46 protein-coding genes (1 of these 46 running past the window's edge) are annotated in these 57,671 nt (G+C 71.8%); 18 read left to right on the forward strand and 28 right to left on the reverse strand.

Features of this window, described 5'->3' with window-relative positions; translation table 11 throughout:
- The 4 genes from ACH4LD_RS31650 to ACH4LD_RS31665 form a co-directional block, all read right to left on the reverse strand.
- Positions 1-365: ATP-binding cassette domain-containing protein (locus ACH4LD_RS31650; RefSeq protein ID WP_398057740.1), on the reverse strand; the 365-nt coding region annotated here is incomplete at its 3' end.
- An 8-nt stretch (positions 366-373) separates the two neighbouring features.
- On the reverse strand, positions 374-1,357 hold the full coding sequence (locus ACH4LD_RS31655; RefSeq protein WP_398057739.1) for an ABC transporter permease: 984 nt from the start codon (positions 1,355-1,357) through the stop codon (positions 374-376).
- The gene (locus ACH4LD_RS31660; protein ID WP_398057738.1) at positions 1,350-2,273 is read right to left on the reverse strand and encodes an ABC transporter permease; all 924 of its coding nucleotides are present in this window, start codon (positions 2,271-2,273) and stop codon (positions 1,350-1,352) included. The genes ACH4LD_RS31655 and ACH4LD_RS31660 overlap by 8 nt, the downstream gene beginning before the upstream one ends.
- A 6-nt stretch (positions 2,274-2,279) precedes the next feature.
- Positions 2,280-3,908 carry an ABC transporter substrate-binding protein gene (locus ACH4LD_RS31665; RefSeq protein WP_398057737.1) on the reverse strand — a complete coding sequence of 543 codons (1,629 nt, stop codon included), beginning with the start codon at positions 3,906-3,908 and terminating at the stop codon, positions 2,280-2,282.
- 511 nt (positions 3,909-4,419) lie between these two features.
- Here ACH4LD_RS31665 and ACH4LD_RS31670 point away from each other — a divergent pair.
- The 6 genes from ACH4LD_RS31670 to ACH4LD_RS31695 all read left to right on the forward strand — a co-directional run bounded on the left by ACH4LD_RS31670 (position 4,420) and on the right by ACH4LD_RS31695 (position 11,513).
- Positions 4,420-5,409, forward strand: a complete 990-nt coding sequence (locus ACH4LD_RS31670) for an ABC transporter permease (RefSeq protein ID WP_398057736.1) — start codon at positions 4,420-4,422, stop codon at positions 5,407-5,409.
- 80 nt (positions 5,410-5,489) lie between these two features.
- The gene (locus ACH4LD_RS31675; protein ID WP_398057735.1) at positions 5,490-7,253 is read left to right on the forward strand and encodes an ABC transporter substrate-binding protein; all 1,764 of its coding nucleotides are present in this window, start codon (positions 5,490-5,492) and stop codon (positions 7,251-7,253) included.
- 118 nt (positions 7,254-7,371) lie between these two features.
- A complete protein-coding gene (locus ACH4LD_RS31680) occupies positions 7,372-8,352 on the forward strand; it encodes an ABC transporter permease (protein WP_398057734.1) in 981 nt (326 codons plus the stop codon).
- 52 nt (positions 8,353-8,404) lie between these two features.
- Positions 8,405-9,439 (forward strand): ABC transporter ATP-binding protein, encoded by a 1,035-nt coding sequence (locus tag ACH4LD_RS31685; protein ID WP_398057733.1) that lies wholly within the window; start codon positions 8,405-8,407, stop codon positions 9,437-9,439.
- Between the two features lie 23 nt (positions 9,440-9,462).
- Positions 9,463-10,506 carry an ABC transporter ATP-binding protein gene (locus tag ACH4LD_RS31690; protein WP_398057732.1) on the forward strand — a complete coding sequence of 348 codons (1,044 nt, stop codon included), beginning with the start codon at positions 9,463-9,465 and terminating at the stop codon, positions 10,504-10,506.
- A 254-nt stretch (positions 10,507-10,760) separates the two neighbouring features.
- Complete coding sequence (locus tag ACH4LD_RS31695; protein ID WP_398057731.1) at positions 10,761-11,513, forward strand: class I SAM-dependent methyltransferase; 753 nt, start codon at positions 10,761-10,763, stop codon at positions 11,511-11,513.
- On the opposite strand, the gene ACH4LD_RS31700 is transcribed toward ACH4LD_RS31695, so the two are convergent.
- The 7 genes from ACH4LD_RS31700 to ACH4LD_RS31730 all read right to left on the reverse strand — a co-directional run bounded on the left by ACH4LD_RS31700 (position 11,510) and on the right by ACH4LD_RS31730 (position 22,548).
- Positions 11,510-12,625: an ABC transporter ATP-binding protein gene (locus ACH4LD_RS31700; RefSeq protein ID WP_398057730.1), complete on the reverse strand. Its 1,116-nt coding sequence runs from the start codon at positions 12,623-12,625 to the stop codon at positions 11,510-11,512. The genes ACH4LD_RS31695 and ACH4LD_RS31700 overlap by 4 nt on opposite strands.
- Positions 12,626-12,638: 13 nt before the next feature.
- Positions 12,639-13,700 carry an ABC transporter ATP-binding protein gene (locus ACH4LD_RS31705; protein ID WP_132790652.1) on the reverse strand — a complete coding sequence of 354 codons (1,062 nt, stop codon included), beginning with the start codon at positions 13,698-13,700 and terminating at the stop codon, positions 12,639-12,641.
- A 15-nt stretch (positions 13,701-13,715) separates the two neighbouring features.
- Positions 13,716-14,693 (reverse strand): ABC transporter permease, encoded by a 978-nt coding sequence (locus ACH4LD_RS31710; RefSeq protein WP_014674771.1) that lies wholly within the window; start codon positions 14,691-14,693, stop codon positions 13,716-13,718.
- 91 nt (positions 14,694-14,784) lie between these two features.
- Positions 14,785-16,578, reverse strand: coding sequence for an ABC transporter substrate-binding protein (locus ACH4LD_RS31715; protein WP_207928606.1), 1,794 nt, complete (start codon positions 16,576-16,578; stop codon positions 14,785-14,787).
- 103 nt (positions 16,579-16,681) lie between these two features.
- A complete protein-coding gene (locus ACH4LD_RS31720; protein WP_398057729.1) occupies positions 16,682-17,722 on the reverse strand; it encodes an ABC transporter permease in 1,041 nt (346 codons plus the stop codon).
- 492 nt (positions 17,723-18,214) lie between these two features.
- The gene (typA, locus tag ACH4LD_RS31725; RefSeq protein ID WP_103817928.1) at positions 18,215-20,131 is read right to left on the reverse strand and encodes a translational GTPase TypA; all 1,917 of its coding nucleotides are present in this window, start codon (positions 20,129-20,131) and stop codon (positions 18,215-18,217) included.
- Between the two features lie 173 nt (positions 20,132-20,304).
- Complete coding sequence (locus ACH4LD_RS31730; protein ID WP_398057728.1) at positions 20,305-22,548, reverse strand: ABC transporter family substrate-binding protein; 2,244 nt, start codon at positions 22,546-22,548, stop codon at positions 20,305-20,307.
- A gap of 397 nt (positions 22,549-22,945) precedes the next feature.
- Between ACH4LD_RS31730 and ACH4LD_RS31735 the strand changes: the two genes are divergently transcribed.
- Genes ACH4LD_RS31735 through ACH4LD_RS31750 form a run of 4 tightly spaced genes read left to right on the forward strand, consistent with a single transcriptional unit; the run spans position 22,946 to position 26,807 of the window.
- Entirely contained in the window at positions 22,946-23,233 is a 288-nt protein-coding gene (locus ACH4LD_RS31735; RefSeq protein WP_103817930.1) for a hypothetical protein, read from the forward strand.
- A 28-nt stretch (positions 23,234-23,261) separates the two neighbouring features.
- A complete protein-coding gene (locus ACH4LD_RS31740) occupies positions 23,262-24,083 on the forward strand; it encodes a hypothetical protein (protein ID WP_398057727.1) in 822 nt (273 codons plus the stop codon).
- Between the two features lie 22 nt (positions 24,084-24,105).
- Positions 24,106-26,037, forward strand: coding sequence for a fumarate reductase/succinate dehydrogenase flavoprotein subunit (locus ACH4LD_RS31745; RefSeq protein ID WP_398057726.1), 1,932 nt, complete (start codon positions 24,106-24,108; stop codon positions 26,035-26,037).
- Positions 26,034-26,807: a succinate dehydrogenase/fumarate reductase iron-sulfur subunit gene (locus tag ACH4LD_RS31750; RefSeq protein ID WP_398057724.1), complete on the forward strand. Its 774-nt coding sequence runs from the start codon at positions 26,034-26,036 to the stop codon at positions 26,805-26,807. The genes ACH4LD_RS31745 and ACH4LD_RS31750 overlap by 4 nt, the downstream gene beginning before the upstream one ends.
- Here ACH4LD_RS31750 and ACH4LD_RS31755 read toward each other — a convergent pair.
- Positions 26,785-28,032 (reverse strand): hypothetical protein, encoded by a 1,248-nt coding sequence (locus tag ACH4LD_RS31755; RefSeq protein ID WP_398057723.1) that lies wholly within the window; start codon positions 28,030-28,032, stop codon positions 26,785-26,787. The two genes, ACH4LD_RS31750 and ACH4LD_RS31755, sit on opposite strands and share 23 nt — an antisense overlap.
- 80 nt (positions 28,033-28,112) lie before the next feature.
- Between ACH4LD_RS31755 and ACH4LD_RS31760 the strand changes: the two genes are divergently transcribed.
- Positions 28,113-30,044, forward strand: a complete 1,932-nt coding sequence (locus tag ACH4LD_RS31760) for a hypothetical protein (protein ID WP_398106201.1) — start codon at positions 28,113-28,115, stop codon at positions 30,042-30,044.
- 60 nt (positions 30,045-30,104) lie between these two features.
- Here ACH4LD_RS31760 and ACH4LD_RS31765 read toward each other — a convergent pair whose 3' ends face one another.
- From ACH4LD_RS31765 to ACH4LD_RS31790, 6 genes are all read right to left on the reverse strand, one after another.
- Positions 30,105-32,693 carry a SpoIIE family protein phosphatase gene (locus ACH4LD_RS31765; protein ID WP_398057721.1) on the reverse strand — a complete coding sequence of 863 codons (2,589 nt, stop codon included), beginning with the start codon at positions 32,691-32,693 and terminating at the stop codon, positions 30,105-30,107.
- Positions 32,694-32,965: 272 nt separating this feature from the next.
- On the reverse strand, positions 32,966-33,394 hold the full coding sequence (locus tag ACH4LD_RS31770) for an ATP-binding protein (protein ID WP_103818047.1): 429 nt from the start codon (positions 33,392-33,394) through the stop codon (positions 32,966-32,968).
- A 112-nt stretch (positions 33,395-33,506) separates the two neighbouring features.
- Positions 33,507-33,932 (reverse strand): (deoxy)nucleoside triphosphate pyrophosphohydrolase, encoded by a 426-nt coding sequence (locus tag ACH4LD_RS31775; RefSeq protein ID WP_398057720.1) that lies wholly within the window; start codon positions 33,930-33,932, stop codon positions 33,507-33,509.
- Between the two features lie 30 nt (positions 33,933-33,962).
- Positions 33,963-34,154, reverse strand: coding sequence for an SPOR domain-containing protein (locus ACH4LD_RS31780; RefSeq protein WP_398057719.1), 192 nt, complete (start codon positions 34,152-34,154; stop codon positions 33,963-33,965).
- 387 nt (positions 34,155-34,541) lie between these two features.
- A complete protein-coding gene (locus tag ACH4LD_RS31785) occupies positions 34,542-35,294 on the reverse strand; it encodes a GntR family transcriptional regulator (protein WP_103818049.1) in 753 nt (250 codons plus the stop codon).
- Between the two features lie 149 nt (positions 35,295-35,443).
- Positions 35,444-36,514: a DUF4190 domain-containing protein gene (locus ACH4LD_RS31790; protein WP_398057718.1), complete on the reverse strand. Its 1,071-nt coding sequence runs from the start codon at positions 36,512-36,514 to the stop codon at positions 35,444-35,446.
- Between the two features lie 235 nt (positions 36,515-36,749).
- On the opposite strand from ACH4LD_RS31790, the gene ACH4LD_RS31795 reads away from it, so the two are divergent.
- The 3 genes from ACH4LD_RS31795 to ACH4LD_RS31805 all read left to right on the forward strand — a co-directional run bounded on the left by ACH4LD_RS31795 (position 36,750) and on the right by ACH4LD_RS31805 (position 38,791).
- A complete protein-coding gene (locus tag ACH4LD_RS31795) occupies positions 36,750-37,967 on the forward strand; it encodes a serpin family protein (RefSeq protein ID WP_398057717.1) in 1,218 nt (405 codons plus the stop codon).
- A gap of 124 nt (positions 37,968-38,091) precedes the next feature.
- Positions 38,092-38,460: a hypothetical protein gene (locus ACH4LD_RS31800; RefSeq protein WP_132790632.1), complete on the forward strand. Its 369-nt coding sequence runs from the start codon at positions 38,092-38,094 to the stop codon at positions 38,458-38,460.
- A gap of 166 nt (positions 38,461-38,626) precedes the next feature.
- Entirely contained in the window at positions 38,627-38,791 is a 165-nt protein-coding gene (locus ACH4LD_RS31805) for a hypothetical protein (RefSeq protein ID WP_165951845.1), read from the forward strand.
- A gap of 53 nt (positions 38,792-38,844) precedes the next feature.
- Here ACH4LD_RS31805 and ACH4LD_RS31810 read toward each other — a convergent pair whose 3' ends face one another.
- Complete coding sequence (locus tag ACH4LD_RS31810) at positions 38,845-41,868, reverse strand: BTAD domain-containing putative transcriptional regulator (protein WP_398057716.1); 3,024 nt, start codon at positions 41,866-41,868, stop codon at positions 38,845-38,847.
- A gap of 636 nt (positions 41,869-42,504) precedes the next feature.
- Between ACH4LD_RS31810 and ACH4LD_RS31815 the strand changes: the two genes are divergently transcribed.
- The gene (locus ACH4LD_RS31815; protein WP_398057715.1) at positions 42,505-43,995 is read left to right on the forward strand and encodes an NB-ARC domain-containing protein; all 1,491 of its coding nucleotides are present in this window, start codon (positions 42,505-42,507) and stop codon (positions 43,993-43,995) included.
- Complete coding sequence (locus ACH4LD_RS31820) at positions 43,992-45,641, forward strand: DUF885 domain-containing protein (protein WP_398057714.1); 1,650 nt, start codon at positions 43,992-43,994, stop codon at positions 45,639-45,641. Before ACH4LD_RS31815 ends, ACH4LD_RS31820 begins: the two co-directional genes overlap by 4 nt.
- A gap of 180 nt (positions 45,642-45,821) precedes the next feature.
- On the opposite strand, the gene ACH4LD_RS31825 is transcribed toward ACH4LD_RS31820, so the two are convergent.
- From ACH4LD_RS31825 to ACH4LD_RS31865, 9 genes are all read right to left on the reverse strand, one after another.
- Entirely contained in the window at positions 45,822-46,658 is an 837-nt protein-coding gene (locus tag ACH4LD_RS31825; RefSeq protein ID WP_398057712.1) for an isocitrate lyase/phosphoenolpyruvate mutase family protein, read from the reverse strand.
- Between the two features lie 119 nt (positions 46,659-46,777).
- Positions 46,778-47,770, reverse strand: a complete 993-nt coding sequence (locus ACH4LD_RS31830; protein WP_398057711.1) for an MmcQ/YjbR family DNA-binding protein — start codon at positions 47,768-47,770, stop codon at positions 46,778-46,780.
- 22 nt (positions 47,771-47,792) lie between these two features.
- Entirely contained in the window at positions 47,793-49,106 is a 1,314-nt protein-coding gene (locus tag ACH4LD_RS31835) for an ATP-grasp domain-containing protein (protein WP_398057710.1), read from the reverse strand.
- Between the two features lie 23 nt (positions 49,107-49,129).
- Complete coding sequence (locus ACH4LD_RS31840) at positions 49,130-50,386, reverse strand: ATP-grasp domain-containing protein (RefSeq protein ID WP_398057709.1); 1,257 nt, start codon at positions 50,384-50,386, stop codon at positions 49,130-49,132.
- 25 nt (positions 50,387-50,411) lie between these two features.
- Entirely contained in the window at positions 50,412-51,533 is a 1,122-nt protein-coding gene (locus ACH4LD_RS31845) for an NAD(P)/FAD-dependent oxidoreductase (RefSeq protein ID WP_398057708.1), read from the reverse strand.
- Between the two features lie 40 nt (positions 51,534-51,573).
- Positions 51,574-53,202, reverse strand: a complete 1,629-nt coding sequence (locus tag ACH4LD_RS31850; RefSeq protein ID WP_398057707.1) for a class I tRNA ligase family protein — start codon at positions 53,200-53,202, stop codon at positions 51,574-51,576.
- Between the two features lie 3 nt (positions 53,203-53,205).
- The gene (locus tag ACH4LD_RS31855; protein WP_398057706.1) at positions 53,206-53,571 is read right to left on the reverse strand and encodes a cupin domain-containing protein; all 366 of its coding nucleotides are present in this window, start codon (positions 53,569-53,571) and stop codon (positions 53,206-53,208) included.
- A gap of 34 nt (positions 53,572-53,605) precedes the next feature.
- On the reverse strand, positions 53,606-54,904 hold the full coding sequence (locus ACH4LD_RS31860) for a lysine N(6)-hydroxylase/L-ornithine N(5)-oxygenase family protein (RefSeq protein WP_398057705.1): 1,299 nt from the start codon (positions 54,902-54,904) through the stop codon (positions 53,606-53,608).
- A 90-nt stretch (positions 54,905-54,994) separates the two neighbouring features.
- Positions 54,995-56,254, reverse strand: coding sequence for an ATP-grasp domain-containing protein (locus ACH4LD_RS31865; protein WP_132790614.1), 1,260 nt, complete (start codon positions 56,252-56,254; stop codon positions 54,995-54,997).
- Positions 56,255-56,430: 176 nt separating this feature from the next.
- Between ACH4LD_RS31865 and ACH4LD_RS31870 the strand changes: the two genes are divergently transcribed.
- Together ACH4LD_RS31870 and ACH4LD_RS31875 are read left to right on the forward strand one after the other, a co-directional pair.
- Positions 56,431-56,763, forward strand: a complete 333-nt coding sequence (locus tag ACH4LD_RS31870; protein ID WP_132790612.1) for a hypothetical protein — start codon at positions 56,431-56,433, stop codon at positions 56,761-56,763.
- 2 nt (positions 56,764-56,765) lie between these two features.
- A protein-coding gene (locus ACH4LD_RS31875; RefSeq protein WP_398057704.1) for an FAD-binding oxidoreductase crosses the window boundary here: on the forward strand, positions 56,766-57,671 show its 5' portion. It continues 480 nt past the right edge of the window; 906 of the gene's 1,386 nt are visible here — the first part of the coding sequence; it begins with the start codon at positions 56,766-56,768; its stop codon lies beyond the right edge, outside the window.

Below are 57,671 nucleotides of genomic sequence, written 5' to 3' on the forward strand. Positions count from 1 at the left end.
ATGCCCCGGTGGACGGTGAACATCTCCCCCAGCTGGTCCCCCACCGTCATCACCGGGTTGAGGGCGGACAACGCGTCCTGGAAGATCATCGCCATTCCGGTGCCCCGGATCCTCCTCCGCTCCTCGTCCTTCAGCGTCAGCAGATCCCGTCCCCGGAAAAGGATCTGCCCCCGGGTGATCCGCCCGGGCGGCATGTCGAGGATGCCCATCACGGCCTGCGCGGTGACGGACTTCCCCGACCCCGACTCCCCCAGCACCGCCAGCGTCTCCCCCGCGTCGACGGCGTAGTTGACTCCGTTGACGGCGTGGGCGATGCCGTCGCGGGTGTGGAACTCCACGTGCAGGTCGCGTACGTCGAGCAGCACGGCGGACGTCACCTCAGCTTCGGGTCGAGGGCGTCGCGGACGGCGTCGCCGAGCATGATGAACGCCAGCACCGTGACCGCCAGGGCGCCCGAGGGCCACAGCAGGGCGTGGGGGGCGTTGCGGATGTAGGGGGAGGCGGCGGAGATGTCGATGCCCCAGGAGACGCTGGGGGGTTTGAGGCCGACGCCGAGGTAGGACAGGGTCGCCTCCAGGGCGATGTAGGTGCCCAGGGCGATGGTGGACACCACGATCACCGGGGCTACGGCGTTCGGGGCGATGTGGCGCAGCAGGATGCGGGAGTCGGAGGCGCCCAGGGCGCGGGCGGCCTGGACGTAGTCGTTCTGTTTGGCGGTGATGACCGAGCCGCGGGCGATGCGGGAGATCTGCGGCCAGCCGAGCAGCACCATGAACCCGATGACCGGCCAGACCGTATTGGAGGTCACGACGGAGAGGAGGACGAGTCCGCCCAGGACGACCGGGATGGCGAAGAAGATGTCCGTGATCCGGGACAGGACGGAGTCCCACAGGCCCCCGAAGTAGCCGGCCAGCCCGCCCAGCACCGACCCGAACAACGACACCCCCAGCGTGGCCAGCACCCCCACCGTGACCGACGTACGGGCCCCGTACACCGTGCGCGTGTAGACGTCGCAGCCCTGGCCGTCGTAACCGAAGGGATGCCCCGGAGCCGAGCCGTCCTGCGCCTTGGCCAGATCGCACTTCAGCGGGTTGCCCGAAGCGATCGCCGACGGCCAGACCGAGATGAACACCAGGAAGAGGATGACCAGCGCGGAGACGACGAAGACCGGGTTACGGCGCAGGTCCCGCCAGGCGTCCGACCACAAGGACCGCGGTCTGCCCGCCGGCCCCGTGCCCTCCGGTCCGCCCGGTGTCCGCTCCAGCGTGGTCGCCTCGCTCGCCGCGAGGTCCATCGCACCGCCCATCCCGGTACCCGCGATGGCCCGCTCGGGTTCGTACGGCGACTGCTCAGGCATAGCGGATCCTCGGGTCGAGCACGGCGTACAGGAGATCGACCAGGAGGTTGGCGACCAGGAAGACCAGCACGAGCACGGTCACGAAGCCGACGACCGTCTGGGTGTTCTGGCGCAGGATGCCCTGGTAGAGCTGGTAACCGACGCCGTGGATGTTGAAGATCCGCTCGGTGACGATCGCCCCGCCCATCAGCGCCCCGATGTCCGTCCCGATGAACGTGACCACGGGGATGAGCGAGTTGCGCAGCAGGTGCCGCACGATGACCCGGCGCCGGGGCAGGCCCTTGGCGATCGCCGTACGGACGTAGTCCGCGCGCCTGTTCTCCGCGATGGAGGTCCGCGTCAGCCGCGTGACGTAGGCCAGGGAGACCGAGGCCAGGACCAGGCCCGGCACGATCAGCTCGCCGAAGGCCGCGTCCGGGGAGACGGACGGCCTGATCCAGGCCCACTTCACGCCGAGCAGCAGTTGGAGCAGCAGACCGGTGACGAAGGTGGGGACCGAGATCACCACCAGGGTGAGCAGCAGCACGGCGGTGTCGATGGGCCGGCCGCGCCTGAGACCGGTCAGCACGCCCAGCGTGACGCCGATGACGATCTCGAACAGGATCGCCACGATCGTCAGCCGGATGGTGACGGGGAAGGCCGTTGCCATCAGCTCGGTGACCTTCTGCCCGTTGAACGCCGTGCCGAAGTCGCCGCTGAACAGGTGCCCCATGTAGGTGAGGTACTGCTGCCAGACCGGCTTGTCCAAGCCGAACTCCCGCTTCAGCTGCGCCGCCGTCGCCGGGTCGCACGCCCGCTCCCCGCACAGACCCGCGACGGGATCACCCATCACATTGACCATGAGGAAGATCAGCAGCGTCGACCCGACGAACACGGGCACCATCTGGAGCAGTCGCCGGACGACATAGCGCCCCATGACGGCTCAGCTGACCTTGATCTCGTTGTAGACGGGCACGCTGAACGGGTTGAGCGCCACGTCGGACAGCCGCTCGGAGTAGCCCGCGCTGCCGTTCTGGTACCAGAGGGGGATGGCGGCCATGTTGTCCCGGACGACTCCCTCGGCCTGCTGGAACAGCTTCACGGCCTTGGTCTGGTCGCTCTCGGCGTTGGCCCGGTCGACCAGCTCGTCGAACTGCTTGTCCGACCACTTGCCGTCGTTGGAGGAGGCGTTCGTGTAGTACAGCGGCTGGAGGAAGTTCTGGATGAGCGGGTAGTCCATCTGCCAGCCCGCGCGGAACGGCCCGGTCATCTTGTGCTGCCCGATGCGGTTGCGGAAGTCGGCGAAGGTGCCGACCGGGTTGCCGACGCACGCCTTGTCGTTGCCGAGGGCGTTGTTGATGGAGTTGCACACGGCATCCACCCACTCCTTGTGCGAGCCCGTGTCCGCGTTGTACGTGATCTTCACCTGCCCGCCGGGGATCCCGCCGCCCTCCTTGATCAGCTTCCTGGCGTCGTCCGGGTGGTACTCGCAGGCCCTGCCGCACAGGCCCGCCTTGAAGCCGCCGGCCACGCCGAGGACGGGCGAGGTCCAGTCGGTGGCCGGGGTGCGGGTGCTGTGGAAGATCGTCTCGGTGATCTGCTTGCGGTTGATCGCCATGGACAGGCCGGTGCGGACCTTCTCCGAGCCCGGCTTGTCCCATGCCTTGTCGTAGTAGGGGAAGGCGAAGGTCTGGAGGATGCCGGCCGGGGTGTTGATGTAGCGGTCGCCGAGGTCGGTCTTGACGTTCTTCAACTGGGCGGCGGGCACGTCGTCCACGAGGTCGAGGTTGCCGGACATCAGATCGGTGTAGGCGGTGTTGCTGTCGGTGTAGACCTTCAGGTCGACCCCGCCGTTGCGTGCCTTGTCCGGGCCCGGGTAGCCGTCCCACTTCCGCAGGGACATCTGAGAGCCCTTCACGTAGGAAGCGACCGTGTACGGGCCGTTGCCGACCGGCTTCTTCAGCCAGGCCGCGTGGTCCGTGAAGAAGGCGCGGGGCAGCGGGGCGAAGGCCGCGTAGCCGAGGGTGTCCGGGAAGGTCGAGAACTTCTGGTTGAGCTTGACGGTGAAGGTGTGGTCGTCCACCACCTTCAGCCCGGACAGAGTGTCGGCGGTCTGCCTGCCGCCGCTGGGGTGGACCTTGTCGTAGCCGTCGATGTAGCCGAAGAAGAGGGCGTTCTTCTGGTTGTTCCTCAGGCTCGCGCCGTAGTTCCAGGCGTCCACGAAGGAGCGGGCGGTCACCTTCTCCCCGTTGGAGAAGGTCCAGCCGGGCTTGATCCTGATGGTGAAGTTGCGCGAATCGTCGGTGTCGATGGACCGGGCGAGCATGTCGGTGGCCTTGCCGGTCCTCGGGTCGTACTTCTTCAGGCCCCGGAAGATCATGTCGAGGACCTTGCCGCCCTGCACCTCGTTGGTGTTGGCCGGCTCCAGCGGGTTCTGCGGGTCGCCCCAGGAGGAGCTGAGCACCGCGCCGGCGGTGCCGCCGCCGCTTGAGCCGCCCCCTCCGCAGCCGGTGGCGGCGAGAGCCAGCGCCACCGCGCACACGGCCCCTCGGGCATGCGTGACTCCCCGCATGGCGTGCCTCCTCCGCGACGTTGCTCCACTACCGGCCAATATCGTCATATAAGGCACGTATCGCATGTCCGCTGCCCGATTGAGCGGCCTTTGGGGGGAGACGTCATCCGAATGCAGGCACCACCCCCTCCATCGCCTTGATGATCTTGGGCGGCGAGCGCAATAGATCTTCACGTAACGATGCCGAAACGTTGGATTGAGACGGGCCGATGTACGCATGTCGACACTCCACCGTCCGCATATCGAACTCCTTGCCCGTTTGGTCCAATTGGTCCGATGTGAAGCACGGATTGATTACGGCGCGCTACCCGCGTAGCTACGGAATGATCAAGGGCGAGTAAAGAAGGTAAAGAGACAACCAAGGCGGCCGAGAATTTATTGACCTTGAATGAATTGCGTTGAAAAAGTCCGGCGTAGCCCGTAGGGGAGCGCCCTGCGGAGTCATCAGACCCTCCCTTGGGCCAGGAGCACCATGACCCCCCCAACTCCATCCGCGGCTGCCCCGCTAGAGGTGACCGACGAGACCGTCGAGAAGTCGATCGCTTCGGACGGCTCGAAGGGCAGCGAGAGCAGGTCCCCCGGGCAGCTCGCCTGGCGTCGCTTCAAGCGGGACCGCGTGGGCGTCGCCTCGGCGATCATCGTGATCCTCTTCTTCGTGATCGGCCTCGCGGCGCCCCTCATAGCCAAGCTGTACGGCAAGGACCCGTACACGACGTACGGGATCAACACGCCCGGACTGCTGGGCGACAACGGCCTCCCGGCGAAGGCGAACGGCGGCATCGACAGCGAGTTCTGGTTCGGCATCGACCCGCAGCTCGGCCGTGACGTCTTCACCTTCCTGCTGTACGCGATCCGCAACTCGCTGCTGCTCGCGACGGCGATCACGATCCTCATCATGATCGTCGGCGTGGTGATCGGCATCACCGCCGGCTACATCGGCGGCAAGACGGACTGGCTCCTGGGCCGGGTCATCGACATCCTGCTCGCCTTCCCGCAGCAGCTGTTCTTCGTGGCGTTCACGCCGGTGGTCCTCAGCCTCTTCGTGGCCAGCAACGAGGACACGCCCACCTCGATCGTCGTGATCTCCCTGATCACCCTCCTGGTCCTCTTCGGCTGGGCCTCCATCGCCCGGCTGCTGCGCGGTCAGGTGCTGGCCCTGCGCGAGCGGGAGTTCGTCGAGGCCGCGAAGGTCACGGGCGCGTCGCCGGCCCGCATCATCTTCAAGGAACTGCTGCCCAATCTGTGGACGCCCATCCTGATCCAGGGCACGCTTCTGCTGCCCGCGATGGTCACCACGGAGGCGGGCCTCGCCTACCTCGGCGTCGGCATGCAGGACCCGACCCCCGACTGGGGTGTCATGATCGGGTACGCCGCCGGCTTCTACCAGGACGACTTCACCTTCCTGCTCTTCCCCGGCATCTCGATGGTGCTGTTCGTACTGGCTTTCAACCTCCTCGGTGACTCGGTGCGCGACGCGCTCGACCCGAAGACCAAGCGCTGACTCCGGCCCTCCTTCAGGACCACGGCAAGGACGCCGGGGTGCCGGGCTTCTCTCATCAACCCACTTCAAGGCAGGATGCGATGTCCTTCTCGCGCAGAAACTTCCTGATAGCCACCGGTGTTGCCGCCGCCTCCAGCACCGTGCTGAGCGCGTGCAGCAGCGGCAACTCCAGCAGCACCGGCACCGGCAAGCAGGAAGCGGCCAAGGCCCACACCACCACCGTCAAGATCGGCACGGCGGCGGACTCGCAGGGCCCGGCTCCGGAGGTCCCCGGTGCCAGGAAGGGCGGCAAGGTCTACCTGCTGAACGACGACGACTTCTCGCACCTCGACCCGCAGCGCGTGTACTACGCGTGGAACTCGCTGGCCGTGATCGTCCTCGCCCGCACCCTGACCGGTTACAAGGTCGGCGACGACGGCTCCATGACCCTGGTCGGCGACCTCGCCACCGACACGGGCACCATGAAGGACGGCGGCAAGACCTGGTCCTTCACCCTGAAGGACGGCGTGAAGTGGGAGGACGGCTCCGACGTCACCGTCGACGACGTCCGCCACGGCTTCGAGCGCGCCTTCGCCAACTTCATCACCGAGGGCGCCGTGTACGCCCAGACCTGGCTGTCGGGCACGCAGGAGTACCGCAAGTCCTACCCGGGTCCCTTCAAGGGCAACAAGCACCTCAAGTCGATCACGACGAGCGGGAAGACCATCACCTTCCACCTCTCCGAGGCGCGTCCGGACTTCAACTACGTCGTCGCGATGCACTCGTACGCGCCGAACCCGGTGAAGCACGACACCAAGCAGGACTACGACAAGAAGCCGTTCTCCAACGGCCCGTACAAGATCAAGTCGCACCAGACCGACAAGTCGATGGTCCTGGTCCGCAACGAGCACTGGGACCCGAAGACGGACCCGATCCGCAACGCCTACCCGGACGAGTTCGACTTCACCTTCGGCATCGAGGCGGAGACCGCCGCCGACCGTCTGATCGCCGACTCGGGCAACGACCAGTACGCCGTGTCCTGGCGGACCGTCCCGCAGTCGAAGGTCCAGCAGGCCACCGCCAAGGCCAAGGACCGCCTCTTCGAGGACCTGAGCAGCGGCACCAGCGTCTACTGGATCAACCAGACCCGCGTCACCGACATCAAGGTCCGCGAGGCCATCATCAAGGCCTGGCCGACCGCCGGCATCCGCTCCATCCAGGGCGGCGCGCACCGCGGTGACTACGCCACCGGCATCATGAGCCCGCTCGTCGCCGGCTACAAGTCGCAGGACGTCTGGGGCAAGCTGAAGAACCCGGCCGGCGACCCGGCCGCCGCCAAGGCGGTCCTGAAGAAGGCCGGCAAGCTCGGCACCAAGGTCGTCTACGCCTACCAGCAGGACCCGATCAACGCCAAGGTCAAGGTCGTCGTCGAGAACGCCCTCAAGGCGGCCGGCTTCGACGTCGTCACCAAGGGCATCGACTCCACCACCTGGTACGACCAGATCGGCAAGCTCGACAACGAGTACGACATCTACTGGGGTGGCTGGTCCGCCGACTGGCCGACCGGTTACTCGGTCTTCCAGCCGCTGTTCGACAGCCACAACGTGGTGGACCAGGGCACCAACTACTGCCACCTGAAGAACCCGGACGTCGACGCGGCCATCAAGGCGGCCACGGCGGAGACGGACCAGGACAAGGCCAACGCGATGTGGGCCGCCCTGGACAAGCAGGTCACGGAGCTGGGCGCCTTCATCCCGGACGTCTACATGAAGCGCCTGTACCTCCACGGCTCGAAGCTCGGCAACGTCAAGATGGACCCGAACTTCGACGGCTGCATGCTCTACAAGATGTACGTCAAGGCCTGATCCACACCTGAGAGGTGGGGCGGCTCCGCGCCGCCCCGCCCTCGGCTCGTCCCCGGGCCTCCGGTCACCCCGTCCCGGCCCGTTCCGCACGACGGCCCTCCCAGGAAAGCCAACCCCCATGCTTCGCTTCCTCGTCCGCCGGCTCCTCGGCGCCGTGGTCACGCTGCTGATCATCAGCGCGGTCACGTACATGCTCTTCTACGCGGTGCCGCGCGACCCGTCCCGGATCGCCTGCGGCAAGGTCTGCACCCCGGAGACGCTCGACGTGATCCGGCACAACATGGGGATCTCGGACCCGCTGCCGGTCCAGTACTGGCACTGGCTTGAGGCCATCTTCGTGGGCCGCGACTACCCGGGCTTCGGCCACTGCGACGCCCCGTGCCTGGGCTACTCGTTCATCAACCGTGAGCCGGTCCTCGCGACGGTGTGGGACCGCTTCCCGACCACGGCCTCCCTCGCCATCGGCTCCGCGGTCGTCTTCCTGATCTTCGGTATCGGCACCGGCATGCTCGCCGCGGTCAAGCAGGGCAAGCCGCTGGACAAGATCGCCAGCTCCGCCTCGCTGGTCGCCTCCTCGATGCAGATCTACTTCGTCGGCCCGGTCGCCCTGTACCTGCTCGTCTACCAGTCGCACCTGCTCAAGCAGCCCTCCTACACCCCGTTCAGCGAGAACCCGGGCGCCTGGTTCACCGGTCTGCTCGTGCCCTGGCTGGTGCTGGCGCTGATCTGGACCGCCAACTACACCCGTATGACCCGCTCGCAGCTGGTCGAGACGCTCACCGAGGACTACGTCCGCACCGCCCGCGCCAAGGGCATGTCCCGGCGCAACGTCTTCTTCCGCTTCGCCTGGCGCGGCGCCATGGGCCCGATCGTCACCATCTTCGGCATCGACATGGGCGTGCTGCTCGGTGGCGCGATGATCACCGAGAAGACCTTCAGCCTCCAGGGCATCGGCCTGCTCGCCGTGAAGTCGGTGACCAGCAACGACCTGCCGATGCTGCTCGGCGTCATGATCATCACGGCCTCCTTCGTGGTGATCGCCAACATCGTCGTGGACGCCTGCTACGCCCTGATCGACCCGCGGATCCGGCTCGCCTGACCCCGCCCCCCTCCGCCAGCTACCCCGCATCACCCCCCTCTGGAGCGTCCCCGTGACGAGCACCGATTCGCAGCCCTTCCTGTCCGTCAAGGACCTGAAGGTGCACTTCTCGACCGAGGACGGCGTCGTCAAGGCCGTCGACGGCCTCTCCTTCGACCTCGTACGCGGCAAGACGCTGGGCATCGTGGGTGAGTCGGGGTCCGGCAAGTCGGTCACCAACCTGGCCATCCTGGGCCTGCACAACCCGGACAGCACCAAGATCGACGGCTCCATCGAGCTGGACGGCCAGGAGCTGAACGGTGCCCCGGAGAAGACGCTGGAGCACCTCCGCGGCAACAAGATGGCGATGATCTTCCAGGACGCCCTGGCCTCGCTGTCGCCGTACCACACCATCGGCACCCAGATCGGCGAGGTGTACCGCAAGCACACCGGCGCCTCCAAGGCCGCGTCGCGGGCGCGGGCCATCGAGATGCTGAGGCGCGTCGGCATCCCGCAGCCCGACCGGCGGGTGGACAGCTACCCGCACGAGTTCTCCGGCGGTATGCGCCAGCGCGCGATGATCGCGATGGCGCTGGTGTGCGACCCGGAGCTGCTGATCGCCGACGAGCCGACGACCGCGCTGGACGTGACCGTGCAGGCCCAGATCATGGACCTGCTCAAGGACCTCCAGCGGGAGTTCGGCACCGCGATCATCTTCATCACGCACGACCTCGGCGTGATCGCGGACATCGCCGACGACGTGCTGGTGATGTACGGCGGCCGGTGCGTGGAGCGCGGCTCGAAGACGGAGGTGCTGCGCACCCCGCAGCACCCGTACACCTACGGTCTGCTCGGCTCGATGCCGAGCCTGGACGGCCCGGTCGACGTACCGTTGAACCCGATCCCGGGCTCGCCGCCGTCGCTGCTGAACCCGCCGTCCGGCTGCCGCTTCCACCCGCGCTGTGCCTTCGCGGACAAGGTCGCGGACGGCAGGTGCGCGAAGGAGCAGCCGCTGCTGGAGATCGTGGACGGTCGCGGCAGCGCCTGCCATCTGACGGACGAGCAGCGCCGCGAGTACCTCGCCGACACGGCCGCCAAGGCCCACTGACGTACAAGAGACGGAATTCACCAATGAGCGACACCACTCCCCTCCTGGACGTCTCCGGGCTGACCAAGCACTTCCCGATCAAGGGCGGCTTCCCGATCCGCCGCACGGTCGGCGCGGTGCAGGCCGTCGACGGGCTCGACTTCCAGGTCGCCGAGGGCGAGAGCCTGGGCCTGGTCGGCGAGTCCGGCTGCGGCAAGTCGACCACCGGCCGGCTCATCACCCGCCTGCTGGAGCCCACGGCCGGCCGGATCAGCTACCGCGGTCAGGACATCACGCACGCCAGCCGCAAGCAGCTCGCGCCGATCCGGTCCGAGATCCAGATGATCTTCCAGGACCCGTACGCCTCGCTGAACCCACGGCACACGGTCGGCAAGATCATCTCCGGCCCGATGGAGATCAACGGCATCAACCCGCCGGGTGGCCACGAGAAGCGGGTCCGGGAACTCCTGGAGATCGTCGGCCTCAACCCCGAGCACTACAACCGCTTCCCGCACGAGTTCTCCGGCGGCCAGCGCCAGCGCATCGGCGTCGCCCGCGCCCTCGCCCTGGAGCCGAAGCTGATCGTCGCCGACGAGCCGGTCTCCGCGCTCGACGTCTCGATCCAGGCCCAGGTCGTCAACCTGCTCCAGAAGGTGCAGCGGGAACTGGGCATCGCGTTCGTCTTCATCGCCCACGACCTCGCCATCGTGCGGCACTTCTCGCAGCGCGTCGCGGTCATGTACCTCGGCAAGATCGTCGAGATCGGCGACCGCGAGGACCTGTACGACAACCCGCGCCACCCCTACACCCGGGCCCTGCTCTCCGCCGTCCCCGAGGCCACGGTGGACGAGGAGCCGCGTGAGCGCATCCGCCTGACCGGCGACGTGCCGTCGCCGATCAACCCGCCCTCCGGCTGCCGCTTCCGCACCCGGTGCTGGAAGGCGACCGAGAAGTGCGCCACGGAGGCACCGCCGCTGGTGCGGGCGGAGGGCAACAAGCCGGGCCACCTGACGGCGTGCCACTACCCGGAGACTGAGGCCGCGATCCCGGCACAGCGCCTCTCCAAGGACCCCGAGGCGGCGGCCTGACACACCCCTTTCCGTCAGCCGCCCCCTTGCGGATCGGACTTTCACGGCCCATTGACCCGAGCCCTTGATCGTCCGCTCCAGGGGACGAGGGCCCGCGCCTCCCCAGGCACGGGCCCTCTTCTGCGTTCCGGGCACGCCCGCTGTCCGCGGGTCCGCCTTCCGAGTGTGCCCGCGTGACGACCGCGTCGGTATGAGGACTTCGAGAAGTGCCCGGTTCTGACCCGCCGTTCAACACCATGTGTCAGACTGCCGCGGTGGTGGATCACGTCTTTGCCGATCTCACGCTCGCCGCGCTGTACGACAGCCTCAATCCCTGGGGACCGGGTGACGACTTCTACCTCGGTCTGCTGCGGGACGCCGGCTCCGTGCTGGACATCGGGTGCGGCACCGGCCGGTTGCTGCGGCGGGCCCGGGCCGAGGGGCACCGGGGGCGGCTGACGGGCCTCGATCCGGCCGCCGCCATGCTCGTCCAGGCGCGGCGGGCCCGGCCGGACGTCGAGTGGGTGCTCGGCGATGTGCGGGTGCGGCGGTGGCAGGAGGAGTTCGACCTCGTCGTCATGACCGGGCACGCCTTCCAGGAGCTGGTGACGGACGAGGAGATCCGGGTCTGCCTGCGCGCCGCCCGCGCGGCCCTGCGGGACGGTGGGCGGCTGGTGTTCGAGACCCGCAATCCGGGTGCCCGGGCCTGGGAGCGGTGGACCCCGGACCGGGTGCACGAGCTCACCGCCGCCGACGGCACGCCGGTGCGGGTCTGGCACGAGGTGCGGGACGCGGACCCGGACCGGGGCCGGGTCCGCTTCACCGAGACCTACGCCGGCCCCCACTGGCCCGCCCCCCGGGTCAACCACAGCGTCCTGCGCTTCCTGGACGACGGGACGCTGGAGGCCTTCCTCGCGGAGGCGGGCCTGACGGTCACCGAACAGTACGGCGACTGGAACCGGGGCCCGCTGACGGACACGTCCCCGGAGATCATCACGGTGGCCCGCCGGGCCCCGGTCGCGTCCTAGCCCTCCTCCTCCAGCGCCGCCAGTGCCGGGTCCAGGACGATGTCCTCCTCGCGGGCCTCGATGGTCGGTTCCTCCGGGAAGTGGCAGGCCGTCAGGTGGCCGTCGCGGTTGCCGGAGAGCTGGAGCAGCGGCGGCTCCTCGGCCGCGCACTTGTCCTGCGCCTTCCAGCAGCGGGTGCGGAAGCGGCAGCCGGAGGGCGGGGAGATGGGGGACGGCACGTCGCCGGCGAGGCGGATGCGCTCGCGCTGCTGCGCCTCCCCTTCCGTCAGGGTCACCTCGGGGACGGCGGAGAGCAGGGCGTGGGTGTAGGGGTGGCGCGGGCGGGTGTAGATGGAGTCCCGGTCGCCCACCTCGATGATCTTGCCGAGGTACATCACCGCGACGCGCTGGGAGAAGTGGCGTACGACGGCGAGGTCGTGGGCGATGAACACGAACGCGATGCCCAGTTCCCGCTGCACCTGCTGGAGCAGGTTGACGACCTGGGCCTGGATCGAGACGTCGAGCGCGGAGACCGGCTCGTCGGCGACGATCAGCTTCGGCTCCAGGGCGAGGGCGCGGGCGACGCCGATGCGCTGGCGCTGGCCGCCGGAGAACTCGTGCGGGAAGCGGTTGTAGTGCTCGGGGTTGAGGCCGACGATCTCCAGGAGTTCCCGGACCCGCTTCTCCCGGCCGCCCTCCGGATCGATGCCGTTGATCTCCATCGGACCGGCAATGATCTTGCCGACCGTCTGCCGCGGGTTCAGCGACGAGTACGGGTCCTGGAAGATCATCTGGATCTCGGACCGGATCGGCGCGAGCTGCTTGCGGTTCGCGTGGCTGATGTCCCGGCCGCGGTAGGTGATCGTGCCGCTGGTCGGCTCCAGCAAGCGGGTGATGAGCCGGCCGGTGGTCGACTTGCCGCAGCCCGACTCGCCGACCAGGCCGAAGCTCTCGCCCTCGGCGACCTGGAAGTCCAGGCCGTCGACGGCCTGCACCGCGCCGACCGTGCGGCGGATCGGGAAGCCGCCCTTGACCGGGAAGTGCTTGACCAGCCCCGAGACCTTCAGCAGCGGCTCCGGCACCGCGTCGTCACCGGCCTCGCGGGTGGTGGGGAGGACGAGGTCCTCTTTCATGACGGTTGTCCTCCTAGCCCAGACGGGGCCTGATCTCTTCGATGAAGATGGTGCGCTTCCGCTCCGTGCTCAGATGGCACGCCGAGGAACGGTCCGGTCCCAGCAGCGGGCGCTCGGTGACGCACCGGTCGCCCTCGACCCGGTCCCGGAAGGTGCACCGGGGGTGGAAGCGGCAGCCGGTCGGCGGGTTGAGCAGGCTCGGCGGGGTGCCGGGGATCGGCGAGAGCGGGGTGCCGAGGTCGGAGTCCAGCCGGGGCATGGAGTTCAGCAGGCCCCAGGTGTACGGGTGCAGCGGCGCCCTGAGCACCTCGTCGACGGTGCCGCGCTCCACCGCGCGCCCGGCGTACATGACCATGATGTCGTCGGCCATGTCGGCGATGACCCCGAGGTCGTGGGTGATGAAGACGATCGCCGTGCCGAACTCCCGCTGGAGGTCCTTGAGCAGGTCCAGGATCTGGGCCTGCACGGTCACGTCCAGCGCCGTGGTCGGCTCGTCGGCGATCAGCAGGTCCGGGTCGCAGACCAGTGCCATGGCGATCATCGCGCGCTGGCGCATACCGCCGGAGAACTGGTGCGGGTAGTCCCGCGCGCGCTCCTTGGGGTTGGGGATGCCGACCTTGGCGAGCATCTCCACGGCCCGCTCCCAGGCGGCCCGCTTCGAGGCGCCCGTGTGCTTCATGTACGGCTCGGCGATCTGCCGGCCGATGGTGTAGAAGGGCGACAGCGCGGTGAGCGGGTCCTGGAAGATCATCGCCATCCGGTTGCCGCGGAGCTTCTCCATCTCCTTCTCGGTGGCGGTGATCAGTTCCTTGCCGTCGAGGAGGATCTCCCCGTCGATCGTCGTGAACATCGGGTCGTGCAGCCCGAGGATCGTCAGGTTGGTGACCGACTTGCCCGAGCCCGACTCGCCCACGATGCCGAGGGTCTTCCCGCGGTGCAGGTCGAAGGAGAGGCCGTCGACGGCCTTGACCGGGCCGTCCTCGGTGGAGAACGTCACCTGGAGATCGCGCACCGAGAGGAATCCGTCCGGCCCGGTCGGGGCCGGTGCCCCCTCGGCCTTGGTCACTGTGGTCACGATGGCTGGTTCTTCCTAGGAGAGCCGGATGCGGGGGTCGATCCACGCGTAGGTGATGTCGGTAAGGATGTTGATGATCAGGATGAAGAAGGCGCCGAACAGCATGACCCCCATCGTCAGCGGCAGGTCCTTGTTGACCGCGCCGTCCACGGCGAGCCGGCCGATCCCCTGGAGGGAGAAGGTCAGTTCGGTGACGACGGCGCCGCCCAGCATGGAGCTGACATCGATGCCGAGCACGGTGACGATCGGGATGAGCGAGCCGCGCCAGGCGTAGCGCAGGAAGACGTACTTGCGCGACATGCCCTTGGCCCGGGCGGTGCGCACATGGTCCTCGGCGAGCTGTTCGATCATCGAGGAGCGCGCCATACGGGTGTACTGCGCGGTGAAGATCGTCGCCATCACACAGACCGGGATCGACATCCCGACGAACCAGCCGACCGGGTCCTGGGTGAGGGGCACGTACTTGGGGTCCTCCATCCAGCCGGTGCTGTAGACGAGGACCGTCAGGACGATCGGGCCGAGGAAGTAGATCTGGAACGAGCTCAGCACCATGGACGCGCCGGTGGCGACCTTGTCGACCAGTGTGCCGCGCCGGTAGGCGGCGATCATGCCCGCGCCGACGCCGATGACGAGGAAGACGATCGCGCCGCCGGCGGTCAGGGTGAGGGTCAGCGGGAACCGGTCCATGATGGTGCTCCAGACCATGTCACCCGAGTAGAACGACACGCCCAGGCAGGGGGCCGAGCAGTGCCCGGTCGGGAAGTCGCGGCCCGTCACGATGCCGGACATGAAGTCCCAGAACTGCTGGGCCAGGGGCAGGTTGAGCCCGAGGGCCTCCCGGATGTCCGCCAGCCGCTGGGGCGAACAGTCCTTGCCGCAGGCCAGGGAGGCGTAGTCGGAGGGTGCGGCCACGAAGAGGAAGAACGTCGCCGCCCCGATGAGGAAGAGCGTGACGAAGGCGCCGACCGTGCGCCGGATGATGAACTGAAGCATGGCGGGCTGGCTCTCTGCGGAGACGGAGGGAAGGGGCGCTCGGACAGGGGGCGCGCTCGCTGCGGAGCGCGCCCCCTTGATCAGCCGCGGGTCACGACTTCAGGTACAGCCGGTTGATGTCGATGAGGCTGGACACCGAGCCGTAGCGGGCACCGCCCACGTTGGAGCCGGAGATCTGGAACTGCTTCGTGTACCACAGCGGGGCCGCCGGGATGACGTTCTCCATCAGGTAGTGGTGCGCTTCCTTCCAGGTCTTGGCGGCGTCGGTCGGGTTCTGCGTCAGCGCCTTCTTGATGAGGGCGTCGACCTTCGGGTCCTTGACGTGCGAGTAGTTCGCGGAGCCGTCGAAGACCTGCGAGCCGTCGTAGATCGGGGTGACGACCGTGCCCGGGGACGGCCAGTCCTGGCCCCAGCCGGTGATGTAGGCGTCGTACGGGTTCTTGAGCTTGCCGATCTGCTCGTAGTAGCTCGCCGCGTCGACCTCCTTGGCGACGACGTCGAACCCGACCTTGGTGAGGGCGTCCTCGATGGCGACCTTGCGCTTCTGGCCGGCCTCGCTGTTGGCGTAGGCGAAGACGATCTTCTTCTCGGCGGCCGGGACGCCCTTGAGGATCTCCTTCGCCTTGGCGATGTTGCCCTGCGGGGTCTTCAGCCGGCCGTAGGGGTCGTAGCTCGGCTCGTAGCCGGGCAGCGTCGGCGCGAAGTAGTTCGGCGCGACGTCACCGCCGTAGGCGCCGCCCTCACCGGCGATGAGGGACTTGGAGTTGACCGCGTAGGTGACGGCCTCGCGGACCTTCTTGTCCTTGACCCGGTCGAGGTTGAAGGTCAGGGTCATGACGTAGGGCTGGTAGCCCTTGACCGTGCGCTTGCTGGCCTCGGGGTTGTTGATGACGTCCTGGATCTGCGTGGCCTCGACGCCGTTGGTGAGCTGGATGGCGTTCTTGTTGTCACCCTCGTCCGCGATCAGGCGCTTGGTCTGGGTGGACTCGGTGACGCCGAACTGGATGGTGAAGCCGTCGACGTACTGGTGGCGCACGGAGTCCGTCTTCGGGTCCCAGTTGGTGTTCTTGACCAGCTTCAGCGTCTTGCCGGCCTTGTTCTCGGCGATCTTGTACGGGCCGGTGGAGACCGGCTTCTTCTCGTACCTCTCCTTGGTGTCGCCCTTGGCCGGGACGACGGCGTAGCCGGCCATGGCGAGCGTCTGCGGCAGGTCCGGGCGCGGCTGGTCGAAGTGGAAGACCACGGTCTTGTCGTCCGGGGTGTCCAGCACGGAGGCCGGCAGGTGCTTGCCGTCGAAGCCGCCGCCGGGCAGGGCCTTGCGGTAGTCGGCGCCGCTCAGCCAGGTCTGGAGGTAGGTGGGGCCGTCGAAGATGAACTTCGCGTACAGGCGCTCCACGCTGTGCCGGACGTCGGCCGACGTGATCGGGTTGCCGTTCTCGTCCTTGATGCCGTCCTTCAGCGTGAAGGTCCAGGTCTTGCCGCCGTCGGAGGACTTGCCGGAGTCGGTGGCGAGGTCACCGACGACCGACACGTTGCCCTTGTCGTCCTCCTGGAACTGGGTCAGGCGGCGGAAGAGCAGGTTGGCGACCTGGCCGGCGTCGGAGACGTAGATCTGGCCGGGGTCCAGGTGGGACAGGCCCGCCTCCTGGTACACCGTGATCGTGCCGCCGGGTTTGGCGCCGGGCACGTCCTTCGCGGGTCCGGTCGAACCCGCGGCGTCGACGTAGGTGACCGCCTTCGACTGGACCGCCGCTTCCTTCTGGTCCTTCTTGGAGTCCTTGCCGGACTTGCCGCCCTCGTTCTTGGAGCAGCCCGTGAGAGCCAGGGAGCCGGCCGCGATGGCGATCACTACGGCACGCGCTCCGCGGGCGCGATGAGACATCATGTGGCGAATCCACCTACCTGTCGGTTGTTATCCGTGAGATCTGCCGGGCGCCGGCCGGGTGCGGGCCGGCGGGGGCGGCAGCCACCCCCACCCAACGGACGACCTACCGCCCGGACTTGGGGTCGAACGCGTCCCGTACGGAGTCCCCGAGGAGGTTGAAGCACAGGACGAAGATCACCAGCGCCACCCCGGGGAAGAACATGAACGCCGGGTCCTGCTCGGCGTACCGGGCGCCGGCGGCGAAGAGGCGTCCCCAGTCGGGCGTCGGCTCGACGAACCCGACGCCCGCGAAGGACAGGAAGGCGATGCTGAGGATGGTGCTGGGCAGTTGGTACGTGAACTGCACCAGGATCGGGGTGACGACGTTGGGCAGGATCTCCTTGCGCACGATCCGCCACGGCGAGGCGCCCGAGACCTTGGCCGCCTCCACGAACTCCCGTTCGCGCAGGGACAGTACGGTCGACCGGACCAGTCGGGCCATGCCCATCCAGCCCAGCAGCCACAGCACGATCAGCATGGCGAGGGCACGGAAGTAGGTCGGTGTCTCCTCGCGGGGGTCCACGAAGAAGGATGTGACGACGGGCATGAAGGCGATGAAGAACAGCTGTTGCGGGAAGGAGAGGAAGAAGTCGGTGCCGCGGCCGATCCAGTAGTCCGTGCGACCGCCGAAGTACCCGCCGATCAGGCCGATCACGACACCGGTGACCATGATGAGGACGGTGATGCCGAGCGCCATGTACAGCGAGGTGCGCATGCCGTACAGCAGCATGGCGTAGAGGTCGCGGCCGTACTGCGGTTCGACGCCGAACCAGTGGTCGCCGGAGACGCCCCCCAAGTACCCCAGCGGAAGCCCGAATTCGTCGAGGACGGGCTTGTCGGCGTAGGTGGGGTCCTGGCCGTACAGGGTGTACGGATCAGTGCCCGACAGCTTCGCCAGCAGCGGTGCGAGCAGGGCGACGACGAAGTAGCCGATCACCACCACGGCGCAGATGACGCCCGTGCGGTCGCGCTTGAAGCGCAGCCACATCAGCTGGCCGGGGGACCGGCCCGCGAGCTTGACGGGTTCGCTCTTCGTCTCCGGCCCTGGCGCGCCGTCGACGACGACCGAAGCCCCGCCGCCCTCTATATCGATAGGACTTGTCACGGTTCGTCCGTTTCACAGGTATGAGCGTGAGAGGTGTCCGCGTACTCCGAGAACGCGCGTGACCGCAGTCGGACGCGCGTAGTTACCGGGGTTCCCTCCTCATGACTTCACGTGTTCACCAACTGGCGAGGGTTTCCGTCTTCCCTCCGACACCCCTGACGGAGGGTCAGAAACCCCGTGGTGCTCGTGAGTCGGCGCTGTCCCCACAGCGCGAGACCCATTGACCCGAGCGCTACGCGGCTAACTATCTGCCATGGGTCGACCACCGACCACTGCCCGTAGATCTCAATTCAGTCACAGCTCACGCCTACACCTTCCAAAATCTGGACAAACTGTTCGCCAGAAGAAGGCGCGAAACGGACTTGTTACATGGCTATCGGGCAGTGATCTCCGCATGTCGGACATGGGGCGCCCGAAAACCGGTTGCAAAAAGCCCGGGTTCCCCCACGATGGGGGAACCCGGGCTCAGGTGGCCGGGAAGATGGCCTGGAATCAGCTGTGCTTGGCGCGGCTCGCGGCCCGCGCCCGCTCCCGCTGGTCGAGCACGACCTTGCGGATGCGAACGGCCTCCGGGGTCACCTCGACACACTCGTCGTCGCGGCAGAACTCCAGCGACTGCTCCAGCGACAGCTTGCGCGGCGGCACGATCGACTCGGTCACATCGGCCGTCGAGGACCGCATGTTGGTGAGCTTCTTCTCCTTGGTGATGTTGACGTCCATGTCGTCGGAGCGGGAGTTCTCGCCGACGATCATGCCCTCGTACACCTCGGTGCCCGGCTCCACGAAGAGCACGCCGCGCTCCTGAAGGTTCGTCATCGCGAACGCGGTGACAGCACCGGAGCGGTCGGCGACCAGGGAGCCGTTGTTCCGGGTCTGGAGCGGGCCGGCCCACGGCTCGAAGCCCTCGTGGATGGAGTGGGCGATGCCCGTGCCACGGGTCTGCGTCAGGAACTCGGTACGGAAGCCGATCAGGCCGCGGGAGGGGACGACCCACTCCATGCGGACCCAGCCGGAGCCGTGGTTGGACATGTTGTCCATGCGGCCCTTGCGCACGCCCATGAGCTGGGTGACGGCACCCATGTGCTCCTCGGGAACGTCGATCGTCATGCGCTCCATCGGCTCGTACGTCTTGCCGTCGACCTCCTTGGTGACGACCTGCGGCTTGCCGACGGTCAGCTCGTAGCCCTCGCGGCGCATGGTCTCGACCAGGATGGCGAGCGCCAGCTCACCACGGCCCTGCACCTCCCAGGCGTCCGGACGCTCGGTCTCCAGGACACGGAGGCTGACGTTACCGATCAGCTCGCGGTCCAGGCGGTCCTTGACCTGGCGGGCGGTGACCTTGCGGTCCTTGACGGCCGCCTTCTTGTCGGCGCCCTTGCCGGTGGCGCCACGGCCGACCAGCGGGGAGGTGTTGGTGCCGATCACCATGGAGATCGCCGGCTCGTCGACCTTGATCAGAGGCAGCGCGACCGGGTTCTCCGGGTCGGCCAGGGTCTCGCCGATCATGATGTCCGGGATACCGGCCACCGCGCAGATGTCACCCGGGCCCGCCTTCTCGGCCGGCTTGCGGGTGAGCGCCTCGGTCATCATCAGCTCGGAGATGCGGACGTTCTGCACGGAGCCGTCGCGCTTGATCCAGGCGACCGTCTGGCCCTTGCGCAGCTCGCCCTGCTCGACACGGAGCAGCGCGATACGGCCGAGGAAGTTGTCGGCGTCCAGGTTGGTGACGTGCGCCTGGAGCGGGGCGCCCTCCTCGTAGGTGGGGGCCGGGATGTGCTCCAGGATGGTGGAGAAGAACGGCTCCAGGCTGGTGGAGTCCGCCGGGACCGTGCCGTTGTCCGGCTTGGTCAGCGAGGCGATGCCGTCACGGCCGCAGGCGTAGACGATCGGGAACTCGATCTGCTCCTCGTCCGCGTCCAGGTCGAGGAAGAGGTCGTAGGTCTCGTTGACGACCTCGTCGATGCGGGCGTCCGGGCGGTCCGTCTTGTTGATGCACAGGATGACGGGGAGCCGGGCCTGGAGCGCCTTGCGCAGTACGAAGCGGGTCTGCGGCAGCGGGCCCTCGGAGGCGTCCACCAGCAGCACGACGCCGTCGACCATCGACAGACCGCGCTCGACCTCGCCGCCGAAGTCGGCGTGGCCGGGGGTGTCGATGATGTTGATGGTGATGGGCTCCCCGCCGTCCTTCGGGTGGTACTTGACCGCCGTGTTCTTGGCGAGGATCGTGATGCCCTTCTCACGCTCCAGGTCGTTCGAGTCCATGACGCGGTCGTCGACCTGGTCGAGCTGGTGGGCGGCGAAGGCACCGGCCTGCTTCAGCATCCCGTCGACGATGGTGGTCTTGCCGTGGTCGACGTGGGCGACGATGGCGACGTTGCGGATGTCGTGACGCGTAGAAAACGCAGTCATATTGTGGCGTACTCCCGGAGTGTGCGGACTGCCCTGCGCGTACGTCCGTGTCGCGCGGGCCCTGCCGGGCTGGACACGCCACGGCCTCACCCCATGGTACGTGGCCGCTGCCGCAGGAGCTCGCCGGGATACGTCGGTGCAGCTCAGGCCGCCTCCCACGCACCCGGCGGCGGCTATTTGGCCGGGCTCGGCGAAACCTTCGCCCCCTTCTTCAGGAAGCCCATGTCCTCGTAGACCGGCGTCCCGAAGCCGAAGGCCCCGGCGTTCACCACGTTCTTCCGGACCCCCACGAGCTGGGGCCGCTGGTAGAGCGGGATCGAGCCGGCGGCGGCCCAGATGCGGGAGTCGGCCTTGCGGATCAGGGAACGCGCCTCGTCCTCGTCCAGCGTGGTCGCGGCCTGGTCGAAGAGCTGGTCGACCTGGTCCGTGCCGACCCGTGTGTAGTTCTGCTCGACGTTCACCGAGCCGTCCGCCGCCGCGACCGGCTTGGCGTAGATGGGCCGGGCGTCGGTCGCCGGGAACGCGGAGGAGGGCCAGGAGTACAGGGCGAGGTCGTAGTCGCCGGCGGCGACGTGGTCCTTGAAGTAGCTCTCGTCGGAGACCTTCGTGATCGTCGTGCGGATACCGACCTGCTCCAGCATCGCGGAGATCCGCTCGGCGACCGAGTTCAGCGTGTCCGAGCCGGACCCGGAGGGCAGGACGAAGCGCAGCGCGAGCGCCTTGCCGTCCTTCGCGAGCGGTCCGGCGGGCGCGGCGGCCGGGGCGGCCGTGCCCTGGGGCGCGTACGCGCCGGGCGCGCCGCCGTGCTTGCCCTCCCGCACGAGGTGCTGGTCGGGGTGCTCGTGCTGGTCGCCGGCCGACTCGTGGTGCTTGCCCTTGCCGTCGCCGTCGGAACCGCCGTGGCTCCCGCCGTCGGCCTGGCTCCCGCCGTCGCCGGACCCGTCGTCACGGCCCTTCTCGTCGTCGTCCTCCCCGACGATGTACTCGCCGTCCTTGCCGCCGTTCGACACGTCCTCGGCGGGGCGCTCGGGGCCGGCCGCCTTCTCGGCCTTCTTCGGCTCCTTGATCGGGCCGCCGCGCACCCAGCCGGCGTCGGCGAGCAGCGCCTGCGCCTCCTTGGCGTCCTGGCCGCCGATCGCGCCGCTGCCGTCGGCGTAGGCGGCCTGCCCGGACAGGGCGAGGTGGCTGCCGACCGGCACGGCGGGCAGCCCCAGCGGGGTGAGCACCAGCCGGGCCAGCTCCACGCGGTCCAGGGCGCGGGCGACGGCCCGGCGGACCCGTTCGTCGGCGAGGGGACCTGTGGCGCCGTTGAGGGCGAGCTGGGTGTAGGCGGGCTCCAGGGACTTGCGGACCTCGACGTCCCGCAGCGCCTGCTGCTGCTCCAGGTAGCGGGTGATGGCCTTGCGCAGCTTCTGCTTGCCGGCGTGCACTTGGTCGGAGTCGAAGCCGTGCGCGAGCGCCCAGTCGCGCAGCTTCTTCGCGGAGGTCTTGCCCCCGGCGCCCTGGAGGGGGGTGCCGGTGCCCTTGGCGCGGCCCGCGAGGCCGATCCGCTGGGCGTCGGCGGAGTCGATCTCGGCGAGGTCCACGCTGCCGTCGGCGAGGGCGGCGGCCCGCTTGTCGCGCGCCACGGCGTGCAGCACGATCCCGTTCAGCTTGGCGGGCTTCCCCCACCAGCGGGGGTTGCGGGTGAGGACGACGTCCTTCTTGGCGGTGTCCACCTTCTCGACCTTGAAGGGCCCGGCGGTGACCTTCAGCTTGCGCCGGGCGCCGTCGTTGAAGGCGTCCGGGGTGCCCATGACGTCCTTCGGGTACAGCGGGGAGAACAGCGACTTCCAGTCGGCGTAGGGGCGGGAGAAGGTGACCCGGACCTGGAGGTCGCTGGCGCCGCGCTCGATCTTGGCGATCCGGTCGTAGCCGGCGTTGCGGGCGGTCCAGAAGGCACTGTTCTTACCGGACAGGGCGCGCCACTGGGCGACGAAGTCGGCGGCGCCGATCTCCCGGCCGTCGGTCCAGACGGCCTGCTGGTTCAGCTTGTACAGCACGACCTGGCGCGGCTCGGTCTCGATGACCTCGGCCGACTCCAGGTAGGCCGGGTTGGCCACCGGCCTGCCTGCGGCGTCCAGCCGGAACATGGACGGCAGCACGGCCTGGGCGACACGGCTGGTGCCGGCGTCGGCGTCGGCCTGGAAGGTGTTCAGGGTCTCCGGTACGGCGTCCACGGCCCACTTCAGGGTGCCACCGTCGGCGACCTTGTCACGGGTGACCAGGGCGATGTCCTGCGGTGCGAGCGGGGTGCCGGCCTCGTCGTCCTCGCCGCAGCCGGCGAGGAGGGGCACGGCCAGGGCGCTCGCGCTGAGGAGGGCGAGGGCCCGCCTCACCCGCCGGGACCGGTCGCCGGCCGACTGCGGGGGCGTCATGGCTGGTCGCGCCCCGCGGCAGAGCCGCCCGTCGATGGAGCCTCGCACCCCTTCGGGGCGCTGCCCAACGCCGTCGTAGGACATCTCTGCTACCTCCAGGAAGCCACGGGCCTTATGCTCGCATTTGTCGGTATATGGAGCTGATCACGTTTGGCGGTATATGGAGCTGATCAGATCTATGCGGCCACTGAAGAGGAAAGGATCCGGCCACGGTGGGCGACACGGCGACGACGGCCGGTAAGCCCACCCGTGCGGCGCAACACACCGGGCGGTGCATCCGTACGCCTCGGCCAATCGCTGCACATCCCTTCACACCGGCGGGCGCGAGGCGCAACACTCCAAGGCGCATGAACGTTGCCGCCCATGACCGCCGGACCCGCGGAAGCGAGGGCAAGTCATGTCCGTGCACGACGACATCAACGCCGTCCAGCGCTGTCTCGACGACCTCAACCGGTCGGTGAGCCGCCTGGAACACCAGCTCGGCAGCGCTCTGGAGATACGCCGGGTCCGCCTGGACGCCGACCATCTGCGTGAGAGCGTGGCACTGCTGCGGGAGGCCGCCGCGGCCCCGGCCACGCCGCACCGGCCCGACCTCGTCACCATCTCCGACGCGCCGTACGACATCAGCCTGTGGACGGACTCGGACGACGAGGGCCTGGGCGCCCGCGACCGCCGCGCCCCCTGACACTCCCCCGAACCGACCGGAGTCCCCCTTGGCTACTGGTACGGAACCCCAACACAACAGCGGTGGCGTACACGCCCGTACGCGCGCCGCGATCGCCGCCCCGCACCTGCGGACCGACCGCTGGTGGCTGGCGCCCGCCGCCACCGCGGCCGGCCTGCTGGCCTTCGTCGTCTACTCGACCTGGCGGGCCTTCGCGAACGCCCACTACTACGCGGCCCCGTACGTCTCGCCGTTCTACTCGCCGTGCCTGGCGGAGAACTGCCGGACGATGCGCGCCGGGCCCAACGCCGACCTCTTCGGGGGCTGGTGGGCAATCTCCCCCGCTGTCATCATCCTGATCTTCCCGCTCGGCTTCCGGCTGACCTGCTACTACTACCGCAAGGCGTACTACCGCGCCTTCTGGGCGTCCCCGCCCGCCTGCGCGGTGGCCGAGCCGCACCGGACGTACACCGGCGAGACCCGCTTCCCGCTCATCCTGCAGAACGTCCACCGGTACTTCTTCTACGCCGCCCTGCTGGTGGCCGGCGTGCTGACGTACGACACCGTGCTGGCCTTCCGGGACGAGCACTACCGGTGGGGGCACATGGGTCTCGGCACCCTGGTCTTCCTCGCCAACATCGGGCTGATCTGGGCGTACACCCTCTCGTGCCACTCCTGCCGGCACATCGTCGGCGGCAAGCTCAAGCACTTCTCCCGGCACCCCGTGCGCTACCGCGCGTGGCAGTTCGTCGGCCGGCTCAACGCCCGCCACATGCAGCTCGCCTGGGCCTCGCTGCTGAGCGTGGCGCTCGCCGACTTCTACGTCTACCTGGTCGCGTCCGGGGTCTTCGACGACCCGCGCTTCTTCTAGAGATCCAGTGAGGGACTGACTGATGTCCGTGGTCGACCGGCAGGAGTGGGACGTCGTCGTGGTCGGCGCCGGGGGCGCGGGCCTCCGCGCGGCGATCGAGGCGCGCGAGCGGGGCGCCCGTACGGCGGTGATCTGCAAGTCCCTGTTCGGCAAGGCGCACACGGTGATGGCCGAGGGCGGCATCGCGGCGGCGATGGCCAACGCCAACGAGCACGACACCTGGCAGGTCCACTTCCGCGACACCATGCGCGGCGGCAAGTTCCTCAACCAGTGGCGGATGGCCGAACTGCACGCGCAGGAGGCCCCGGACCGGGTGTGGGAGCTGGAGACCTGGGGCGCGCTGTTCGACCGTACGAAGGACGGCCGCATCTCGCAGCGGAACTTCGGCGGGCACGAGTACCCGCGCCTGGCCCACGTGGGCGACCGCACGGGCCTGGAGCTGATCCGCACGCTCCAGCAGAAGATCGTCGCGCTCCAGCAGGAGGACTTCAGGGAGACCGGGGACTACGAGTCCCGGCTGAAGGTCTTCCAGGAGTGCACGGTCACCCGGATCCTCAAGGACGGCGACCGCGTCTCGGGCGTGTTCGCCTACGACCGTGAGACCGGCCGCTTCCTCGTCCTCCAGGCACCGGCCGTCGTCCTCGCGACCGGCGGCATCGGCAAGTCCTTCAAGGTCACGTCCAACTCGTGGGAGTACACGGGCGACGGCCACGCGCTGGCGCTGCTGGCGGGCGCCCCGCTGCTCAACATGGAGTTCGTGCAGTTCCACCCGACGGGCATGGTCTGGCCGCCGTCGGTGAAGGGCATCCTCGTCACCGAGTCGGTCCGCGGGGACGGCGGGGTGCTGCGCAACTCCGAGGGCAAGCGGTTCATGTTCGACTACATCCCGGACGTCTTCAAGGAGAAGTACGCCGAGTCGGAGGAGGAGGCCGACCGGTGGTACGAGGACCCGGACCACAACCGCCGGCCGCCCGAACTGCTCCCCCGCGACGAGGTGGCCCGCGCCATCAACGCCGAGGTGAAGGCGGGCCGGGGCTCCCCGCACGGCGGGGTCTTCCTGGACGTGTCGACCCGGATGCCGGCCGAGGTGATCCGGCGCCGGCTGCCGTCCATGTACCACCAGTTCAAGGAGCTGGCGGACGTCGACATCACGGCCGAGGCGATGGAGGTCGGACCGACCTGCCACTACGTGATGGGCGGCATCGCGGTCGACTCCGACACGGCGGCGGCCCGCGGGGTGCCCGGGCTGTACGCGGCCGGTGAGGTGGCGGGCGGCATGCACGGCTCCAACCGGCTCGGCGGCAACTCCCTCTCCGACCTGCTGGTCTTCGGGCGCCGGGCCGGCTGGCACGCGGCGGAGTACGCCCGCGGGCCGGCCCAACGCCGCCCGCCCGTGGACGACGCCCAGGTCGGCACGGCGTCGGCGGAGGCGCTGCGGCCGTTCTCCGCCGGGGCGGAGGGCGAGGCGGGGCCGCCGGAGAACCCGTACACCCTGCACCAGGAACTCCAGCAGGCGATGAACGACCTGGTCGGCATCATCCGCCGCGAGGGCGAGATGGAGCAGGCCCTGCACAAGCTGGCGGAGCTGCGGGTCCGGGCCCGGCGGGCCGGCGTCGAGGGCCACCGCCAGTTCAACCCCGGCTGGCACCTCGCCCTGGACCTCAGGAACATGCTGCTGGTCAGCGAGTGCGTGGCCCGGGCCGCGCTGGAGCGCACCGAGTCGCGCGGCGGGCACACCCGCGAGGACCATCCCCGGATGGACCCGGCCTGGCGCAACGTGAACCTGCTGTGCACCCTCTCCGACCCCACCGGCGGCCTCGCGGCGACCGACCCGGCCCGCGGCCAGATCCGCCTCACCCGCGAGACCACCGAACCCATCCGCCCGGACCTGCTCGCCCTCTTCGAGAAGGAGGAGCTGGTCAAGTACCTCGCCGAAGAGGAGCTGTACGAGTGAGCAGCTACGAAGCCCGCTTCCAGGTGTGGCGGGGCGACGAACAGGGCGGCGGCCTCAAGGACTTCACGGTCGAGGTGAACGACGGCGAGGTGGTCCTGGACATCGTCCACCGCCTCCAGGCCACCCAGGCGCCCGATCTCGCCGTGCGCTGGAACTGCAAGGCGGGCAAGTGCGGTTCGTGCTCTGCGGAGGTCAACGGCCGGCCCCGGCTGCTGTGCATGACCCGCATGTCGGTCTTCGACCGCGCGGAGACGATCACGATCACCCCGCTGCGCGCCTTCCCGGTGATCCGGGACCTGGTGACGGACGTCGGCTTCAACTACCAGAAGGCGCGCGAGGTGCCGGCCTTCGTGCCGCCCCCCGGTCTGGGCCCCGGCGAGTACCGCATGTTCCAGGAGGACGTGGACCGCCCGCAGGAGTTCCGCAAGTGCATCGAGTGCTTCCTGTGCCAGAACACCTGCCATGTGGTGCGCGACCACGAGGAGAACAAGCAGGCGTTCGCCGGCCCCCGCTACCTGATGCGCGTCGCCGAACTCGACATGCACCCGCTGGACGCGGCCGCCGATACCGGCCTGGACCGCGGACGCGCCGCCCAGGACGACCACGGCCTCGGCTACTGCAACATCACCAAGTGCTGCACCGAGGTCTGCCCCGAGGGCATCAAGATCACCGACAATGCCCTGATCCCGCTGAAGGAACGCGCGGTGGACCGCAAGTACGACCCGCTGGTCTGGCTGGGTTCGAAGATCAGGAGGCGGTCGGGGGCGTAGCCACCCAGTCCTCCCGGTACGCCCGCCAGTCCGCCTCGGTGGCCGCGAAGTCCACGTAGAGGGCGACGCCGAAGCGGGCGCGGTCGGCGTCCGTGCGGCTCAGGCCGAGGCGGACCCCGCGCACGGCGGCCGGGACCGTCTCGGCGTGCGCCCAGTGGCCGAACCGGTTCTCGTGGTAGAAGGGCAGGCCCATCAGCAGGTCGGTGCTCTCGGGGGTGACCTCCAGGGCGAGGCTGGTCTGCTGGGCCACATAGCCGCCGTACAGGCTCTGCAGCGGCTGCATGGTGTCGTACGACATGACGGCGATCTGGTCCACACGGCGGGCCACCTGTCCGAAGTACGCCTGCGACCACCACTTGGGGTGGCCGGTGGTCGTGCCCCAGAAGGAGTGGAAGGCGGGCAGCGGGTCGATCTGGTGGGCGGCGACGGAGAGGACGGCGCCCCGGGCGTGGGTGAGGCCGCGCAGGTCGTCGAGGAGGGACAGGTAGTCGCGGTCGCCGGAGTGCAGGGGTTCCAGGTCGAAGTGGGTGCCCTCGAAGCCGGCGGCGAGGATCTGCCGGGCCGAGGTGACGATCGCCGCCCGGGTCGCGGCGCGCTCCAGGCGCAGGCCGTCCGGGCTCTCCGTGGCCAGCTTGTCGCCGAGCCAGGCCTGGACGCGGACGCCGGGGAGTTCCCGGTGGACGGCCGCGATCAGCCGGCGGGCCTTCGGATACGCCGACGCCGGAAGGGTCCCGTCGTGTTCGAGAGGCCCCGCGTGGACGTACAGGTCGCGGATCCCGGTGCCCCTCAGCCGGCGGGCGAGGGCCTCGACGTCCCGGTCGGTCCTCCGCCCGTCCACCCAGGCGTGCCCGAGCCAGAGGGCGTCCTGGTGGCGGGTACGGGTGCCGGGGGCCGGATCGCCGGTGTAGTTGAGCCGGAGGGCCGTCTCGGCGGTGAGGAGGGGGAGCAGGAGGACGGCGAGGAGACCGGCGGCGATCCGCAGCAGACGGCGTGTGCGGGGGCGGGCGCGGGGGGTGGGCTGGGTGGCGGGGTCGTCCGGGTGGGGATGTTGCCGCTCGGCGCGGGGCTGCTCCTCGCGCAGGGGCGCGGCACCGCGTTGTTCGTCCCGTGCTTCGTCGGTCGGGTCCTCGCCGGTCCGTGCTTCGTCGGTCGGATCTTCGTCGGTCCGGTCTTCGTCGGTCCGGTTCTTGTCGGGCCGGATGTCGTCGGTCCGGTTCTCGTCCATTGCGCCCCCCTGTCCGCCTGGTCCCCCACCCGTATCCATCCCGCTCGCGGAGCCGTCTACCTGCCCATACGCTCCGAAATGTGACGTCCTCGCTGTTCCGGGGCCGGCCCCGGCGGGCCACCGCGCACATACGGGTGCGGGTGGCGCATGCCGTGCTGGGCGCCCTGGTGGGGGCCGGGTGGCTGATGTTGCCGGTGATGACGGTGGATGCCCGTGATCCGGTTCCCGTGACCCCCGCCGGCGCGGTGGCGAGCGCTGTCGCGCCGCAGCAGGCCGGCACGTCGGCCGCCGACCTCGTACTGCCGCTCATCGCCGGGGTCGCGGCCGTGGCCCTGGCCGGATACGGCTGGCTGCGGCGCACCCGCCGGGCCCGGACCCGGACGACCCCGGGGATCGTCTCGACGCATCCGCCCGTGCCCGCCCCGGCCGACTCCGAACGCCAGGCCAGGGCGGCACTGCGGCTGGCCGACGACTGTGTGCGGGCCGGCCGGGAGGAACTGTCGTTCGTGCGGGAACGGTTCGGGGAACAGCGGACCGAGCCGTTCACGCACGCGCTGCGGGCCGCCGAGACGGAGCTGTCGGCGGCGTTCGCGATCTGGCGGCGGTACGAGGAGGGCGTCCCGGAGGAGGCGGGTGCCCGGCGCCAGGCGCTGGTCGGGGTGATCGGCCGCTGCGCGGAGTCCGGGCGCCGGCTGGACGGGGAGGCGGAGGCGCTGGACCGGTTGCGGGGCCTCGCGGCGGACGAGGACGGGATGCGCGCGGCGCTGGAGGTGGCCGAGGAGCGGTTCCGGGAGCTGGCGGCGCGGACCATGGCCGCGCAGCGGACCCTGGCGGCGCTGCGGGAGCGGTACGCGCCCTCGGCCACCGGGTCCGTCACCGGGTACGTCGAACAGGCCAAGGACCGGCTGGTGTTCGCCGGCGCGCGGCTGAACGAGGCCCGGCAGGCCGCCGATGTGGGCGAGACGCTGAGGGCCGCGTGGCAGTTGCGGGCCGGCGAGGGTGCGGTGGCCCAGGCGGGGGTGCTGGTGGGCGGCGTGGAGCGGCTCGCGGACCAGGTGCGGGTGGCGGCGGGGCTGGTACCGGCCGCGCTGACCGGCGCGGAAGCGGAGTTGGCGACGGCCCGCGGCACTGCGCCGACACCGGCCGAGCCGCATGCCCGGCCGACGCCCACGGGGCCGACGCCGGCCCGCCCCGAGACCGGGCAGGCCCCGCCGGCCTCGGGCGAACCGCCTGCCCGGTCCCCCCACGTCGACGAGGCGCTGGCGGCGGTCCGGCACACCTCACCGGCGTCGGACGAGCCGCCCGTCCAGCCGACGCCCACCGACGAAGGGCCGACGCCGGCCCGCGCCGAGACCGAGCAGGCCCCGCCGGCCTCGGGCGAACCGCCTGCCCGGTCCCCCCACGTCGACGGGGCGCTGGCGGCGGTCCGGCACACCTCACCGGCGTCGGACGAGCCGCCCGTCCAGCCGACGCCCACCGACGAAGGGCCGACGCCGGCCCGCGCCGAGACCGAGCAGGCCCCGCCGGCCTCGGGCGAACCGCCTGCCCGGCCTGCCCATGTCGACGGGGTGCTGGCGGCGGTCCGTGCGGAGCTGACCGGTGGGCCGTACGACCCGCTGGACGCGCTGCGCCGGATCACCCGGGCCGTCCAGCGGCTGACGGGGGTGCGGTCGGGGGTGCTGGGCACGGCGGCGCTGCTCGTGGCGCGGAGTTCGGTCGCCGGGGCGGAGGAGTTCGTCGGGGTGCACCGGGGGGCGGTGGGTACGGAGGCCCGGGCCCGGCTGGCGGAGGCGGTCCGCGAGCTGGGCACGGACAACGCGGGGTGGGCCGACGTCGTGGCCGGGCAGGCGCGGAGGCTGGCCGACCGGGATGTCCGGGCCCACGGCACCGAGGGAGACGCGGCCGGTCTCGCCGGTGCGCTCCTGGGCGGCATCCTCCTCGGAGAGGACCCGGACGGCGGTCCCCCGCCCGCGTTCGGCGGCCCACAGACCCGCTCCCGGCTGCACAGGTAATCCGGCCGAGACGCCCCCCGGACCGGCACCCGAAGCGTGGGCCCCTCAGGGCCCGGCCAGTCAGAACAGGCTCAGGAGTGCCTCTGCCGGGTCGGTGAGGTGGCCCTCTCCGCCGGGCAGCGGCAGCTCGAACCAGACCGTCTTGCCGCGGGGGGTGCGCCGGGAGCCCCAGGCCGCGCTGAGCAGCCCGACCAGTTGGAGTCCGCGTCCGCCCTCGTCGGTGTCCCGGGCCCGTCGGCGCCGGGGCTGGACCAGGCCGGAGTCCCAGACCTCGCAGACCAGGGTGCGGTCCAGCAGCAGCCGTAGCCTGATGTCCCCCTCGCCGTACCGGAGCGCGTTCGTCACCAGCTCGCTGACCAGCAGTTCCGTCGTGTCGACCAGCGGCTCCAGATCCCAGGACAGCAACTGTCCGCGGGCGTACTCCCGGGCCCGGCCCACACTGCGCGGCTCGCGCGGCAGCGTCCAGTCGCCGACGGACTCGGCGGGCAGCCCCTGCACCCGGGCCATCAGCAGGGCGATGTCGTCCTCGCCGTGGTGGGTGTCGAGGGTGTTGAGGACGTGGTCGCAGACGTCCTCCAGGGGCCGGGCGGGGTCGGTGAGCGCGCCGACGAAGGCCTGGAGCCCCTCGTCCAGCGGATGGTCGCGGGATTCGACCAGGCCGTCCGTGTACAGCGCGAGCAGCGCCCCCTCGGGGAGTTCGACCTCGACCTCCTCGAACGGCTCGCCGCCCACGCCCAGCGGCATACCCGGCGGCACGTCGAGCATCAGCGCCGCCTCACCGGGCTCCACCAGCACCGGCGGCAGATGCCCGGCGTTGGCGAACGTACAGCGTCTGGTGACGGAGTCGTAGACGGCGTACACGCACGTCGCGAGGTACACCTCGGAGAGGTCCGCGTCCCGGGGCTGACGGGCCGTACGGGTCGCCTGCTGGACACCGCCCGGGGTGCCGAGGCCCCGCGCGATCTCGTCCAGCGCCGAGAGCACTTCCGCCGGTTCCAGGTCCAGCAGGGCCAGCGTGCGGACGGCGGTGCGGAGTTCGCCCATCGCCACCGCCGCCCTGAGGCCCCGGCCCATGACGTCCCCGACCACCAACGCGGTGCGGTGACCGGGGAGTTCGATGACGTCGAACCAGTCGCCGCCCACCTCCGTCGCCGCGTTGCCGGGCAGGTAGCGGCAGGCGATGTCCAGGCCGGACGCCTCGGGGTCGCCGGGTGGGAGCAGGGAGCGTTGCAGTATCAGCGCCCGTTCGTGTTCCCGGCGGTACAGGCGCGCGTTGTCGATGCAGACGGCGGCCCGTGCGGCCAGTTCGACCGCGAGGTCACGGTCGCGGTCGCCGAACGGCTCGCTGCCCTTCGTCCGGGCGAACTGCGCGAGTCCCACGACCGTGTCGTGGGCGACCATCGGCACCGCCAGCGTGGACTGCACGAGACCGCCCTCCTCGGCGGGCACGTGCTGCGGACGGGCGGTGCGCAGGGCGTCCGCGCAGGGCGAGGTGAACGGGAAGTGGTGGACCGCGCCCACCTCGACGCGCTTGCCGGAACTGCCGAAGGGCGCGCCGGAGACGGCGCTGGCGTAGGCGACGCGGCGCAGTTCGGCGCTGCCGTCGGCGAGGCCGGGCGGGGTCTCGTCGCCGGTCAGCAGGCCCTGGTAGAGGTCGACGGTGGCGAGGTCGCAGAAGCCGGGGACGACGACGTCGAGGAGTTCGCGGGCCGTGGTCTCCAGGTCGAGGGAGTTCCCTATGCGGGCGCCGGCCTCGTTGAGCAGGGCGAGGTTGCGCCGGGCGGCTGCGGCCTCGCGGGCGGCGGCGCGACGGGAGGTGATGTCGGTGCCGAGCCAGGCGATGCCGATGGGCCGGCCGCTGCCGCTGTGCACGCGGTAGAGGTTGACCGACCAGTGCCGGCGTTCCTCGGAACCCGGGACGAAGCCGGTGACGTGCATGTCGGTGATGGACTCGCCGCTCTCCAGCACCCGCCGCAGGGTGGCCGAGACCCGCTCGGCCTCGCCGCGCGGCAGGTAGTCGTGAACTCCCTTGCCCCGGTGGTCGTCCGGGGTGCCGCCGAAGACGGAGACGAACCGCAGGTTGGCGCGGCGCACCCGCAGGTCCGTGTCGATCAGCAGGAAACCGAAAGGGGATTGACCGAAAATTGCCTGCGAGGCGGCGAGGTCGGTCTCGATGCTGCGTAGGGTGCGGACGTCCACGACGATGCACACGGCGGCCTTGTCGCCCTCGGCGGTGCGCGTCGGCATGACGTACACCTCGGCCAGGCCCTCCTCGCCGCGCGTGCCGTCCGGCCCGTCCGGCATCCGGAACGGCACCACTCCGGTCCACTCGCGCCCGTCGAGGATTTCGGCCATCTTCCGCTGGCCGCGCTCGCGCAGGTCCGGATCGATGAAGGCCTCTATCGGGTCCATGCCGACGGCGCGCGCGGCGGGGATGCCGAAGAGCTGCTCGGCGCGCAGGCTCCACTGGTCGACCAGCCCGCCGGGACTGATGGAGAAGGACGCGACCTTGATGTAGTCGTAGATGGAACCGGGCGGACTGCTCTGCCACATGGCGTCACCGGGTGCCGCGGCGGCCTCCGCGGCCTGCCTCCTCGCGCCGTCCGACGGGTCCTCGGACTCCGTGGCCTTCGCTGGTATCTCGCTCACGCGAACCGTCCCCTCCAGCTCACCGCGTCCGGCACCGGTCACCGGGGGCGGCTGCCCGCAGTATCCAGCACTACGGCGCCGCACGACACGGTGTTCACGATCACAGCTCGGTCCAGGTGCTTTTCAGACCGGTCCGTGACAACACTTCCACTCTTCTAACCAGGGAACACACCGCCGAATCACACACCGCGGGACCACGTGCGCCCCCGGCGCGCACCATGGACGGCACGCCGTCGGCTGTACACCCCCGTGCCCCTGTGTGTGCCGTGCCGTCACCCGGGCACCGCCAGTTCGAACCAGACGGTCTTTCCGTTCGCCCCGGGCCGGGTGCCCCAGCTCAGCGAGGAGCCGGCGACCAGCTGGAGGCCGCGTCCGCTCTCGTCCTCGGGGTGGGCGACGCGTTCGCGGGGCAGGTCGGGGAGCGGGTCGGAGACCTCCACGCGCAGCCTGCCGTCGAGCCCGGCGGGGCGGACGAGCCGTACGCCGATGGGGCCGGTGGCATGCCGCAACGAGTTGGTGACCAGCTCACTGACCAGCAGCGCGGCGAGGTCGGCGACGCAGTCGAGGTGCCAGCCGTGCAGCTGGGACCGGACCGCCGCGCGGGCGCTGCGCACGGCGCCCGGTTCGGCGGGAAACGTCCACTCGGCGCAGTCGCCATCGGTGTCGATCACGCCGATCACTTCCCAGGCCAGCGAGCCCACCCATGTCCGGTTTCATGGGGTTAATGGGCCCATACCCGATATCCGGGTGGCAGTACCGCGCGAGAGGGCGCACTGTGGCACGAACGGGCGCTCCCGCCCGGGGGCCGTGCACCTACGCCCCGCGCCCGATCGTGGGCGCCACCTCCCGGACCGCCGGGACATCCTGGTCGAGCCAGTCGACCTCCCAGATACGGTCCGGCGTCAGCCAGCGCAGTTCGTCGTGGTCCTGGAGCGGCCGGGGCGGGGGCGAGCCGGGGCGCAGGCGGGCGGTCCACACACGGAGGACGTACGGCGTCCGCAGCGGCCACTCGCCGGGCACACGGTCGACCGGCTCGGCGTCGACGCCCAGTTCCTCACGCAGCTCACGCACCAGCGCGTCCTCGGGTCGCTCCCCCGCCTCGACCTTGCCGCCGGGCAGCTCCCAGCGCCCGGCCAGGTCGGCGGGCGCGCTGCGGCGCGCGGCCAGCAGCCTGCCGCCGTCGAGCAGGGCGGCTCCCACCACCACGATCCGTTCCGCCCCGGGAGTCGTACGCGTCATGGGGCGGAGCCTACGGGAGCGCGCGACCGGTCAGTTCTGCGCGCCGTCCCCGTTCTGGCCGATGCGCTCGACCCAGTAGAGCTGTTTGTGCCCCCGGTCGTCGAGGCTGTCGGCGATCTTCTGCGCCTCGGCGCGGGTCGCGTACCGGCCGACTCGGTAGCGATTGCCGTTGTCGTCCTGCCGTATCACGATCCAGGGCAGGGACACCGTGCCCTCACTCATGGCCCCCACCGCCCGCGTTCCTTCTCGCACCGCCCCGCCCTCCCCCGGGCCCGGGCCCCCGCCGGGCCCCGTCCAAGGAAACCGCAATCCGCATATGCCCGAGCGTACGCCCAACCTTTACGCTGCGAATACGGCTTTTCACAAAGAGGTACGCATCGAGCCAGAACGCCGGGGGCGCACGGGACCGAACGCGCCGTCGGGAACGCGGCCGCCCCGGGTCGGGGGCATGCCGAAGGCACCCCGGGCCACCTGCGAGAACGGCCGGATCGATGCGGCTCGTGCGGCGTCGGCGGGGGCGGCACCGCGCCGGTGACGGCCCGGGCGGCGCATCGGGGTGTGCGCTACCTCACGCGCAGGGGCGCGCGGACGGCCGCCGGGCGGGGGCGTTCACTTGACGGGCAGGTGGTAGGCGACCCGGTAGCGGTCGGCCGGGATGACCACGTCGGCGGTCTCCACCGGGCGCCCGGAGGCGAAGTAGGTGCGCTGGACGACCAGGACCACGTGCCCGGGGACACCGCCGAGCAGGTGCAGTTCCTCGGCGAGACCGGGGCGGGCGCCGACCTCCTCGGTGACGTTGTCCACGATGATGTCGATGGCGCGCATGCGCTCGACCACGCCCATCCCGCCGAGCGGCCCCTCCTCCGGCAGCATCACCGGGGTGCGGCCGGTGACCGCGAGGGGTTCCCAGGAGGTGGAGAGCATCATCGGCTCGCCGCCCTCCCGGAACAGGTACTTGGTGCGCATGACCCGGTCGCCGGTCTGGATCGCGAGCCGCTCGGCGATGGCCGCCCCGGCCTCGGTCTGCGCGCTGCTGGACTCCCAGGTGCCGCGCACCGACGCGTCGGCCTGCTCCTGGCGGAACGGGGTGGCGCCGCCGGCCGGACGGTATCCGGAGCGGGCGACCCGCCGGGGCACGGGCCGCTCGCGCACGTACGTCCCCGAGCCGGAGCGGCCCTCGACCAGCCCCTCGGCCATCAGCACTTTGCGGGCCTCCAGCGCGACCGTGTCCGAGACGCCGTACTCCTCGCGGATGCGGGCCTGGGAGGGCAGGCGGGTGTGGGGCGGCAGTGAACCGTCGACGATCTTCTTGCGGAGATCACCCGCGACACGCAGGTACGCCGGCTGCTCACCGAAAGTCACTGGCCGCTCCCATCAGGTTGTACAGACAGCAACAGCCTGGCAACCCTGGGTTGAGCCATGCAAGCAAAGGCCAGAGAATCACTCGATGTGATGACAAAAGCCTGGGGTGGGCTTTACCCAGGCGCTTTCTGCCCCGTATAGGCGCGCTCTCACACCTCCAGACTCGCGCCCGCACCGTCCTCGCGCAGCGGCACGGTGGTGGACAGCCCCAGCGCCCTGCGCGCGGCGACCGCCCGGGACGGATCGATGAGGTCGTAGCCGGTGTCGTAGTGCTCGTAGAAGGCGTCCGCGTCCTCGGCCTTCGCGGCCTTCGCCCACTGCGCCCGCGCCTCGTCGAGGCCGGCGGCCAGCTCGGCGACCGGCCCGCGGGCGCCGGCCGGCCAGTCGCGGGCGCGCAGCATCCGGGCCTGCTCGCCCAGCGCGGCCGACACCCGGCCCGCCCAGGCCTTGTGCCCCGGCAGGTCGTCCTCGACGTACTCCTCGTCAGGAGCGGTGTCCAGCGCGGCGTTGAGGACGTGAGCGGCCTTCAGATAGGCGACCTGGTCGGCGTCGAGGACGGTCTCGTCGTTGCGCAGCGACCCGGTCAGGTCCTCGCCCTCGGCGGTGTTGCCGAACACGCAGGTGATCTCGCGGTCCCCGGCGGCCCAGCTGTCCTCGGTCGGCGTCAGGAAGTACACGTCGACGTCCCGCGGGACCGCCCAGCCGTCCATCGCGTAGCCGTCCTGGAGGCTCCAGCAGCGCTCGTCGGCGGTGCCGGCGACCGCGTCGTCCCCGGGGTAGGAACCACCGGGGAGCGTGACGGTCGCGAACACCTCGCCGTCGTGCGCGCCGGCGCACGAGACCTTGTCCACGTCGTACGTGTCACCGCTCAGCGCGCCCCCCGGCGTGTCGAAGCACTCGCCCTCGGCCAGCGTGAGGGTCCTGCCGCCGCGTGCGCCGTCCTCGAACCCGTGCCACAACGCCGAGGCGCCGCCCGTCGCGAGCAGCACCGCCCACAGCACGAGCCCGACCCCGGACAGCACCGCGCCGCCCACGGCCAGCCCCGTGCCGCGCTCGCCGCGCCGGCGGATCTGGCGCAGCCCGGCCAGCCCGAGCACCAGCCCCACCCCGGGCAGGCAGCACAGCACCCCGAGCACCAGCGAGGCGATGGCGAGGCCGTTGACGGGCGCCGGGTGGTTGTAGGGGCGGTAGCCCTGCGACCACGGCTGGTAGGCGGGCAAACCGGTGAATTCGCCCGGCTGTTGGGGGTACGGCGACGGGCCGTACGGCTCCGGGGGCTGCGGCCGGGGTGGCTGGAACGGCTCCCGTGGCTGGTGGGGGCCGGAAGGCGGGGGGAGGGACACCGGTACCGTGCTCCTGGATCGGGCGGCGGCGGCACAGGGGACCGCCGGCCGGCCGGCGGCTGGACTGACGTACGACTGGCCGCATGGTAAGCGTGACCGGAACGGGGGCGGAATGCGGGTGGAGACGAACACGGTGGGCGGGGAGACCGTCCGGCGTGTGAACGGGCTGACGGCCCGGTGGGCGCAGGCCCTGAACGGCGAGGGCACGGTCTTCTCCGCGCCGGGTGTGTGGCCGCTGCTGGCCTTCCTGGCCGACGGCGCGGCGGGCCCGGCGCGGGCGGAACTGGCCGGCGCGCTGGGCGTGCCCGCCGAGCAGGCGGCCGGTGCCGCGCGGGAGTTGCTGGCCGGGCTCGCGGGGGTCACCGGCCTGGACGCGGCGCTCGGCCTGTGGACGCACCACGGGCTGGCCCTGCGGGAGGAGTGGCGGGCCGGGCTGCCCGCCGGGACCCACGGGGTCTTCGGGGACGACCTCGTCACCGCGCAGGAGCGGCTGGACGCCTGGGCGGCCGAGCGGACCGGCGGGCTGGTCGAGCGCATGCCGGTGACGCTGACCCGGGAGGCGCGGATGGTGCTGGCCACCGCCCTCGCGCTGCGCACCGAGTGGCGGCAGCCGTTCACGGAGCGGCCGTTGCGGCCCGGCTCCGGCCCCTGGCAGGGCCGCACCCTGCGCGGCCTGCACCGGCGCAGCGTGCGACCGGACCGGGTGGGGGTGACGGGCACGCCGGACGGGTTCGTCACCGCGCTGACGGTGCCCGGGGACAACGGCGTCGACGTGCACCTGGTGCTGGGCGAGGAGCGGATGACGCCGGGCCAGGTGCTGGCGGCCGGGGTGGGGGTCGTGGAGCGCGGTCTGCCGCTGACCGCGGGCGGTGCGCTGCCGCACGGGCACGTCGGTCCAGGACTGTACGTGGAGCAGCAGCCGGCGACCGCGCCGGAGCCGACGACGCTGGACGTGACGACGGTGGCGTACGAGGTACGGGCCGACCACGATCTGCTCGCCCTGCCGGGCCTGTTCGGCCTCGGCGCGGCGACGGACACCGCGACCGGTCACTTCCCGGGGGTGAGCCCCTACCCGTTGGCCGTCGGGGAGGCCCGCCAGTCGGCCGTGGCCCAGTTCGGCGCGCTCGGCTTCCGGGCGGCGGCGGTGACGGCGGCCGTGCCGGCGCCGGCCGGCGGGGTCCCGCAGTACCGCTACGAGACGACGGTCGTCCGCGTCACCTTCGACCGTCCCTTCGCCTTCCTCGCCACCCACCGCGAGTCCCGCCTGGTGCTGGCGGCGGGCTGGGTGACGGAACCGGCGCCGTACCCGGTGCCGTCCCACGCCCCGTGAGGCGGCTCTGTCCTCCTGCCGACGGCGCGCGGCGAGCGGGACCCGGACGGGAACGGCGCGGGAGGTGAACAGGGTCGTGTGCCGGGATTCTGACCGGGACACACGTCTGGAGAAGGAGGATGCCGTGAAGCGTCCGGAGTACAGCCCGGCCGACGACTCGGTCCTGCACCGCATCAACCAGGAACTGGCCCGCGTCGGCAGCCTGGGGCCCCGGGGGACGCGGGCGCTGCCGGAGGGCACCGAGTTCCTGATCACCACGGTCACCGAGAGCGGCATGCACCAGGTCGTCGCGGTGGACGCCCGGCGGCGCGGCGGTTCCGGACCGTCGGAGGCCACCCCGGACGAACAGGTCGAACTCCGTTCGGTGGTACGGGCCCTGCTGGACATGGCCGGGCACGGCGCGGGGACGGTCCGCACGTCGGTGGTCCTGCTCCCGGAGGGGCCGCGGGTCGTGGCGTGCACCGGACTGGTCCCCGCGCCGCCGAAGCCGTAGCCGAAGCCGTGGAGCCGCAGCCGTAGCCGTAGCCGTAGCCGTAGCCGGGCGGACGAGCCGTTCCCGTGGGGTCACGGTTCCCGGTATCGCCGGAGGAACGGTCCGGGAACGGCTCCCAGCAGCATCGGTGGTGTCGAGAACGGGACACCACGAGGGGGAGAAGACGATGCGTGACAAGCTGGCGGGTCTGTTCGGGATGGTCGCGATGGCGCTGGCGTTCGGCCTGGGCGCGGCGGCCCAGCAGAGCGCGGCGGCCGAGCGGCCCGCCGGGCACCATGTGACCGCCGAGAACCAGGGCCCGACCGTCATCACCGCGTCCTCCGCCGGCTGACCGGGGCCTCCCGCTCGGGAGAGCCCGGTGCGCGGGCCGCGCACCGCGGCGCCTCAGCGGCTCCGGCCGATCTCGGGTACGCCCATCGCGTCGAACAGCCCGGCGGCGGCCCCGGCGTGCTCCCGGGCCGCAGCGTGGTCGCCGAGGGCCTCGCAGGCCCGCGCCAGGCCCACCAGTGCGTGGGCCTCCTCGATCCGGTAACCGATGCCCGAAGCGGTCTTCAGGGCGCTCGTGTGCAGGTGGAGCGCCTTGGCGGGATCGCCCTGCCGGGTGCACAGCCGGCCGAGAATGTTCTCCGTCTTCACCTGCCGGATCGGCACCACGCTCGACCGGACGAGTTCCAGGGCGTGGTCCGCGAGGCGCGCCGCGTCGGCCGTGTCGCCCAGGCGGTGCTGGACGTCGGCCGAGAGGGCGAGCAGGACGCCGACGTTGCCGGGGTCGTGGGTCTGGTCGCCGATGCGCCGGGCGCGTTCGAGGCACTGCTGGGCCTCGGTGTACTTCTCCAGGCCCAGCAGCGCCAGGGCGAGGTCGGTGACGGACACGATCTCGTTCTCGCGGTTGCCGAGTTGCCGGTCGAGTTCGACGGCCCGCCGTGCCGCCTCCACCGCCTCCGGATACCGCCCCCACTGCTCGTACAGGGTGCTGAGAATGGTCAGGCTCTCGGACTCCGAGCGCGCGTTCCCCAGCTCCCGGCCGAGGTCGACGGCCCGGACCAGGTGCGGCAGGGCCTGGTCGAAGCGGCCGAGCACGCTGTTGAGCAGGCCGAGGGTGGACTCCGAGTGGGCCTCGGTGTCCCGGTCGCCCAGCTCGGTGGCCACCTCCAGCGCCTCCCGGGCCACTTCGACGCCCTCCTCGAAGCGACCCAGCTTCCAGCAGGCGACACCCAGGTTCGACAGGCTCACGGCGAGCAGCACCAGATCGCCGAGCCGGCGGGCGACGTCGACCGCGCTGCGGCTCAGGTCGCGGAACTCGCTGATGTGGCCGCGGGCGTTGAGGTAGAAGACCACGTCACGGGTCAGCCACACCGCGTGCCGGTCGTGCCCGAGCGTCCGGGCCAGTGCGACGGCGCCGCTGAGCGCCGTGTGTTCCCGCGTGAACCAGGTCAGGGCCCGGTGGGCGTCACCAAGGTCCGGCAGCTGCGCGCCGGTGGCCGGCAGACCGGTCGGACGGCGGCGCCGCCCGGGGAAGAGGACGTCGCAGGCCCGCGCGGTGGCCGTGAGGTAGTAGTCGAGCAGCCGCCCGACCGCGGCGCGGTCCTCCTGTTCCGTGGCCGGTCCGCGCAGGCTGAGCGCGAAGCTGCGTACGAGGTCGTGGAAGGCGTACAGGCCCACGTCCGGCTGCTGGAGCAGGTGGACGTCGAGCATGTGCTCAAGGATGTCCTCGGCGTCACGGGTGTCCGTGCCCAGGAGTGCCGCGGCCGAGTGGACGTCGATGTCGGAGCCGGGGTGCAGCGCCAGCAGCCGGAAGGCGACGCGGGACTCCGCCGCCGTCGTCTGGTACGACAGGCGCAGGGTGGCCGCCACGCTCCGCTCGCCCAGGCTCAGTTCGTCGAGCCGGCGCGTCTCGTCGCACAGGCGGTCCACCAGGTAACCGACCGTCCAGCGCGGCCGGTTGCGCAGCCGGGCGGTGGCGATACGGAGGGCGAGCGGCAGATGACCGCAGAGCCGGGCCAGCTCGGCCGACGCCTCGGGCTCCGCCGCGACCCGCTCGGCGCCGAGCGTCTTCGACACCAGCAGCACGCTGTCGTCACCGGACATGACGTCGAGTGAGGTCCAGTGCGCCCCGTCGAGGTCCAGCAGCCGGCTGCGGCTCGTCACCAGGACCAGGCAGCCCGGGGACGGGGGCATGAGGAGGCGGACGTCGGCCGCGTCGACCGCGTTGTCGAGCAGCAGGAGCAGCCGCCGGCCCATCAGCGCGGCCCGCCAGGCGGCGGTCCGGCCTTCCAGGTCGTCGGGGATCTGGTCGCCGGAGATGCCCAGCGCGCGCAGCAGGGTGGCGAGCGCGGCCGCCGAGGTCACCGGCTGCTCGCCCGGTGTGTAGCCGCGCAGGTTGATGTACAGCTGGCCGTCGGGGTACGCGTCGGTCAGCCGGTGCGCGACGCGGACGGCCAGGGCCGTCTTGCCGCAGCCGCCCATGCCGTCGATGGCGACGATCCCGGGGGCGCAGGTGGCGGACCGCCGTGCGCAGTCGAGCAGCTCGCGCTGTTCACGGTCGCGGCCGGAGAAGTCGGCCAGGTCGTAGGGCAGGGTGCAGGGCGCCTGGGCCGGCACCGGTGCGGCCGGCGCGGGGGACGAGGGCGGCACCGGGGCGGCCAGCTCGGGGCTCTCCCGGAGGATCCCCTCGTAGACCTGGGTGAGTTGCTGGCTCGGATCGATGCCCAGCTCCTCCACCAGCAGGTCCCGGACCCGGGCGTACTCCTCCAGGGCCTCCGCCTGCCGGCTGGAGCGGTACAGCGCGAGCATCAGCTGGCGGCGCAGGTTCTCCCGCAGCGGGTACTTCGCCGTCAGGTCCCGCAGGTCGGCGACGAGTTCGGCGGCCTGGCCGAGGCCGAGGCACAGCTCGAAGAGCTGCTCGGCGGCGGCGAGGCGGCGCTCGTCCAGCGCGGCGGCAGCGGCGGCGATCACCGGGCCGGCGACATCGGACAGGACAGGTCCGCGCCACAGTTCCAGGGCCGTCCGCAGTGCCTCGACCGCCTGGGCCGCGTGGTCCTGTCCGGCCGCGGCCTTGGCCCGGCGGACCAGAGCGGTGAACTCGGTCAGGTCGAGCTGGTCCTCGGGGACGGCGACGCGGTAGCCGGGGCCGTCGGTGATGACGACCTGGCTCCCGCCGGGTATGCGGCGGCGCAGGTCGGCCACCGCCTTGCGGACCTGGTGGGACGCGGTGGCCGGCGGCTCCTCCTCCCACGCCGCCTCGACGAGCCGGGAGACGGGAACGAGTCTGCCCGGCTCAAGCAGCAGGGTGGCGAGCACCCGCTCCTGGACCAGTCCGCCGAGTCTCAGCCGGGTGTCCCCCGCCCAGACCTCCAGCGGCCCCAGAACGTTGAAGCGCAGCCGGTCTTCGGCATGTTCTCCCAGCAAGCCTCTCCCCCTTGATTCCGGCCCCCCGGGCCGCCCCGACCAGCCGGGGAACCGCGGCCAGGCGCGCGGACACCGGCGGCAGCGCCGCAACGCGCTCCGGGAGGGCACCACCGAGGCACAGGCGGTGTCCGCCCGACCGGTCCCCCAGCGGACCGGGCGGCACGGCGGACGAGCCGTGCGCCGTCCTGTGCCGGTGCTCGCGGGCACCGGCCAGGTCCCGCGCCCGACAGGCGCCGCGCACCGGCAAGGCCCGGCGGGACGAGGCAGCCGTACTGCCCACGGCGTTCGTCACGCCGTTCCGCACACGCTCGGCCGCCATCGGCTCCCCACCCCCCGCGTCCCCCGGTTCACCCGGCGGGCCCCAAACCCACGGAAGCATAACGCCTGGCGGCGCGAAGACCCCGTGCCTTGCAGCGACCGTCTGTCCGGGGCCGTCGCGGCGGCCCCGGCCCTCCCCGGCCCGGCGAGGGGCGCCCCGGAGGCGCCGGCCGCCGTCCCGTCAGGTCTGCTCCGGGACCGGTCGGTACCGCTCGGGGAAGGGATCGGGAACGGCCGGCCGGACCCTGCGAGGGCAGACAGGAGAGGGCGGGCACGCGGCGAACCCGTGGCACACCGCCCCCGACCATCGCGAGGAGCATGAGCGTGGGCAGACCGGAGAAACCGCTGGCGCCGGACGCCGGACCGGCCACCGCCTTCGCCCTGGAGCTGCGCCGGCTCCGGGCCGCGGCGGGCTCCCCCAGCTACCGGGAGCTGGCGAGGCGTGCGCTGTTCTCGGCCTCGGTGCTCTCGGACGCCGCGGCCGGTCACCGGCTGCCCACCCTTCAGGTGGCCCTCGCCTTCGCCGAGGCCTGCGGCGGGGACCTGGCGGTGTGGGAGCGGCGCTGGCGTGCGGCGGCGGGCCGCGCGGGCGACGAGGCAGGGCCGGCCGCCAAGCCGGTGCAGCAGGCACCGGAGCCACGGCCGCGGGCCGCCGCGGTACAAGCACCGCTGCCGGTACCCGCCCAGCTTCCGATGGAGCCGCGCCCGCTGGCCGGCCGGGCCCGGGAGCTGGGTGAGGCACGCGCGCTGACGGCGGCGGGTGCCGGTCCCGTCCCGCCGCTGGTCATCCATGGACTGGCCGGAGTGGGCAAGTCCGCGCTCGCGCTGCGGCTGGCCCATGAGCTGGCCGCGGACCTGCCGGACGGGCAGTTGTACGTCAGCCTCGGCGCGGCCGCCGACGGGCGCAAGGACGCGCCGGGCATCGCGGGCGGGCTGCTGCGGTCCCTCGGCATCGCACCCGAGCTCGTCCCGGACGATCCCGCACAGCGCATCGGGCTGTACCGCTCGGTGCTGTACGAGCGGCGCCTGCTGGTCGTGTTCGACGGCACGCTCCAGGAACGCCAGGTGCGCGACCTGCTCGTGGCCACGCCCCGCAGCAGGATCGTGGTCACCGCGCGGTCCCGGCTGCTCGGCCTCGACGGGGTACGGCGGCTGGCGCTGCCCGTCCTCGGCCGGGACGCGTCGATGGACCTGCTCGCGGGGATCCTCGGCAGGGAACGGCTGGCCGGTGCGCCGCGCGCCGGTCTGCTGCTCGCGGAGGCGTGCGGCGACCTGCCGCTCGCCCTCACCCTCGCCGGCCGGCGTCTGGCCGCGCGCCCGGAGGTCTTCCTCGCCGAGGCGGTCGCCGGACTCCTCGGCGCCGATGGGCTGTCCGGCCGGCTGCGGGTGGGCGACGAGAGCCTCACCGAGCGCTACGAGGACGCCTACCGCCGTCTCACGCCCCGGGCCCGGCTCCTGCTGCACCGGTTCGCGGCGACGGGGGCGGCGCCCTCCGTGGACGGGGTGATCCGGGCGCCGGCCGCCGCCCTCGCGCACGCACCGGAGCCGGCGCGGGAGCCCAAGGAGCCGCAGGAGCCGGTGGAACCGGTGGAGGACGTCCTCGAAGCCGTGGTCGACAGCGGACTGCTGGAACGTACCGACGTCCCCGGGCAGTACGGACTGCCGCCGCTGGTACGACAGTTCGCGCTGGCCCGGGCGGCTCCCACGGCGGACGGTCCGGAGCCGGTGTGGCACCGCCCCCGGAGCGACCGGCCCGCACCGGACGCGGCACGCCCCTTCCCAGCCATGACACAGGAGACCCCAGCATGACCACTCACACCCCCGTCGCCGGCCTCGCCGAGGAGGCCGTCGGCCTGATCGCCGCCGAGGACCCGCTGGACGACGCGCTCGAAGGGTGCCCGGAGACGCTCGGACGGCTCGCCGACCCGTCGCGGCAGGCGCAGGACGACCTGGCCGGTGAGGCGGCGCGGCTGGCCGAGCGGGCCGCCCGCGCGCCGGTCGCGGACGCCGCCGAGGAGGTGACCCGGGCCGTGGTGGTGCAGCAGGCGCGGGCGGTCGCCGACCGGCTGGGGACACGGCTGATCGAGCACACCGTCGCCGACTACCAGAACTCCCCGCTCGGCCGTCTGCTCGGTTCCCTGCCCGCGGTGCGGCCGGCGGACGAGGAGCAGGAGCGCGGTCATCTGGAACGGCTGGCGGCGGTGCCCGAGTACCTGGCGAAGGCCGCCGAGCGGCACCGCGAGGGCGTGCGGGCGGGGCGGCTGCCCGTCGCCGAGCGGGTCCGCACGGCGGTGGCCCGGCTCGACGCGTACCTCGCCGACCCCGCCGGGGACCCGCTGCGCGCGGTGCCGCTGCGCACCCGTCACCACGCCGAGCGGGACCGGCTGGTCGACGAGCGGGTGCGCCCGGCCCTCGCCGCCTATCGCGAGGCCCTGCGCACGGACCTCGCCTCCCGGGGGCGGTCCCCGGAGCGCCCGGGACTGTGCCACCTGCCCGACGGGGAGGAGCACTACGCCACCCTGGCCCGAGTCCACACCACCACCGGCCGCTCGCCCAAGGAACTCCACGACACCGGGGTGGAGCTCCTCGCCCACCTGGAGCGGGAGTACGTGCCCGTCGGAGCACAGGCCTTCGGCGGAGCGCCGGCCCCGGGGGAGGTGCGCGAGCGGCTGCGTACGGACCCCCGGCTGCGGTGGGGCGGCGCGCAGGAGATGCTCGCGGCCGCCCGTACGGCGATCGCCCGGGCCGAGCAGGCCGCTCCCCGGCGCTTCGGGCGGCTGCCCGCCCGGCCCTGTGCGCTGGAGGGCAGCGAGGCGCCGGGCGCGCCCCTGGCCTGGTACATGCCGGCCGCGCTGGACGGTTCGCGGCCGGGAACGTACCACGCCAACACCGAGCGGGCGGCGGAGCGTTCGCGGGTACTCGCCGAGGCCACCGCCTTCCACGAGGCCGTGCCCGGCCATCACGTCCAGCTCTCCGTCGCCCAGGAGCTGACCGGGCTGCCCCGGCTGCGCCGGATCGCCTGGATCAACGCCTACATCGAGGGCTGGGGGCTGTACGCGGAGCGGCTCGCCGACGAGATGGGGCTGTACTCCGGCCCGCTGGCCCGGCTGGGGATGCTGGCGATGGACTCGCTGCGCGCCGCCCGCCTGGTCGTCGACACCGGGCTGCACCACTTCGGCTGGACCCGCGAGCGGGCGGTGGCGTACTTGCGGGAGCACACGGTCCTGTCCGAGGCGGAGATCCAGAACGAGACCGACCGCTACATCGAGTGGCCGGGTCAGGCGCTGTCGTACATGACCGGCCGGCTGGAGATCCAGCGGTTGCGCACGCGCGCGGCCCGGGAGCTGGGGCCGGCCTTCGACATCCGCGCCTTCCACGACCTGGTGCTCGGCGGCGGCGCCCTGCCGCTCGACGTGCTGGACCAGGTCGTCGCGCGCTGGACGCGGAGGGGCTGAGCGCGCGTCCGGGTGCCAGGGGGCTGGGCGGGCGCGCGGGTGCTGCGCGGGCCTGCGGGCTGAGCGGGTGGGCGGGAGCTGAGCGGGCCTGTGGGCTGAGGGCGTGCGGGCTGAGGGCGTGCGGGCTGAGCGGGCGCGCGGGGGGCCGGTGCGGTCGGCACCGGCCCCCCGTCGCCGTGCTCAGGCGGTGAAGAGACCGTTCATCTGGAAGAAGTCCAGCGAGTCGGCCAGTTCCTCGTAGCTGCCGGAGCCGAGGAGTTCCAGGGTGGCGCGGCGGGCCGCCGTGTACGCGGCCTGGGCGACGGCGGTGCCGACGCTGACGCGGCGCACCCCGGCCTTGGCCAGCTCGGCCACGCCGGGTCCGCCGGGACCGGCCATGGCGTTCACCGGCAGCGGGGAGCGTGCGGTCAGCTCGCCGAGGACGGCCAGGTCCAGCAGGCCGGGCACGAAGACGCCGTCCGCACCCGCCCGCTCGTAGGCGGCGGCGCGGGTCAGCACGTCCTCCAGGCGGCCGGACTCCTCGCCGATGCCGAACAGGTACACGTCGGTACGGGCGTTGATCACCAGCTCGGGCAGCCCGGCCGCGGTCGCGGCGGCGCGCGCCGCCGCGATCCGCTCCGCCTGCTCCTCGGGGGTGAACAGCGGGCCGCCGGGGGCCTTGGAGTCCTCCAGGTTGATGCCCACCGCTCCCGCGGCGACCACCGCGGTGACCGTCTTCGCGACCTCGTCCGGGGCCGCGCCGTAGCCGCCCTCGACGTCCACGGTCACCGGGACGTCGACCGCGGCGGCGATCCGCGCGGCGGCCGCGAGCATCTCGTCCCGGTCGGCCTGCTCGCCGTCACCCTTGCCGAGGGACCAGGCGACACCACCGCTGGTCGTGGCGATCGCCTGGGCGCCGGCGGCGGCCATCACGGCGGCGCTGCCCGCGTCCCAGGCGTTGGGCAGCACGAGGACGGACTCGGAGCCGAGCGCCCGCAGCCGCCGCGCCTTGTCCTTGGTGCTCTGGTCAACTGTCATGGTTTCCGGTGCCTTTCGTGGTCGGCACAGCTCTGTGCCGCGGTTCGGGTGACGATCGCGACGGATCGTTGCACGGGGGTGGGGATCAGGGGCGGTATTCGGACGACCCGGGCGTGCGGTCAGCCCGTCGTGCGGCGGGTGATGGTCACGTACAGGTGTTCGTCGAGGACCTTGGGAAGCGTGACGGCGGGCCGGCCGAGGCCGGCGACGAGCGCGTCGGCGCTCAGTCCGCTCTCGGCGAGGACGGCCCGTGCCCAGGCTCTGCCGGTGCGCAGGTGGCGGGCGAATGCGGCGCCGTCCCGGGTGCCGTACAGCTCGGTGGCGATGGCCGCGTCCCACGGCATGACGGTGTGCGGGCGCAGCGCGTACAGGGCCTTCGCGGCGGCCGTCGGGCCGAGGGACCGGGGCCGGGGACCCAACCTGACCGGAAGCCGGGCGAGTTCCCCGTACGCGGTGGCCACGCTGTCGATCTCGGGGTCGGTCAGGTCGGCGAGCGGTGTGCGGGGCAGGGGGTGGCGGTCCGTCCAGGCGGCCAGCCCCTCCCCGAGCGGGTACGGTTCGCCCTCCTTCGGGTAAGGGAGCCTGCACCCCCAGGAGTTGAGCCAGCGGTGCAGGGCCGTGCGACGGTCCGGGTCGCCGAGGTCGAGGGCGGGAGCGGCCGGTCCGCGCAGCTCCAGCCAGCTGCGGTCGACGCCCGGGTAGGCGGCGAACACCTCGGCCGACAGGCGCAGTTCGGCCATCGTCGGAGCCGGGCGCGGGGGCGGCCCGGGATCGGGTCCGAGGTGGGCGCGGGCCACCTTCGCGGGGACGCACATGCGCCAGGCGTCGGTGACCAGTTCCGTCAGCTCGGGCGGGCTGAGCGCGGCGAGCGTCGCCTGGGCCCAGTTGTAGCGCAGGTCGGAGGTCCGGGGCAGCGAGAACTTCTCCGGTTCCGAGGCCACCAGGGCCGCGCGCTCCTCCTTGGGGAACGCGAAGCCCAGTGTGGTCTCGTCACGGGACAGCGCCAGGTAGACGATCCGGCCGACACGGAACTTCACCCGGTCCCGGATCAGGTGCTCCTCGGTGCGCGGCAACGCGACCGCCAGGCGCCGCACGTCGTCGACGGTGGCCATGTCCCTCCTCCTGTCGTGGAGCCTACGCCGACCGGTCCTGCGCGGATCCGTCCTGCGCGGGCCGGTCCGGTGCGGATCGGTCCTGCGCGGGGCGGACCTTGATCTGGATCGTGTCCAGGGCCCGCCGGGCGGCGGCGACCGCCTCGGCGCCGGTCTCCGCCTCGGTGACGACCGAGCCGACCCGGTCCCAGGAGCTGCGCAGCTCCCGCACCTCGGCACCCGGCTCCACGGTCACCGAGCACGCCTGGACGCCGGGCAGCGCGCGCGCCTCGTCGAGCCCCGAGACGTCCTCCACCACGCCGGCCCCGGTGTGCAGGAAGCGGATGGCGGCGGCACCGGGGGCCTTCTCCGGGAGCGGGGCGGTCAGCGGTTCGCCCTTCATGAGGGTCCAGAAGGCGCGGACGAGGTCGACGCGGTACGCGCGGTCCATCAGGTCGACGATGCCGTCACCGGGGAAGCGGCCGGCGCACTCCACCAGGTAGGGGCGGCCGTCCTCGACGATCCACTCGCAGTGCGCGATCCCCGTGCCGAACCCGACGGCCTCCAGCAGGCGCCCGGTCTCGGCGCGCAGCAGCGCGTCCAGTTCGCCGGGGATGTCGGCGGGCACCAGATGGCCCAGCTCCACGGGCCGGCCGCCGGGGTAGAGCTCCTTGCCGGTGACGTTGCCGAACACCACCCGGCCGCGCTCCACGAGCAGCTCCACGCTGTACTCGCGGCCCTGGACGCACCGCTCGACGAGCATGCGGAGCTCGAAGCCGCGGTCGGGGACCATCACCCCCTCGTCCATGGCGGTGGTCTCCGCCCAGGCATCGTCGATCTCGTCGGGGGAGGCGAGGATGCGGGTGCCGAGGGCGGCCTGGCGGTTGGCCGGCTTCAGCACGGCCGGCCCGGGGTGCTCCGCCATGAACGCGCGGACCTCGTCCGGCCCGGTGACCTCCACGGACTCCGGGTTGAGGATGCCGGCGGCCCGGCTGACCCTGCGCAGCACGGCCTTGTCCCGCAGGATCCGCAGCGCCCCGTAGCCGCCGGTGGGCAGCCCGTACCGCTCGGCGAGGCGGGCCGCGAAGGGGGTGGCGTACTCCTGGAGCGGGGCGATCGCGACCGGGTCGAGGTCGGGGTGGGCGTTGTAGAAGGCGTCGGCCGCGCCGTCGAGCTGGTACTCCCAGGCGATCAGCTCCCGTACCACCGGGGCCTCGTCGGCCTTCGGCCCGAGCTCGCGCTTGCGGATGACGTCGGGTTCGTCGACGACGACCACGGAGCCCTCGGGCTGGAACTGCGCGAGCGAGGTCACCGCCACGGGCACGAAGCCCACCATGACGACAGGGCGTTCGGGCATGTCTGTACTCCTTGGTGGATGGATCAGGCGTCCGGGTCGGTCAGCTCGGCGCGGACCTGGGCGGCGAGTTCCTCGGCGGTGGACATGGCGTCCTCGAACGACGTGCCCGTCACACCGAGGAAGCCGAGGATGCTGTTGCCCGCGGGCGGGCGGCGGACCAGGTCGCCGGGCTTGGCGGTGACCTTGAGGAAGAACAGGTCGTCCCGGCCGGCCAGGCCGTCGGGGACGTGCACGTGCGCCACGCGGCCGGAGGCCGGGGGCAGCAGGCACAGGGCGGCCGTGTGGACCCCGGTCGGCCGGTAGTGGCCGGCCTTCGGGCGGACCCCGCGGGCCACGTCGGCGACGGCGGCTATCGGGTCGTAGCCGGCGGAGATGCGGGCCATGTGGTCCAGGCCGCCGCCGCCCGGACGTACGGCGATCTCCACCAGGTGCGGGCGGCCCTCGTGGAAGCGGACCTCGGCGTGCAGCACGCTGCGCCGCAGCCCCTGGGACCGGGCGCCCGTGGTGACGACCTCGTGCACGGCCTCGACCTGGGCCGGGGTGAGCGCGGTCGGCGCGTGGTGGACGTCGTCGTCGAAGGTGTCGCCCTCGGCGGTGACCCGGTCGACGATGGAGCCGAGGTACACCTCGTCGTCCCAGGCGAGGGCCTCGATGAGGAACTCGTCGCCGTCGAGGAAGGACTCCACCAGCAGCCCGTGCGGACCCAGGTCCAGTCCGTCGGCCTCCATCGCGTACCAGGACAGCTCGGTCAGGCCCTGTGCGGCCTGGGCGTAGCGCTCCCGCAGTTCGGCGGCGTCGTCGGCACGGAAGACGTAGTTCGAGGCGGCCCCCAGGGTCGGCTTGACGATCACCGGGTAGCCGAACTCCTCCCCGGCGGCGAGCGCCTCGGCCTCGGTGGTGACGAAGCGGAAGTGCGGGTGGGCGGCGCCGCCGCGCTCGTGGGCCTGGCGCATCAGCAGCTTGTTCCGGCTGGCGCGCGCGGCCTCCACGCCGATGCCGGGCAGGCCGAGGGCCTCGGCCACCGCGGCGACCGCCAGCACCCCCGACTCGGAGAAGGTGAACACGCCCTCGAAGCGTTCCTCGGCGTGCCATTCCTTGGCCGCCGCGATCAGCGCCTCGATGGAGCGTGAGCCTGCGGTGCGGTAGCGGTCGGCGGGCCAGAAGTCCTCGGTGCCCTCGCCGTTGAGCACGTACAGGTCCGCGCCGAGGCCGACGACCTGCTCGTAGCGGGAGATGTAGTAGGTGGCGTTCTGCCGTGCTTCGAGCGCCAGGAGTTTCATGGCGGTTCCTCTCGGATGGAAGGGATCAGGGCCTGGCGTCGAGGGGGTCGGCGTCCAGGGCCGCCAGGCCCGTCCGGTCGGGGACGCGGCCCAGGACCCGGTCGGTGAGGGTGCGGGCGATCAGCGGCGCGAACTTGAAGGACGATCCGCCGCACGCGGCGTAGGCGTGGGCCGGCCCGCCGAGGGAGACCACGAGGGGGCCACCGGTCTCGGCATGCGACAGGTAGTAGCAGTCCTTGGTGCCGAGCACCCAGGCCGGTCCGAAGCCCGGCAGCAGGTCGCCGAACTCCGTCGTCAGCTCCTGCCGCCACCTCTCGGGCGTGACGTGGTCGGTGAGGTCGTCCACCTGGCGGCAGACGGCGGCCGAGCTGAGCTTGAGCGCCGTACCGGCCACCGGTGGGATCAGCCAGGCTCCGCGCCGGGTGCCCAGGGCGGGGACGGCCGGGGTGGCGGCCCACGCCTCGGCCGCCGCCCCGGGCACCCGGCAGTAGAGCAACGACTGCCGGTACAGGGCGAGCGACTTCGCCACCCGCTCGGGCAGCAGACGGCGCGCCCAGGGCCCCACGGCGACCACCACACCGTCACCGTCCAGCGTCTGCCCGTCGGCGAGCGTGACGCGTCCGCGTTCCCCGTCCACCGCGACCGCCGGCCGGTGTTCGAGCAGGCTGACGCCCGGCTGCCACTTCAGCCAGCCGACGCAGGCGGAGAGCACCCGTTCGGCGAGCAGCACTCCGGCGTCGTCCTCCAGGACCGCGCCGGCGGCACCGCCGAGGGAGAGGTGCGGGTAGCGGTCGGCGAGCGCGCCCGCCGTGAGCGTGTGCGCGCGCCCCCCGGCGTCGGCCAGCAGCACCGTGCCCGCGTCCGCCGCCGCGGGCGGGAGCACGGTGAGCGCGCCGACCCGCTCGTAGAAGCGGGTGGCGAACAGCTCCTCCAGTTCCAGCCAGCGACGGTGCGCGCGCAGCGCGGCCGCGGTGGTGGGCGGATCGTCCGGGTGCAGGGCCCGGATGATCCGGTGCTGGTCGAAAGAGGTGGCCCGGCTGTACGGGATGGGCCCCTGGTCGACCACCGTGACCCGGTGTCCGTCCAGGACGCATTCCACGGCGGTCAGCAGGGCGATCACCCCGCCGCCGACGACGGTGACACGCATCGGGCACCTCCCTTCCTTCTCTCGGTCGTCCGGCGGTCGCTCAGGTCTCGGCGGTGGTGCGGCCGAGCGCCGGAACGGTGAACGGCGTGGTCGTCCGCTCGTCGGGCGCGACGGCGAACGTGCCGTCGAAGCCGCCCTCGGTCCGCGCCCGTTCGGCGAGGTCGATGAGGATCGGCGAGGCCGCGGCGATCAGGGTGCGCAGCTCCGCGAAGAGGTCGCCCAGTTCGGCCGCGGACGCGGTGCGGTCGGCCGGGACCGGCCCGGACGACAGGGCCTCGGCCCGGCCCAGGAGCCGCTCGATGTGCAGCGGGATCAGGTCGGCCGTGCGGCTGAGGCTGTAGCCGGTGAGCCGGTAGCCGGCCTCGAACCGCTCGGCCATCGCCGCCCGGCGCGCGTTCGCCTCCGGTGACACCGGCAGCTCGTGACCCGCGAGGCCCAGTTCGGCGACCGCCTTGCCGAGCAGGGCGCCCAGCCGGTTCCACGGGTCGACCAGCCGCTCGCCGGTGATCTTCTCCAGGGCGGCCCGGGAGAAGTTGGTGCGGGCGTGCTCCGGGGCGGTGAGCGCGAGGTGGAAGCGGACGAGGTCGCGGGGGACCTCGCGCACCAGGTCACGCGTCCACACCACGTGGCCCTTGCTGGTGGAGAACTTCTCGTTCTCCAGCTCGTAGAACTCGTTGCTGACGATCGCGTCCGGGAGCACGTAGCGGCCCTCGTGGGCGAGCAGCAGGGTCAGGTGGGTCAGGCCCCAGAAGTAGGCGTTGTCGAAGCCGAGGAAGTAGACCAGCCGGCTGCCGTTCTCCGCGAGCCACAGCTCGTCGTCGCTCGCGGGCCGCTCGCCGTGCGCGCGCTGGGCCACGGCCGTGCAGTACATCGAGGCCGGCATGCCCTCGGCCCAGGCGTTGAGGACCTGGCCCGGCGTCTCCGGGAACGGCGCCGGAATCCCCCACCCCGTGGGATAGGTGATGGGGAAGTCCGGCAGCGGGCGGGCCAGCAGCTCGCGCATCAGCTGCACGATGTGCGGGCGCCAGGTGGACTCCTTGGCCCGGTGGTAGGCGGTCAGCTGTTCGCGGTACTCCTCCAGCGGCAGGACCAGGATCTGCGTCTCCCGGTGGGTCACCTCGGCCGTGGGGTCGACGGTGGAGCGCGGGTCGGTCAGCTCGGCGAAGTTGTTGGGGTGCCCGCAGCTCTCGCACAGGCCGCCCCGGCTGACCGCCAGGCACACCGGGCAGCCTCCGCTGACCAGGCCCTCCATCAGGAACTCGCCGGTCGCCTCGACGTACGGCAGCTGCACCGTGCGCAGCCGGAACTTGCCGGCGTCGTGCAGCCGGGTGAGGAAGTCCAGGGTCATCGCGCGGTAACCGTCGTCGAAGGGGGCGAACCCGTCGACGCAGACGCCCATCAGGCCGAGCGTCTCCCGGATCTCCCGCCAGCTCTTCGCTGCGAGGGCGTCCGGGGTGGTGCCCAGCTTGGCGGCGCTGGAGACGACGTAGGTCTGGCTGTCGTCCGTGCCCGTCGTGTAGAGCACCGGCCGGCCGGTGGCCCGCAGGTAGCGGGCGTGCACGTCGGCCGCCATGTACGGGCCCGCGATGTGGCCGACGTGCAGGTCGCCGTTGGGGGTGGGGGGCGGGCCGATGATCACCGTGCGCCGCTGCTGCGTCCGCTGGTCCATGGCTCAGGCCTCCCGGGCGTGGCGGTCGGTGAAGCGGCCGGCCATCTCGGCGTCCCACCAGACGCTGTACATCTCGAAGTCGGCGTCGGAGTCGTTGACGACGCGGTGCTCGTGGTGCGGCGGGAAGTGCACGATGTCGCCGGCGGTGAACGGCACGCGCTCGCCGCCGGCCTCCAGGAACGCCTCGCCGCGCAGGGCGATGAAGATCTCGTACTCGTGGTGGGCGTGCGCGGTGGACGCGGTGCCGGGGCGGATGACGCACCAGGAGCCCTCGAAGGGGGCGTTGAGCTGGGGCCAGGGCAGCAGACGCTGGGCGTCGAGGCCGTTCTCGTGGGTGAGGCCGGCGCGGTCGAGGTGCTTGATGAGCATGTCCGTCTCTCTGCTGGGTGGGAAGCGGCGGTGGTCAGGCCGCGGCGAGGGCGGGCTCACGGTCGCCGGCCGGCTGGCCTGCGCGGTGCGCGAGGATGTCCTCGGTGATCTCCGCGGAGCGTGCGGCGAGGACGCTGAGCAGAGAGTCCGCGATGCCGTGGGTGGCCTCGTTGACGCCCTGGAGGTAGCAGGCGGCGGCGCCCTGACGACCCGTCTCCAGGCGGTAGTTGCGGGTGACGGCGATCTGGTCGAGGCCGAGCGCGCCACCGAGCTCGCGCACCATGCGGGGCATCTCGCGGACGAACCCGGTGCCGAGGAGCAGCAGGTCGCAGCGGAGCTCGCGGGTGGTGGAGGTGCGGCGGTCGGTGAGCGTCAGGACGATGTCGTCGCCGTCGGTCGCGGCGCCGGTGATGTCGGTCATGGTGATCATGCCCAGGCGGTCCGAGCCGGTGCGCCGGTCCTGGTAGAACTGCCGGTAGAGCGAGTCGAGGGTGGCCGGGGCCAGACCGCCGTAGTTGGAGCGGTGCATCTCGGCCAGCAGCTGGCGGCGGGCCTCGGGTCCGGCGCCGTAGAACTCGTCGACGAACGACGAGTAGAACAGCTCGTTGGTGAACTTGCTGCTCTCGTAGCCGTTCAGCCCGATCGAGCGCATGATCATCGTCGGCCGGCAGCCGGGCAGGTCCCGCAGGGCCGCGCCGAACAGCTCGGCCGCGCTCTGCGCCCCGCCCACCACCGCGACCCGGGTCGGCCGGTCCGTCGGCACGTCACCGATCCGCTGGGTGTACTCGGTGGAGTGGATGACCCGCTCGGCCGGAAGCCCTTCGAACACGGCGGGCACGTGCGCGTCCCGTCCGGCGCCGATCACCAGGTAACGGCAGCCGACGGTCTCGCCGTCCGCGAAGCCGACGGTCCAGCCGTCGAGTTCGCCGTCGGCGCCGTGCACGGGCGTGACCGAGGTGACGGAACGGCCGTACTCCACCCGCGTCCGCTCCAGCGAGTCCGCCACCCACTGGAGGTACTCGGATATCTCGCTGCGGTACGGCACGAAGCTGCCCAGGTTGACGAACGCGTCCAGCCGGCCGCGGGCGTGCAGGAAGCTGAGGAACGAGAACTCGCTGCGCGGGTTGCGCATGGTGACCAGGTCCTTGAGGAAGGAGACCTGGCTGAGGGCGTCGGGGAGCAGCATGCCCCGCTGCCATACGACGTTCTCCTCGCGCTCGACGACGAGGGCCTGGTCCGCGAGGTCGGGGGCCAGTTCCTCCAGCGCGACCGCGAGGGCGAGGTTCGCCGGACCCGCGCCGACGGCGAGCAGTTCGACTGTGCGGTGTGCCATGTGGTTCTCCTCAAGAGATGTCGGCGGTCTGGTTCCGGGGGTGGGGTGGGCCCGGTTCACGCCGGGCGGTCCCGGGCCGGTGGGCCCGGTTCACGCCGGGACGGGCACGGTCAGCGGCTGCCCGTCGAGGACGACCAGGGCCGCTGCCGCGTCCAGGCGGGCGGTGGTCTGCCCGGGGTCCGCGCCGGCGACGATGACGTACGAGTGGCGGGCGAGGTAGCCGTTGGGGGGCAGCCTGAGTTCGGTGCCGGGGCCGGCCATCGCCTCGGCGGCGAGCAGACCCTCGGCGGCGGCGGGCGGGGTGACCGAGCGGACCACGCAGTCCTCGGGCGGGTAGCCGAAGCGGATGCCGACCGTGCGGTGCTCGGTGTCGGTGAAGTCGGGGCGCTGTCCCAGCGCGGCGCGCACGGCGGCGCGGGCCGGGTCGATACCGGTGGCGAGCTGCCCCAGGCGCGGGATGAGGTCGCCGCCGAGCCGCCCGTTGATCTCGACGATGACCGGACCGCGGGCGGTCAGCTTGACCTCGGTGTGGGTGATGCCGGAGCCGTAGCCGATCGCGCGGTGTGCGGCCCGCAGCATCGCCAGCAGTTCCGGATCGGTGCGCAGCGGGTCGTCCGCGGCGACGTGGTGGCCGATCTCCTCGAAGTAGGGGAAGAGGCCGACCTGTTTGCGGGCCACGAACATCGGGTGGTACTCGCCGTCCACGACGGCCGCGTCGACGCTGATCTCGGGACCTTCGAGGTACTCCTCGACCAGCGCCCCGCCGCGGTAGGAGACCGCTCCGATCCGGCTGGACTCGTCGGCGGTGCGGAACGCCCCGGCGACCTCGCCGGCGTCCGCGGCGAGCACGACGCCGATGCTGGCGCCCATGCCGCGCGGCTTGACGACGACCGGGTAGCCGATCTCCTCCGCCGCCGCGAGCGCCTCCTCCGCGGTGTCAACCCAGGCGTACCGGGGCTGGTCGACACCCGCCTCGCTGAGCAGCCGGCGGCTGCGGTACTTGTCCCGGCAGCCCTCCACGCCGTCCACGCCCGCACCGGGCAGGCCCAGTGCGTCCGCCACGTGCGCGGTCGTCACGATCAGGGTCTCGTCCCAGCTCAGTACGCCGCGCACCGGGACGCGCCCCGCCAGCTCCCGGGCGGCCGTGAGCACGGCGTCCCGGTCGGTGAGGTCCACGACCGTGTGCCCGCTGAGGCAGGGTGTCTGCCAGTCGGGCTCGTCGTCCGTGAACAGCCAGACCGGGTGTGTCGCCGCGGCACCGGCCAGCAGGTACTCGCGGTACTTGCGCAGCCCGCACCCGATGAGCAGGATCACGCCCTTCGCGCCCTCGCCGGCCCTGTTGTCGTCCACGCGCTGATCGCCTCCTGAATTCGAGTGACAGGGCGATTCCACGGGGTGCGCGGGTTGCCCGGAAGCCATGTCCGGGCGGGACAATCAACCCGGACGCGGCCGGGGTTCACGTCCGGTTGATTGGCCGTCCGGCACGGCCCTTCCGGGCAACCGGGCCCGCCTGTTCCATGGCTGACGTGATCGACTACGACGGCAAGCGATTCCGGAAGGTCCTGGCCGACCCGGCCGACGACGCGCCCATCGCGCTGTACCGGCAGCGGGGTGATCTGGTCTGGGCCGAGTTCACCGGCGGTGACGTACGGCGCGGTTCCCTGGCGGGGACCCGCGACACCGACGGTGTGATCAGCTTCTCGTACAGCATGGTGCTCGACGACGGCCGGGTGATCTCCGGGCACAGCGTCAACACCCCCGAGGTCCTGGCCGACGGCCGGATACGGCTGCACGAGCGCTGGGAGCGCTACGGCGCCCACGCCGCGAGCGGCGTCTCCGCCATCGAGGAGGTGCGCTGACGGTGGCCGGCGTCGACTACTCCCGGCTGGCCGGCGAGGTGGAGGGGCGCGTCTTCCTGCCGGGCAGCCCCGGCTTCCGCGTCGGCTCGCACCTGTTCAACAGGCGCTACAAGCACCGCACCCCGGCCGCCGTGCTCACCGCGGCCCACACCGCGGACGTCCAGCGGGCCCTCGTGTGGGCGCGCGAGCAGGACGTCCCGGTCGTCGCCCGCAACGGCGGCCACAGCTTCGCCGGTTACTCCGTGGGCGACGGCCTGGTCATCGACCTCAGCCGGCTCACCCAGACCCGCGCCGACGGCTCCACCGGCCTGGTCGTCGCGGGCGGCGGGGCCAGGATCAGCCATGTCTACGACGCGATGCAGCCGTACGAGATGGTCTTCTCCACCGGCACCAGCCCCACCGTCGGCGTCGCGGGCCTGGCGCTCGGCGGTGGCGCCGCGTTCGCCGCCCGCCGCTACGGCCTGACCGCCGACGCTCTCGTGGAGACCACCGTGGTCCTCGCCGACGGCTCCCTCGCGGTGGCCAACGAGCGGGAGAACCCCGACCTGTTCTGGGCCTGCAAGGGCGGCGGTGGCGGCAACTTCGGCATCAACGTCTCCCTCACCTTCCAGGCGCATCCCGTCCCGGACGTCACCACCTTCTACGTCACCTGGAAGTGGGCGGACGCCGCCGCCGTCCTGGAGGCCGGCCAGCGCATGGTGCGGGGGGCGCCGGACGACTTCGCGGCCCGGCTCGGCGTGTGGACGCACGGCACCGGGCTCGGCGCGATCCGGGACAACGCCGAAGTCACCCTCCAGGGCCAGTACTTCGGCCCGGCGAGCGAGTGCCTGGAGATCCTGGACCCGGTCCTGACCGCGGCCACCCCGGTGTCCCGGGACGTCGTCGAGCGCACGTTCTGGGAGGCCAAC

It is taken from the genome of Streptomyces sp. NPDC017676 (assembly GCF_044329325.1).
Lineage (GTDB): Bacteria > Actinomycetota > Actinomycetes > Streptomycetales > Streptomycetaceae > Streptomyces.

Coding starts and splice junctions, on each gene's coding strand:
- ACH4LD_RS31655 (WP_398057739.1), bottom strand. CDS start 1,357: ATGCCTGAGCAGTCGCCGTACGAACCCGAGCGGGCCATCGCGGGTACC.
- ACH4LD_RS31660 (WP_398057738.1), bottom strand. CDS start 2,273: ATGGGGCGCTATGTCGTCCGGCGACTGCTCCAGATGGTGCCCGTGTTC.
- ACH4LD_RS31665 (WP_398057737.1), bottom strand. CDS start 3,908: ATGCGGGGAGTCACGCATGCCCGAGGGGCCGTGTGCGCGGTGGCGCTG.
- ACH4LD_RS31675 (WP_398057735.1), top strand. CDS start 5,490: ATGTCCTTCTCGCGCAGAAACTTCCTGATAGCCACCGGTGTTGCCGCC.
- ACH4LD_RS31680 (WP_398057734.1), top strand. CDS start 7,372: ATGCTTCGCTTCCTCGTCCGCCGGCTCCTCGGCGCCGTGGTCACGCTG.
- ACH4LD_RS31690 (WP_398057732.1), top strand. CDS start 9,463: ATGAGCGACACCACTCCCCTCCTGGACGTCTCCGGGCTGACCAAGCAC.
- ACH4LD_RS31700 (WP_398057730.1), bottom strand. CDS start 12,625: ATGAAAGAGGACCTCGTCCTCCCCACCACCCGCGAGGCCGGTGACGAC.
- ACH4LD_RS31710 (WP_014674771.1), bottom strand. CDS start 14,693: ATGCTTCAGTTCATCATCCGGCGCACGGTCGGCGCCTTCGTCACGCTC.
- ACH4LD_RS31715 (WP_207928606.1), bottom strand. CDS start 16,578: ATGATGTCTCATCGCGCCCGCGGAGCGCGTGCCGTAGTGATCGCCATC.
- typA (WP_103817928.1), bottom strand. CDS start 20,131: ATGACTGCGTTTTCTACGCGTCACGACATCCGCAACGTCGCCATCGTC.
- ACH4LD_RS31730 (WP_398057728.1), bottom strand. CDS start 22,548: ATGACGCCCCCGCAGTCGGCCGGCGACCGGTCCCGGCGGGTGAGGCGG.
- ACH4LD_RS31735 (WP_103817930.1), top strand. CDS start 22,946: ATGTCCGTGCACGACGACATCAACGCCGTCCAGCGCTGTCTCGACGAC.
- ACH4LD_RS31745 (WP_398057726.1), top strand. CDS start 24,106: ATGTCCGTGGTCGACCGGCAGGAGTGGGACGTCGTCGTGGTCGGCGCC.
- ACH4LD_RS31755 (WP_398057723.1), bottom strand. CDS start 28,032: ATGGACGAGAACCGGACCGACGACATCCGGCCCGACAAGAACCGGACC.
- ACH4LD_RS31775 (WP_398057720.1), bottom strand. CDS start 33,932: ATGACGCGTACGACTCCCGGGGCGGAACGGATCGTGGTGGTGGGAGCC.
- ACH4LD_RS31780 (WP_398057719.1), bottom strand. CDS start 34,154: ATGAGTGAGGGCACGGTGTCCCTGCCCTGGATCGTGATACGGCAGGAC.
- ACH4LD_RS31795 (WP_398057717.1), top strand. CDS start 36,750: ATGCGGGTGGAGACGAACACGGTGGGCGGGGAGACCGTCCGGCGTGTG.
- ACH4LD_RS31805 (WP_165951845.1), top strand. CDS start 38,627: ATGCGTGACAAGCTGGCGGGTCTGTTCGGGATGGTCGCGATGGCGCTG.
- ACH4LD_RS31815 (WP_398057715.1), top strand. CDS start 42,505: ATGAGCGTGGGCAGACCGGAGAAACCGCTGGCGCCGGACGCCGGACCG.
- ACH4LD_RS31820 (WP_398057714.1), top strand. CDS start 43,992: ATGACCACTCACACCCCCGTCGCCGGCCTCGCCGAGGAGGCCGTCGGC.
- ACH4LD_RS31825 (WP_398057712.1), bottom strand. CDS start 46,658: ATGACAGTTGACCAGAGCACCAAGGACAAGGCGCGGCGGCTGCGGGCG.
- ACH4LD_RS31830 (WP_398057711.1), bottom strand. CDS start 47,770: ATGGCCACCGTCGACGACGTGCGGCGCCTGGCGGTCGCGTTGCCGCGC.
- ACH4LD_RS31835 (WP_398057710.1), bottom strand. CDS start 49,106: ATGCCCGAACGCCCTGTCGTCATGGTGGGCTTCGTGCCCGTGGCGGTG.
- ACH4LD_RS31840 (WP_398057709.1), bottom strand. CDS start 50,386: ATGAAACTCCTGGCGCTCGAAGCACGGCAGAACGCCACCTACTACATC.
- ACH4LD_RS31845 (WP_398057708.1), bottom strand. CDS start 51,533: ATGCGTGTCACCGTCGTCGGCGGCGGGGTGATCGCCCTGCTGACCGCC.
- ACH4LD_RS31850 (WP_398057707.1), bottom strand. CDS start 53,202: ATGGACCAGCGGACGCAGCAGCGGCGCACGGTGATCATCGGCCCGCCC.
- ACH4LD_RS31855 (WP_398057706.1), bottom strand. CDS start 53,571: ATGCTCATCAAGCACCTCGACCGCGCCGGCCTCACCCACGAGAACGGC.
- ACH4LD_RS31860 (WP_398057705.1), bottom strand. CDS start 54,904: ATGGCACACCGCACAGTCGAACTGCTCGCCGTCGGCGCGGGTCCGGCG.